The following is a 44,712-nucleotide window of genomic DNA, read 5'->3' as shown; positions in this document are numbered from 1 at the left end:
GCGTCGACCGCGGCGCGCGAAGCACCGACGGCAGCGCCCAGCTTGTCGGCCAGGGCGTACAGGTGTTTGAAGTTGTCACCGTTCTGCATGCCGCGGCCGCCGGAAACGACGATCTTGGCGGCGGTCAGTTCAGGACGGTCGGACTTGGCCAGTTCTTCGCCGACGAAGCTCGACTTGCCTGCATCGTGAGCGGCAGCAACCGCTTCGACAGCGGCCGAACCGCCTTCGGCGGCAACGGCGTCGAAACCGGTGGCGCGCACGGTGATGACTTTCACCGCGGCGTTCGATTGCACGGTAGCGATGGCGTTACCGGCGTAGATCGGACGCTTGAAGGTGTCGGCGCTTTCTACCGAGATGATCTCGGAGATCTGGTCGACGTCCAGCTGCGCGGCAACGCGCGGCAGGATGTTTTTACCGTTGGAAGTGGCAGCGGCCAGGATGTGGCTGTAGCCCTTGCCTAGCTCTGCTACCAGAGGGGCAACGTTTTCCGGCAGTTGGTGAGCGTAAGCGGCGTTGTCGGCCGACAGGACTTTGCTCACGCCAGCGATTTTCGCAGCGGCTTCAGCCACCGCGCCAGCGCCCTGGCCTGCAACCAGTACATGAATGTCGCCACCGATTTTGGCAGCGGCAGCCACGGTGTTCAGCGTGGCCGGGGCCAGCACCTTGTTGTCGTGTTCAGCGATTACCAAGATAGTCATGATCAGATTACCTTCGCTTCGTTTTTCAGTTTCTCGACCAGTTCAGCCACCGACTTGACCTTGATACCCGCGCTGCGTGCAGCCGGCGCTTCGACTTTCAGGGTCTTGTTGGTGGAGGCGGTGGAAACGCCCAAAGCGTCCGGAGTCAGCACTTCAAGCGGCTTCTTCTTGGCTTTCATGATGTTTGGCAGGGACGCGTAGCGCGGCTCGTTCAAACGCAGGTCGGTGGTGACGATCGCTGGCAGGTTCAGCGAAACGGTTTGCAGGCCGCCGTCGATTTCACGGGTCACGGCAACCTTGTCGCCCGACACTTCGACCTTGGAGGCGAAGGTGCCTTGAGCGTAACCGCTCAGGGCCGCCAGCATCTGACCGGTCTGGTTGTTGTCGCTGTCGATGGCTTGCTTGCCAAGGATCACCAGCTGCGGCTGTTCCTTGTCGACCACGGCCTTGAGCAGCTTGGCCACGGCCAGGGAGTTCAGTTCATCAGCGGACTCGACGAGGATGGCACGATCGGCACCCAGCGCCAGGGCGGTACGCAGTTGCTCTTGAGCAGTAGCGGGACCGATGGAGACGACGACGATTTCAGTCGCTACGCCTTTTTCTTTCAGGCGTACGGCTTCTTCCACTGCGATTTCGCAGAAAGGGTTCATCGACATCTTGACGTTGGCGAGGTCGACGCCGGAATTGTCCGCCTTGACGCGAACCTTGACGTTGTAATCGACAACGCGTTTGACAGCTACCAGGATCTTCATTGGGCGGTGTTCTCTCAAAAACTTTGATCGTTGTAAGCAGGCCTTTCGTTTTCAGATCAAGGCTAAATCGCCCCGGTTGCGTGCATTTGTTCAATACGGTCTGTACCCAGCCCCAGTTCCCTGAGCACCTGTTCGGTGTGCTGACCGAGGCCCGGTACGGCATCCATACGTGGCTCGAACGCGCTGTTGCTGCCGGGAGGTATCAAGCTCGGGACGGTGCCGGCGGAGGTTTCGACTTCCCGCCAGCGGTCACGTGCCTGAAGTTGCGGATGGTCCCAAACACCTTGCATGTCATTGACCCGAGCATTAGCAATTTGCGCATGCTCCAACCGATCAAACACTGCATCGAAATTGAGTGTGGAGAACGATTCAACGATGAGTGCCCGCAGCGCTTGACGGTTTTCGACGCGCTTGTAGTTGACAGAGTAGCGTTCGTCTTTCGCCAGTTCAGGAGTCAGCAGTACCTTGTCGCAAAACAGCTGCCATTCTCGTTCGTTCTGCAAACCCAGCATCACGGTGGTGCCGTCACCGATGGGGAAGGGACCATAGGGGTAAATCGTGGCGTGCGCGGCGCCAGCGCGAGGGGGAGGGGGAGAGCCGTCGTAGGCGTAGTACATCGGGTAGTTCATCCACTCGACCAGGCTTTCCAGCATCGACACATCGAGGTGGCTACCTTCGCCAGTGCGTCCACGCAGCAGCAAGGCAGATAGAATTCCGGTGTAGGCGTACATGCCGGCCGCGATGTCAGCAATCGAGCAACCGGCCTTGGCCATTTCTTCCTCACCCGGTCCGCCGGTGACCGACAGGAATCCGCCTTCGCTCTGGATCAATAGGTCATAGGCTTTTTTCTTTTCATACGGGCCGCCTGCGCCATAGCCTGAAATGTCACAAACGATCAGGCGCGGAAACCGCTGATGCAAAGCCTCAAATGAAAGCCCCATTCGTGCTGCTGCACCCGGCGCAAGGTTCTGCACCAGGACATCAGCAGTGCCCAGCAAACTGTCCAGCACCTCGGTGGCCGAGTCTTGTTTCAGATCGAGGGTCAGGCTTTCTTTCGAGCGATTGGTCCAGACGAAGTGCGAGGCGAGGCCGTTGACGCGTTGGTCGTAACCTCTGGCGAAGTCACCCGTGCCTGGGCGTTCGACCTTGATCACACGCGCACCAAGGTCGGCCAATTGTCGGGTGCAGAAGGGCGCTGCAATCGCATGCTCAAGGCTGACGACGGTAATGCCATCGAGCGGACGGATGCCTTTCGGTTGGCTCATGATTATTATCTCTCTTGTCATGGCTCCCCAGTCGCGCCTGCTTGTGCCGACGCACTGGGCTATACGCTGATTCTTTAGAAGGAGCGCGGCAGTTCGAGCAGGTGTTCGGCAACGTACGACAGGATCAGGTTGGTTGAGATGGGAGCAACCTGATACAGACGGTTTTCACGGAATTTGCGCTCGACGTCGTACTCGCAGGCAAAACCAAAACCGCCGTGGGTCTGCAAACACGCATTCGCGGCTTCCCAAGAGGCTTTCGCCGCCAGGTACTTGGCCATGTTGGCGCTGGCCCCGGCATTGATGCCGCTGTCGTATTCCTCGCAGGCACGCCAGCGCATCAGGTCCGCCGCTTCGATTTCGATGTGCGATTCGGCAATCGGGAACTGCACGCCTTGGTTCTGCCCGATCGGTCGGCCGAACACCACGCGGTCGCGGGCATAGGCACTGGCCTTTTCGATAAACCAGCGTCCGTCGCCAATGCACTCGGCGGCGATCAAGGTGCGTTCGGCATTCAGTCCATCGAGGATATAGCGGAAGCCTTTGCCTTCTTCGCCGATCAGGCTGTCAGCGGGGATTTCCAGGTTGTCGAAGAACAGTTCGTTGGTTTCGTGATTGACCATGTTGGCTATCGGCTGCACGGTCATGCCGTTACCGATAGCCTCACGCAGGTCTACCAGGAAGATCGACATGCCCTCGGACTTCTTTTTCACCTCGGCCAACGGCGTGGTGCGGGCCAGCAGGATCATCAGGTCGGAATGCTGAACCCGTGAGATCCACACCTTCTGCCCGTTGATCACGTACTTGTCACCGCGTTTGATCGCTGTGGTCTTGATCTTGGTGGTGTCGGTGCCAGTGGTGGGTTCGGTGACGCCCATCGATTGCAGGCGCAATTCGCCGCTGGCCAGTTTCGGCAGGTAGTAGCTTTTCTGCGCCTCGCTGCCGTGTCGTAGCAGGGTGAACATGTTGTACATCTGGCCGTGCACGGTGCCGGAATTACCGCCGCAGCGGTTCACTTCTTCCAGGATTACCGAGGCCTCAGCCAGCCCGAGGCCGGAGCCGCCATATTCGACAGGGATCAGCGCGGCCAGCCAACCTGCGCCGGTCAGCGCCTTGACGAAGGTTTCCGGAAAGCCTTTTTCCTCATCGACTTTACGCCAGTAAGCCGCATCGAATTCAGCGCAAAGAGCGCGTACGCCTTCGCGGATGGCATTTAGTTCTTCAGAGTTGTGATCAGTCATTATTATTCTCCTCCACGCGTCACGCACAGCATCTGCCCTGCGTGACCGGGACCGGGCAAAAGGCAATCAGGTCGGGTTGAAACCCAGGGCGGCACGAAAGCGATTCTTGATGTAGTGACCATCACGTGGTGGCAGCACCCGTGGAGGGTTTTCCGCCTTGATTTTGATCGTCGCGAGCTTGACGCCATCGCGAGTTGCAAAGCGCTCGCGCAAGTTATGTACGCCTTCCATGTCACGGATTTCATCGGTCCAGCTGAAACCGCAAGTCTTTGCGATCTGATCCAGGGAAATACCAAAGCCGGCGTGGCTGACTTGCATGCCGGTTTCACCAAAGTGACCGTTATCCAGCACAGCGATGGTCAGGTTGGCAGGTTTCTGCAGTGCCACCGTGGCCAGTGCGCCGAACCCCATGAGCAACTCGCCGTCACCGGTGACCACCACCACAGATTTGTTTGGCTGCGCATTCGCCAGGCCCAGTCCCACAGTGATTGCGCTGCCCATGGCGGCCCAGAGGTAATAATTCAGATCGTTGTCACCGGCAGCCATGACGTCGTAGGACGCCGAACCGAGGCCCGTCACGACCAGCACGTCTTTGCGGTCGGCCAGCAAGGCCTTGACCACTTCGCGGCGGCAGAGGGTGTGGTTTGCGCTTACTTGACCCATTTCTTTTCTCCAATCAGGCGCTGACCGAGCAGCAGGGCAGTGGACGAGTCACCGTTGAAGGCCATGGTCGCGGCACCGTGCAGCAGCGGGGCAACGTCTTCCGGGACGTCCGCGCGCCAGGTCATCACTTTCATCAGATTCAGGGAGGCTTCTGTGGCCTGGCCCATCGGGTTCTGCCACGCGTTGAATTCGGCCCAGTCGCCGCGCATGGTGACCACCATCAACAGCGGAAAGCCTGCGCAGACTTGCAGGGCGAGGGTGTTGATGCAGTTACCGACTCCGCTGGACTGCATCAGGAGGGCACCGCGCTCTCCACCAAGCCATGCGCCGGCGAGATAGCCGATGCCTTCTTCCTCGGTGGTGAGGACAACGGCCTTGATGTCCGGGTCTGCATATGACATACGGATCGCCGCCGAGTGGCCTGCATCCGGTACGAAGACCACGTGTTTGACGTCGTGGGCCTTGAGCACGCGAAACACGTCCTCCTGCCAATCCTGTCCCACGGTGTGTTCAGCTTCTGTTGACATGCCAATCTCCCAAGCAGTGCTGCTTTTGTGTTTTCACACATTCTGGGAGTGCTGGGAGCGGACTACGACTACCGTTTTTGTCTTTGAGATATGCCCATTTTGTATAGCTGGAAGGTGAATGCGTGGCCTGGCGGGCAACGGCGATAGCCACGCATTATGGGAGGGGAAATGATTAACGTAGCGAGGTGCAGAACGTACGGATCGCCTCGCACGCCCGGCGCAATGAAGCGTCATCCAGGGCGTAGGCAATGCGAATGTAGGGGCCAAGACCAAAAGCGCTGCCATGCACCACGGCCACATTCGCTTCGTCGAGCAGCGCATGCGCGACATCTTCGTCGGTGTGCAGTACTCGGCCACCGGATGAGGTGCGACCGATCAATCCGGAACAGGAAGCGAACGCATAGAACGCTCCGGCTGGACTGACGCATTCAAGGCCTGGGGTGTCGTTCAGCAACGCCACCATCAAATCGCGACGACTCTGGAATGCAACGCGGCTTTCACGGATGAAATCCTTGGGACCTTCCAGCGCGGCGAGTGCGGCCTGTTGCGACACAGAGCTGGAGCCGGAGGTTTGCTGACCTTGCAGCTTTTCCATGGCGTCCAGTAGCCAGCATGGCCCTGTGGCGAAACCGATGCGCCAGCCGGTCATGGCATAGGCCTTGGACACCCCGTTCATGGTCAGAGTGCGCGGTGCCAGTCGTGGTTCAACCTGGGCTAGGGTGTAGAACGCTTGATCGTCGAAAATCAGATGCTCGTAGATGTCATCGGCCAGAATCAGCACGTGAGGATGGGCCAACAACACCTCAGCCAGAGCGTGCAGTTCTTCCTGGCTGTACACCGCGCCGGTCGGGTTGGACGGCGAATTGAGGATCAACCAGCGGGTCTGCGGTGTGATCGCCGCGGCCAGTGCCGAGGGCGTCAGCTTGAAACCTGTGTCGGCATCGCAGGTAACGATTCGGGCTTCACCACCACACAGTTGCACCATCTCCGGGTAACTGACCCAGTACGGCGCCGGCACGATGACTTCGTCACCCTCATTGAGGGTCGCGGCCAAGGCGTTGTAGATCACCTGCTTGCCACCGTTGCAGACCAGGGTGTCTTGCCAGGTGACGTCCAGGCCGTTCTCGCGGCGGAACTTGGCGGCCACCGCTTCTCGCAGTGAACTTACACCAGCGACCTGGGTGTAGCGGGTGTGGCCATGTTCAATGGCGTGAATGGCCGCTTCGCGCACATGCTTGGGCGTATCGAAATCGGGCTCGCCGGCGCACAGCGAAATGATCTTCGCGCCTTGTGCCCGGCGCTCTGCCACCCGATCCATTATTCGGTAGGTCGCGGAAGGCTGTGTACTGGCCAGACGCTGGTTCAGACGCTGGATATCGGCGCTCATGCGCGGGTTCTCCACTCAGTCAGGTTCATCAGTTCCAGAGTCGAGCGACCCTCTGTCAGCGCCTGCATCATCTGCGCTTCCTTGTTCGCACGCACTTCGCCTTCGGCCAGGGTTCGTGCCGCATCCGCCTTGGGGATGATGATCACACCGTCATCGTCAGCCACCACCCAGTCGCCCTGTGCCACGAAGGCACCGTTGAAATTGAACGGTTGCCCCACCGAAGGCGCACTGGCCTTGACCGTGCCTCTCACCGAAATACCGCGAGCAAACACCGGGAACTGGCGCTTCTTCAGGGCCGCGATATCGCGCACACCACCATCAATCACCAGTCCGACAACGCCAGCCGCTTCGGCCGCGACGGTCAGCACTTCGCCCCAATAACCGGCGATGAAGCCACCCGTACCCACGACCAGCACGCTGCCACGGGGCACACGTTCCATCGCCAGGTGCAGGGCGAGGTTGTCACCGGGCGAACATTCCAGAGGGTAAGCGGGGGCGGAGATGAAGGCGCCGTCCCAGACCGGGCGGATTGCACTGTCGACCGCGCAAGGCAGATGGGACGCTTCATACAGCGTTGAACTGCCCAGCACTTTTGCCCGCGCATGAAAATCCAGGGGGAGGGGGAGCGTGGTCATCAGACTTTCCTCTGCAGGTTGTGGTAACCCAGTGCTGCCCGGGCTTCTTTAAGGGTTTTGCCTTGGCTGATCAGGGCGCGAATCTCGGCTTCGACCGATTCGATCTGGCGGGCACATGCCGCCACTTCAGCCGCATGGGCGCGGGGGACAATCACTACGCCGTTGGCGTCAGCGACCACGATGTCGCGGGCACAGACCCGAGCCGTACCGATGGACACCGGCTGGTTGACCGACTGAACCTGTACGCGGTCTTTGCCGGTGCGCATGAAGCGGCCTTTGCTGAACATCGGGTAGCCATCGCCCAGTGCTTTGTTTACGTCACGGCAAACACCGTCGATGACCGTGGCAGCGATCTGCCGAGTACCGGCGTACTGGGTCATGATGTCGCCCCAGACGGTGCAGTCGGTGCGGCCGCCGTTGTCGATGACCACCACGTCGCCCGGTGCCACGTCTTCGATGAAATCGCCCACGGTGCCCGGAGGTACGCTGGCCGTGACGTACTGCACAGTGAATGCCGGTCCGACGGTGACCTTGCCGTAATTGTCCAGTGGCGCCACACCGAGGCATTGGCCGGGCAGTCCGAGTTTGTCCAGGGCATCGGAGACGCCCGGGGTGTCGAGGCCTTCAAATAAGGCGACCAGGCCTTTGTCTTCCGGATTCATTAGGCGTGCTCCACGTGGATCGCTTCGAATTGGGTGTCATGCATCACTTCGGCGACTGAGCGACCGCTGCGAACAGCCTCGACCATGCCGTCCTGGCGGCGGGCAATACGCTCGCCAAGGTCGACCACTTTTTCGATATAGGCTGAGGGCACGAACACGGTGCCGCAGGTATCGGCGATGACGTAGTCGTTCTCGCTGACGTCGACGCCGGCCACGTTGATGGTTACGGCGGCATCGATCTGCACCACCCGATTGCGGGCACTGATCATGGTCACGCCGCGGCCATAAACCGGGTAGCCAATTGACTCGCTGCCGTCGATGTCGCGGCTGAAACCGTCGATTACCGTACCGCGCACTTTCTTGCTGGCCGCTGCATTGGCGAGGATGTCGCCCCAGCAGGAGATGCCTTCGATTCCACCGGCGATCACCAGCACACGATCATCGCTGTCGATCTGTTCCACCACGGGGGTAATCAGGTGCACAGTGGGGACGTTGTCGGATTTAGGAGCCAGCAGCACGGTGCTGGCGCGGCCGACAATCTTTGGGCAGTTCCATAACGGGCGCAGCCCAACGGTGGCACCCGGCAAGCCGAGGAAGTCGAGCGCATCGGAAACCGTGTTGGTATCCAGCGCTGCCAAGCGATCCAGCAAACTCTTATTGATCATGGGAAAGCCCCAGTGGTGACGGAGGCGTCCAGTGTCAGTGAGACAATTTGATAGGTATATTACTAATCACAGATGCGTTAGATACGTTAAACCTATGGATTAATCATGATCAATTTTCGACTGATTCGTCATCTCTGGTTGTTCCTTGCGGTGGCCGAAGAACAGAATTTCGGCCGAGCTGCCAAGCGTTTGGGCATGTCCCAGCCACCGCTGAGCGAGCAGATCCAGGTGCTGGAGCAGGCGCTCAAGGTCAAGCTGTTTGATCGCTCGCGACGCGGTGCGAAGTTGACCCCGGAGGGGGCGGCGATTCTGCCGGCCGTGCGCAAGTTCGCGGACCAATTGGAGCGGCTGGAACTCGCCGTGGAGGAGGCGGTGGCGGGGCAGTCCGGGATGTTGACCATCGGCGCGATTTCTACGGCCATGTTTGATGTCTTGCCCGATTTGATCGAGCAACTGAAAAGTGATTACCCGCACCTCACTGTGTCCGTGCGGGAGATTGACAGCGTCGAAGCCGTCCCGGCGCTGGAAGCCGGAGACATCGATCTGGCCTTCGCCCGGCTGGACGGTGATCTGGGGGTCTCGATCAAATCACTGCCGCTAACTCAGGACCGCCTGGTTGTGGCCCTGCCCAGCAATCACCCCTTGGCTGCGCGCACGCGACTCAGCCTGTCCAGCCTGGCCACTGAACCTTTAGTGATGTTTTCCCGAAAGGTCAGCCCGGTCTACTTTGACAATCTGATCGCGACCTGCCGCGCCAGCGGTTTTTCCCCGCGCGTGCTGCATGAAGTGCGCTCGGTCGCCTCGCAAATTGCCTTTGTCAGCTGCGGCCAGGGTATCGCACTGGTACCGGCGTCGCTGAAAAAACTGGCGCCGGACAATGTGGTATTTCGAGCGCTGAGCCAGAAGCTCAATGTCGTGACCACAGCGGTGGCCTGGAATGCAGATCGGCCCAACCCGCTGGTGGAGGAACTGGTCACCCGGCTCCAGTCCCGTGTGTGAGTCGACCAAGGCCCTGTGCGTGAACAGGAGTGATAGGTTTGGCGTATGAAAGCCTTCCCGTATTAGGAATTTACAGAAGGCTCGATTCCCTTGAAATTGCGAGCCTGGCTGCCGGCAACCCAGGTTCGGCGCTACCTTTCCGTTCAAGGAGTCAACAACGTGTCTTCTCCAGAAACGTTCACTCATGTGCAACTCCCTCTGACGGTGGAGGGTGTCCAACTGAACGTGGCCGCCATCCATCGCGACGGCGTCCTTGCGCCGATCGTGTTCCTGCATGGTTTTGGTTCGACCAAGGAGGACTATGCCGACATCGTGCAGCAGCCCGCATTCGCCGGTCACCCTTTCGTGGCGTACGACGCACCGGGTTGCGGCGAAAGCCAGTGCAGTGATCTTTCCAGAATTTCCATTCCCTTTCTGCTGCAGACTGCGTTGCAGGTGCTGGCGCATTTTGGCATCGAACGCTTCCATTTGGTCGGCCACTCCATGGGTGGGCTGACCGCGCTGATGCTGGCCCACCAGTTCCCGGAGCGGGTGCTCAGCTTCGTCGATATCGAGGGCAATATCGCCCCGGAAGACTGCTTCCTCAGCCGGCAGATCGTCGATTATCCGAGCGACGATCCCGAGGCGTTTTTCGCCGCCTTCATCGAACGTGCCCGGCACGCCCCGGCGTATGCCAGCGCACTCTATTCTGCGAGCTTGCGGCACAAGGTGCGTGCCGGTGCGGTGCGGGGGATTTTCCAGTCGATGGTCGATCTTTCCGATAATGCTGATCTGATGAGCAAATTCCTCGGGTTGAAGTGCCCGCGGATGTTCATGTACGGGGAGCAGAACGCGTCACTGTCTTATCTGCCGCATATCCAGGCCGAAGGTGTCCGGCTGGCGCCCATTCCTGATTGCGGGCACTTCCCGATGTATTCCAACCCGATCGCGATGTGGCAACAGATCGCCGATTTCCAGGCGAGCAGCCTTACCGGGTAAGTCCGGTCGTCCTGAGGGCTTCCTGATTTTTTCATGGGAGCCCAATCAGGCCACAACCTTGAAATTCAAGAACTGGTTCAGTCACTTCTGCTGCCCTCGGGCGGCGATGTGTGCAGGCGCTTGCGTGCCTGAAATCCGTGTACCTATAACAACAAGAGGTTCGACCCATGCTTGAAGTCATTAACAGTTTTCTTTCCGGCAAGCTTCTGATCGTGCTTATCGTAGGCCTGGGCGGCTACTTCACGATGCGTTCGCGTTTTGTGCAGTTCCGCCATTTTTTGCATATGTTCGGCGCTTTCCGCGATAGCGTGCAAAAGAGTGCCGGCCAGATCAGCTCGTTTCAGGCCTTGATGCTGAGCCTGGCGGGTCGCGTAGGCGCAGGCAACATCGCCGGTGTCGGCTTGGCAGTCACATTGGGTGGCCCCGGCGCGGTGTTCTGGATGTGGGTTACGGCGCTGGTGGGCATGTCCACCAGTTTCTTTGAATGCAGCCTTGGGCAGTTGTACAAACGGTGTGATGCGAACGGGCAGTTTCGTGGCGGGCCGTCGTACTACATCCAGTACGGACTGAAACAACCCTGGTTAGGCAAGGTCATGGCCTTGTTGCTGCTGGTGACTTTCGGTTTCGCTTTCAACGGGCTGCAATCCCACGCCGTGACCCATTCTCTGAACAATGCGTTCGGTTTCTCGGTGACTTACTCCGGCATCGCAATTGCGATATTACTTGGCTTGGTCTTCATGGGCGGCATCAAGCGCATCGCTGCCGTCTCGGACCTGCTGGTGCCAATCAAAACGCTGGCTTACATCAGTGTCACTGTGTATGTGATTGTGCTTCAGTTCGATCATGTCCCTGGCATGCTGATGACCATTTTCAAAAGCGCTTTCGGCCTGGATCAGGCGTTTGCCGGCCTGGTCGGCAGTGCCATTGTCATGGGCGTCAAACGCGGGGTGTTTGCCAACGAAGCGGGGCTCGGTAGTGCGCCTAACGTAGCCGCAGTGGCGAAAGTGGATCACCCGGCAGCTCAAGGTGTGGTTCAAGCGTTCAGCGTTTTCCTCGATACCTTTGTCATCTGTACCTGCACGGCGCTGTTGATCCTGCTATCAGGCTTTTATACCCCGGGTTTCGAAGGTGATGGCCTGGCGCTGACGCAGAACGCGCTAGCCGCGGTGGTTGGAGACTGGGGGCGTACTTTCATCAGCGTAGCGTTGGCTCTGTTTGTCTTCACTTCGATCCTCTACAACTACTACTTGGGTGAGAATAATCTGCGTTTTCTGCTGGGAGACAAGCGCGCTGCCGTCCTGGTCTATCGTGGATTGGTGTTAATGCTTGTCATGTGGGGAGCCATCCAGAATCTGGACACGGTATTCGCCTTTGCCGACATCACCATGACACTGCTGGCCTTCGTGAATCTGATCGCCCTGGCTTTGTTGTTCAAGGTTGGGATGCGCTTGCTGCGTGACTATGATCAGCAACGCAAAACCGGCATCAAGTCGCCGGTCTTCGATTCAAGTCAGTTCAAGGATCTTGATCTGGATTTGCAGGCATGGCCGAACCGGGAAAAGGTAACCAAGGTTCACCAAGAGCATTCATCACAAGTAGCATCGGTATCCGCTACTCAATGATTTTAAAAGGGCCCATGGATCATCATGGGCCCTTTTAAAAAACCATGGTAATCGTCAGTGCCTCAGATCCTGGCAGCCTGCGATTTGATGCAGCCCCACAGTCCGGTGCGTTCTTCGATCTCACCCGAGCCGCTGATGTAACCATAGCGGGACAGGTTAGGCATTAGCATCGCTGCGATGAAAGTGATGGTTACTACGGCCGCGACGTAGAAGAAGAAATACTCCTCAATACCCTGCGACCGAAGCGACAAGGCGACGTATTCGGCGGTGCCACCGAACGCCGCGTTGCCGACGGCATAAGGAAAGCCCACACCCAATGCACGTACCGCTGGCGGGAACAGTTCAGCTTTGACGATACCGGCAATCGGGGTGTACAGCGACGCGATTGCCAGGCCGCCAAATACCAGCAGGAACGCTGTAAATGGACTGCTGACCGATTGCAGTGAATAGAGCAGGGGGATCACCAACAACATGGCCAACCCGGAAAACATCAGCATGTGGACCTTGATCCCGATTCGGTCGCCGAGCAGACCAAAGAGTGGCTGACAAAACATGAAACCGACCAGGGCGGCCGTCATGATGAAACTCACCGTTTCCGGACTAAACCCCGCAGAGATCACCAGAAATTTCTGCATGTAGGTGGTGAAGGTGTAGAAGTAAAGTGAACCGCCAATGGTAAACGCGACCACCAGTGCCACTGCGCGTTTGTGTTTGAACATGCCGCGTAGCGAGCCGGCATCTTTGCGGTTCATGTCTTTCTTGGTGGCGGTTTCATGCAGCGCACGGCGCAAATACATGACTACGATAGAACTCAGGGCTCCGATGAAGAACGGAATTCTCCAGCCCCATTCCCGCAGTTCCTCGCCAGTAAGAGTTTGTTGAAGTATGACCACGGTCATCAGGGCAAGGAGTTGGCCTGCGATGATGGTGAAGTACTGAAACGATCCATAGAAACAGCGACGACCGGGTGTCGCGATTTCACTGATGTAGGTGGCACCTGTGCCGTACTCTGCGCCTACGGACAAGCCCTGAATCAGTCTGGCGACGACGAGCAAAACTGGCGCAGCTACACCGATGGTGTCGTAGGTTGGCATGACGGCGATCAACAGCGAGCCGGCGCACATCATGAACACCGAGATAATCATCGAGACCTTCCGGCCGCGAGTATCAGCAATCCAGCCAAAAATCCAACCGCCCAGAGGGCGCATGAAAAAACCAACGGCGAAGACGCCGGCGGTTGCGAGTAGCTGGCTGGTTGTATCGCCTTTGGGGAAAAACGAAGCCGCAAAGTAGATGGCGGTATAGGCATAAATGAAAAAGTCGTACCACTCCACCAGATTGCCCGAGCAGGCACCCATGATGGCTCTGACGCGATTCGGACTTTTTATCTGATCGGACTTTTCAGCGTGGAGGGTTGAGTCGCTGGTTGATGCAGACATTCTGTTCACCCTTTTTTCAAGGCGAGACGATACGAGGCGCACGCTGATGCGTGTCCGACGTTGCTAGCTCGATGGGTTGATGTGCTTAACGCAGTTGCTGTGACCCTTTGACGACCAAGGCACATGAAGAGGGGGGATGTAGATGAGAGGTCAGTTGTTCACTGACTGTGTAAGGCGGGTCGGTCAGATAACGAGAAAGGTAGTAAATCATGGCGGCAAGCCCTCGAATCTTATTCTTGTAGTCAGTCGATCGCTCTTGGCGTCGACGTTGATTGCACGCTACCGCAGAGTGGCGAGGGTAATAAGTCGTCAGCCAGGCCTAACTGATATACCGAAATTTTATAGCTTGCCTTGCAACCCGTGCGGGCAGGGGGATAGAGCCGGCTAAAAAGCCATTAGGCCCCATGCGACGCGGGCCCTGTGGCATTCCAGGAAACGCTAATGCGTTTACACTCACACTACTTTCGACGCATTTCGCGCCGAGCCCGACTTTGACTGGCCTGGTAATGGATGTCGTTCAACTCAAAACCTTGATTCATGTGGCCGAGCTAGGCAGTCTCAGCAAGGCCTCAGACCGGCTTCACATCGCACAACCGGCACTCAGCCGACAAATTCGAATGCTGGAAAAAGAACTCGGCACCTACCTGTTTGATCGACATGGACGAGGCATGGAGATTACCGATGCTGGTCGCGAGGTGCTGGCGCATGCCACTCGAATCATGGAAGAAATGGAGTCCATTCGAAGTTCTGTGGTGGGCGGAAAGACCTCTTTTCGGGGAACGGTCGTCATCGGTACGACGCCGACGGTAGCGGAAATTGTCACCGTTCCTCTAGTGCGCAAAATCAAAGAGGCGCATCCGAATCTTGCCGTCAGGTTTTCCTCGGCCTTCAGTGGTTATCTGCTGGATTGGGTTCAGCGTGGCGAATTGGAACTGGCGATTTCTTACGATCCCCAACCCCTGCATACGCTGCGTATCGTGCCGGTGATGATGGAAAATCTGCTGCTGGTCGGCCCCGCCGGCGCCAACCTGCGTCTCGATACACCGGTGTGGTTCGAGTCTTTGGCTGAGCAGCCATTGGTGTTGCCTAGCGCTCGACATAGCCTTCGCGTGATTCTGGATGATTGTGCGCGTGAAGTCGGGATCAAGCTCAAGACCAGTGTCGAAGCGGATTCCTTTGGCGCGATGATTGCCTTGGTCTGCAATGGGTTCGGTTTGACCGCTTTGCCTTTGGCATCGATTTACGCCCAAATCGAAGCTGGCGTGCTCAGTGCCGCCCCCTTGGTTGACCCCATTCCCATGCGCAAACTTGTTCAGGTTTTTCCTGCCGACAGGCGTGTCAGTCCGGCTGCCAAATTCGTCGGGGATGCTTTCATAGAAATTGCTGCCGACCTGGTCAATCGTAAGATTTGGGCTGGGCACATGCTTTGAGCCAACGGATTCGTTGGCTAGATGAATCGTTCGTTTAAACGTCATTGCTCAGCGACTCACGCTATCCGCCTTTCTCACCACTGATGACACTGTCTTGAATCAACAAACGCGACTGGCTGGCGTATTCGGCAACAAGTTCTGGTCTGGGGAGGTGGCGAAAGTTTCTCAATCGACCGGCGGATCTACTTGTTGCTTACGCTGATTTTTGCGTTGGGTGCAGTGATCATGAGGGCGATGTCGGTCCAGCTGATTTCATTGTTGCAGGGGCAGGGTTACTCGCTTGCAGCCGCCGTCGGACTGAGCGCATTGCTGGGGCCGAGCCAGGTAGGATCACGTGTTCTACAGGTGTTTTCGCGTAAGAGACACCCGATCTGGACGACGTTGATCTCCGTGATATTCGTGGCAATGGGTCTGCTGTTTGTGACCACCGCACCGGCAATGACTGCCCTGGGGCTGGTGATCTATGGCGCGGGTAATGGTTTGCGGGCGATCGTTCGAGGACTGCTGCCATTGGCCCTCATGTCGCCCACCCATTATGTTTTGCTGATGGGGCGCATGGCGCGGCCTGCGCTCATAGGACAAGCCTTGCCCCCCCTTGCAGGCGGTTACCTGTTGCAGACCTGGGGCGCTGGCGGTGTGCTTGCGGGCCTGAGTGCGCTGGAGTGCCTTTCGATCTTCCTCGGTCACGCCTGCTGCGCGCAGTCAAGCTGCCGAGTCGAAAGGCACTACTCCGCGAGTTACCAGGACCTACGCGAGGAACACGCCCGGTTCGCCGGCATGACCGACAAGCGCTTCCTGAGGGAGCTGCCCGCAGCGCTGCACTTCGCGGTGTTTGTGTGCTAGTTCAAGGAGCTGCCGGCGAGTGTTGTCCTGTCGGATGAGGGGATCGTCCACCAGCTGGCCCACCTGATCCATCTGAAGGGTGAGCCGCGGCTTGGCGAGATCCGCGAGTTGTTCAACAAGCAGCTGCAGTTAGCAGCTTAGGTCGCGACACAGGAGCCATCATGACCAACGTTACTAGCATCAACCCGCTTTTCAGCTAGTACACTTCGATGAATTGGGCTAGGGATTTTCATCATGGAGTTTCAAATCAGGCTCGCTGTTCAGAGCGACATGGAGCTTTTGCTTCGCCTAGACCCGCTAGCGCAGGTGGAAAGTAGTCGCCGCGCGCAAATTGAGCATGCAGTGCTAAAGAAGGAGTGTTGGTTAGCAAGTGGGTATGGGGGGCCGCGTGTCTCTCTCGGTTACGGGTGCCTAGAGAAAAGCTTTTTTGGTGAATGGTTCATTCCGCTTGTCGTTGTTTCCGCTGCGCACCGCCGTATGGGTGTTGCCACACGAATCATTTCTCACCTAGAGCACTGTGCTTCTGCGGAAAAAATATTCACTTCAACTAACTCGTCCAATTTACCTATGCAGCGATTGTTGGAGCGGAGTGGATATAACCCTAGTGGTGTTATAGAGAATTTAGACCCCGGCGATCCAGAACTCGTCTTTGTGAAAACCTTTAAAAGGTAAACGCTGGTGTCCGACTTTTAAGGCCCTATGAAGATCCGCTCTCATGAACCACATCGCACACGCCATGGATAAGTACGGTTAGCCAGCCTTCACCAAGGAATGCGCACCCAAGATCGAGATGCGCGGCCATGACGTCGAGGAGTTCGTCGGCGTGGTCCGGCGCTAAGGCGCGAGCCCTGACGTCCAGGCATTGGTAGATGCCACCAACAAGCCCGCTGAGGTAGGAAAATTGAATATATCGAGGGCCTGCGGAACCTGTCTGCTCAAGTCGGCCTGATTCTGGACAGGCTCTGGACGGATGAAAATCCACCCTGGAAGGGTGTAGCTGTATCTCTTATCAGCACACGGACTTGGCGTCACGTACTCTTGCCTCCCGCTCGCGCATAAGCTTGGCTAGCAAGCTTGCGAGCAGTGAACAGGTCATATAGATCTGGGAAAGGTACAGTCGATTTCTGAGTCCTTCGGCCAATGGCCGATCGATGCACACAGGCTTGGCAGGCCACGGCGCTCGTCGCCAATCTTCACGTCGGATTGCTCGTATGGCGCCGAAGTCTGAAGGAATTAGAAAGTTGGTTCTCAGTTCTGGCACCTAAATTTTCCAAACCCACTTCGCCCAGTTTGGCGCGTGTTAGCGTATGCTTTCGCGCTGATTTTCAAGTGCCGTGGAAGTGTTATTGAATGGCAAAAAAACAACCAGTGGATACCAAGGCAGCGACTGCCGCTGATATCGAGCGATCCATCCAGGCTCTCAACAAAATGGCTGAGCGGCTTTGGGGCGATGGCCGAGAAGCTGAGGCCAAGGCCCTTCTCGATGCGCTGGACGCGCTAAACCGGGCGCTCGATCGGATCAGGATTGGAGAGAGTCGCAGGGTTCTTCATTGAAGCGTACACGTCCAAATTGAAGACCAGATGCATATATAGGGAGGTAGATGACTGATGGGGCTGCTCGACTTTTTATCCGACCTGCTCAGCGGCCTCGCTACCATCCAGCCTTACGAAAAGCCTCGCAGGGTCTTCACGCGCGGCTTTATTGCATTCTGTGTGATGGTGGCGGTTATTGAGCTGATAGCGCTGAACCAGCTCTATGGTGCGCACGGATGAGCTGAAGGCGGTTAATCCGTCGAACGTAACGGCCGAGCCACTTCAGAAGCCCAAGCGTGCGCCGCAGCCGGCGCAGTTCCCACGCGCCGTGATTGGCTGCATGGCCCACGCCCGTCGCAAGTTTCAGTCCGCCCAAAGCACTCGCTCCAGGATCCTGGCTTGTTAGCTCGCTGCGATATTGCTAGTGTCGATCCATGACTAACTATTGCCTCACCTCGACTACCACCACCACGACCGCTGAAAGCGGAGCGTGCGAGGTGTCGTGAGCCAATAGCAGACGAACTTCAAAGGCCCGCCAGCGATGGACAGGGCCTTTTTTATGTCCTTGTGTCGCTGGTTCAAACGCAAGGAGATGCACCCATGTACGCCCTGTTGATACTCGATATCCAAGTCGGGCTTGTTCACGGCCCGGAAAAACCATGGCGCTGCGAAGAGTTGTTGGAAACAGTGAATACCCTGATGGACAAGGCACGCAGTGCTGGCGCTCCGATTTTTCTCGCGCGTCACATCGGGCCCGCTGGATCTCCAATCGAACCAGGCAGCCCGTTGACGATGATTGCGCAGGAACTGAGGCTTCTGGGTGGAGAGGTGGTATTCGAAAAGCGGCGGCCCAACGCCTTCGAAATGACCGACCTGGCGGACAATTTGCGGTTTCGCGGGGCTACCGGTGTGGTAATCACTGGCATGAAAACTCAATACTGTGTCGACAGCACCTGCCGTGCTGCTCGTGATCTTGGCTTCGATGCGGTACTTGTCGCCGAAGGTCATACCTGTTCAGACACGCCAGTGATGAAAGCTAAGGACATCGTTGCTCATCACAATGCAACTCTTGATGGGCCGTTCTGCCAGCTAGTTCGGGCAGAGGAGTGGAACTTCTAGCAGAGCCTGAAACGACGGGAATGCCCATGACTTGCCGTAAACACCTGGCACCATGTGACATTCCCGCACGTTAAATGGGACGTTAAGGGGCTGCGTCATCGGCGCGCAGCGCGTGAAATATGCTTCATCTTCCGCAACGGCTTCGGTTGGAGTTGGGGCGAGCATCTGCTTCCCGATCTCTACAAAGGGCTCGGGCCTAATTCTCTGCATGGCTATGCCGCTACAATTGCCTCTTTTTTCCATGGACTGGCAGGTGAAAAGTTTGGAAGAGCTGATAGATAGCCGCGACCCCGCATTACCTCTCGTCGAAAAAATGCTGGCAGAAACGACTCGGGATTATGAGTTGCTGCCTCCGTCCAGTGATAACTCAAGAGTACTTTCCACTCTACAGGTCACGACGAGATCGACGTTGGGCGCTATCGCTTATGAAACTGGCGGCCTATTGATCGATCACGGATGGCTGCGGGTACTTGGATCTGGACATCCAGAATTACCCCGAAATCTTGCTGACTGGAACGCCGGTCGTTCGGAAGGTTACTTGCTGGTCGCCGATGATGCCGCCGGAGGGTTTTTCGCTATCAACGGTGGCGGGCTTGGGGATGACGTGGGGGCTCTGTATTACTGGGCGCCAGACACGTTGCAGTGGGAACCGCTGGAAATTGGTTATACCGACTTTCTTGGCTGGGCCTTGAGCGAGCAGTTTGCTTCCTTTTACGATGGCTTGCGTTGGGAAGGCTGGCGTAGCGATGTTCAGTCTCTAAAAGCCGATCAATGCTTCTCCTTTTTCCCATTTCTGTGGACGCGGGAAGGCTCGGTCGAAAAAAGCAGCCGGACGATAATCGATGTCATCGAGCAGTTTGAAATGAATGTCGGGCTGGCCCGCAAGCTCGATGGTTCTGAACCGTCAGGCTGAATAACCTGGCTAAGCGGCCTGGCTCTGATAAGGCTCCACCCCCCAAAACCCGCCATTGAGCGGGTTTTGTCATTTCTGAAAAGAGGAAAAACACATGGGCTTTCGACTCCTCCCACGGCATCACTCTTTGGACTGCTGCTATCTATGGCACTGCCATTGCGCCAAACCATAGGGGAGGGCATGTACAGCGCCATCCCTCTACTTGAAATATAAGCTCTCACAAAAAAACATCCCGCCCTATTGAAGGAAAGTGGCTGTTCATAGCAGTGCTTGGCCAAGTTGCATATTAGATATCTTCTTACTCAATGCATGGGCTTATATAGCTAAAAATATGAATCGGGGATGTAACTCAAGATTTCTCCAAAAGGTCTTATGCTTTTCTGTTGAAGGGGAGATTCTGGTTGCTTGCCAAGTATAAAAATACATCAGGTATCGCCTGTAAAATGAGTTGTGAGCGCTCGCCGGTAAGTTCTGGTATCGGCATAGAATCTTCCTGCGCTCGGCGCGGATAAATCTTTGGTTAATGGGGAACTTATTTAACTAACTAAATAGTGAATCTATTGGATGGATTCTGCTTGGCGGTGCACAACGCATTATCTGATTTTCTGGTGCTGTTAAAGGCGCAGGTGAAAATGTATCTGACGAGAGGTCTGACAGTATCTTGTAGGATTTATCTGCCCAAATAATGCGATAGCCCTGATTTTTCTCACTGCGGATATAGGTTTTAATCTTTGGGGTGGAAAGCAAGAGCCCACACTTAAGATTCTGCTTCTTTATTTAGAGCAGCAACGCACATATATAGAGTTATATAAAATGAAAATCAGCCAACTGTTTCTGGCCCTGGGAATGGGTAGTGTACTTGCCGGTGCGGTCAATGCCGCACCATTGCCTGCGGATACTGTTTCCAAGAAAATCACCCTGACCGCCCAGATCAACGATGCTCTCTTTGTTTCCAAGCCGGATGGCTCGACTTGGTACGGCACGGAGGAACTGGATGCGGATGACTACAAGCAGAAGGCATTCAGCAAGACCCTGCCAGTTCGTATCTGGACCAAGAATGCTGACTTCAATGCCTCTCTGGCGCAGCCGCTGAAAATGTCCAATGGTACCTATGAAATGGTCGACGCCAAGGTATCCATGAAGAGCGCCCAAGGTGAAAAGGTACTTTCCTTCGGCAGTGCTCAGAAAATCACTCAAGTAGTCAGCACCGCCGACGGTTACGACGAAGTCCATGACGTGACCGTTAGTGTTAGTGCGCCAACCAAGGTCGGCACTCTGGGTACCAATGGTAGCTATAGTGGTGACCTGGTGATGTTGTTCGAGCCTGTTGCAGCAGCAGCGGCACCTGCACCTGCAAAATAATCCTCTCCGCGTGATACAGCCTCGATTCGTTCGGGGCTTCTTCTCTAGGTTTCCTCCTAAAAGAAAAAGTGCATGTTCGCTTATTGCTCCGTATTTCGACTAAATAGACTTTGGTTGAGTGTTTGTCTGGCTGTTTCATTTCAGGCAGTGGCACAAGTCAAGGTGTCATATGGTGTGCCAGACGGCTTCAGTTCGGTTGAAATGGACAATGGTGCAAGATATGTGGCTACTTTTAATGGAAAAACATTGCCTGGGTTTACAACCTACTCTCCAGAAAGTGGAGTACTTGTATTTGATGCAGTCGGATATGAGGAAAACGGGGTATCCCGGCAGGACGTAGAAGTTATCCGTGGCGTGTTGTCTCAGGTTGACTATAAACGTTGTCACAACGGCTGTGATCTTAAGGTTGGAGAGTATTACGTCACTATTGACAAGTTAAAACGGTCGCTCGTGATCCGCGATTCGCACAATGACTTTCTGGAGCCCAACACCAGTTGGGGACTGGTCAATAACCAGGCATTGGATCTTCGTGCTTCCTCAGAGGGATACCGCGCGCTGAACCTTGCGGGTAATACCTGGATAGGTACGCCTTCGCGTAGCTTCGGTTACATGAACTGGTTTGCCAACAACACTCAAACACGAAATTCCAATAATCGCAGTCAGGGAATTTCGTCCTACTACCTGCAGAAAAACTTCACGAGCACCTATTTACGGACGGGCAAGCAGAACAGCATCGACTATGCCTCAGGCTCGGTCAGCACGCTGCTTTCACCCAGTTTCGACCAATTTGTCACCTTCGGTAGCCAGACCCATCTGAATGCGAGCCGGAATGCCGGTTCTATCATTCTGTATTCCACTTCCGAAGGTAATTATGAGTTCTACCGCAACGGTCGATTAATCCTCAAGCGCCCGGCTTCTCTGGGGCGTAACGAGATCAGCTTCGTAGACCTGCCCGGCGGTTATTACCCGGTTGAGGTCCGTCTGGTCGACCGTAACGGCAACCTGGTGAACCAGGAAAACCGTGAAATCAACAACATTAACTTCGACTCGAGCAGCAACAATGCTTGGAACCTGACCGTTGGTAATGAGATGGAACAAGGAAGAGGGCGCCTGGTACAGGGCTCGATGAGCCGAAATATGCGCCAATTCTATTTGAATGCATCGACGGTCAGTGGTGGTCAGGGCAGTTGGGCGAGTGAGGTGAACGCAACGCGTCCGAGCAAACTTGGGAGTATTGATATTACCCCGACGCTGGGCATTTTGAGCGGTGAACGCACGACTGGTGGTTACCTCAATCTGTCGATGTCCGACGACAAGCTGGGCAGCCTCATGCTGAGCCGCTATCAGAACAACAACGTATCCCGCTTCTATTGGGGGGCTCCGAGCAGCAGCCTGTCCTATAGCCGAAACGTAGGGGGTACCACCTTGTCTTACAACTACCAGAAGTACAGTCGAGGAGAGTCGCAACAGGCCGAAGCACGCTGGAACTATCGCCCCAACGGGCTGTGGTCGACGTTCTCGGTGGGTATTCAGAAAGACGGTTATACGCAGGCCAAGGGTAATTACGGTGTGTATTTCAACATGAGCTGGATGCTGGACAACAGTCAGGCCAGTTTCAGCGCCGCTCACTCTGGCGGGAAAACCCAATTGAGCGGGGACTACCGCAAGGACTTCCAAGACAGTTTCGGTACCACGACAGGCGGGGTGACGCTCAACCGGATTGACCGGAAAAACAACGTCAACCTCTACGGTAGCCGCTCCGGAACGCGAGGGGACGCATCTCTCAACTTGGGTCATAGCGACACCGCCAGCAACCTGGATATGAACTATCGCGGCATGCTGGCTGCCAGCGCCGACGGGATCGCACTGGGTCGTTACAGCAATGGTGGCAGCGCCATGCTGCTGAAAACACCAGACATTGAAGGCACTGAATACGGCTTCAACGTCGAGGGCCATCCAGTCGCGGGTAACAGTACTTACGCGGTGCCGATCAACAGCTACAGCGACGTTAGCTTCGCAAGGGTGTTGAGCAATAGTGAGGACATGGACATGAACATCGAGGTGCCGGCGAATATCGTCCGCGCCCATCCAGGCCAAGTGTATGCGGCACAGGCCAAGGTCGATATCAACATGATCTACAGCGGCTTTCTGGTCGACGCCAGCGGTCGTCCAATAGGTGGACGGATTCTGGAAACCGGCGACATCGCCTACCCCAACGGTCTGTTTTCGATATTCAGCAAGGCAGTGCTGGCGCAGATCACCGTCGACCACATGGGGCGTCACTACCGTTGCGATTTGAGAAACGCCACCGGCAGCTATTACCACTGTCTTTGATCGATCTTACGAATAGGAACGAACTATGAAATTGCGAACATCCCTGCCGATGCTGATTGGTTCACTACTCCTGGCCTGCGGGTCGGTACAGGCTGAGGGTGAACTGATGGTGATGCCGGCCACCACCAAAGTCTTCAACAGCCATGAGCAGAAGGTGACCGTGAAAAACATGGGGGATGCGCCGCTGTATCTTTCCATATCGTTGCAAAAGGTCATGAACCCGGGGTTGGTGCCGGAAACGAAGGTAGATCTGGGGCAACTTGAGCACCCCGGCATGCTGGCCAGCCCGGAAAGACTGACGCTGGGCCCGGGCCAGAGCCGTAAGGTCAGCCTCAAGTCGCTGTTCGAACCGATGGATGAAGCGCTGTACCGCCTGTACATCGTGCCGGTCAGGTCGCTGAAGGTGGACGATGCGCCCAAGGACAAGATTACCGCACCGATGTCGGTCTCTATCGGCTATGGCGTATTGGTCCGGCATATGCCTGCTCCGGACAAGCAACGCATCGGCTGGAGCCATCGCTGTGATGCTGGCGGGATCACCTTGGTCAACACCGGTAACGTGCGCTATGTGCTATCGGACGTCGGAAAAGTTGGAGAGACCGTGGCGCTGTTTCCCGGCACCCCCCATCAGTTTCCCGGCAAGAAATTGAGTTTGCTCGACAATGACCAGGCTCGAACTGTGGATTGCCCCTGATGAAGCGCACGACCGGATCCTTGTTGGGGCTGTTGCTGGCCCTATTTGCCACGCAGGGCATGGCGGAGGGCGTACTGAAGCTCTCGCGTACCGAGCTGAAGCTGGAACCCGGTAAGCCAGCACACGCACTGTATGTCGAAAATACTGGAGATACGCCCCTGTATCTGGAGGTTGTACAAGAGCTCCTGCTTAACCCGGGGCAGACTCCTGAACGCCTGGTGCCGATCCAGGAAGTGGAGCGACCGAGCCTACTGGTCACACCTGATCGGCTGGTGCTGGCAGCTGGGCAAAAACGCCGCATGTTGCTCAAAGAGATAGAGGCACCCACACAACCCTTGGTATGGCGGGTGACTTTCCGTCCGAGGGAGCGAATCCATATCAATTCTAAGGCTCTATCAGCGCCCCTGATCGTCAGTGTCGGTTATGGCGCAGTGATCTATCAATTAGGGTCTAGTGATTAATGATCTTAGCTTAATGGTTGAGTGTATTTTTAATGTTGTTTGTTGTTGGCTTTTTGGTGTGTTTCTTGGGTTTTATAAGGCTGAACAAAGAAATATTTTAGGTTGTATGTTTTTTTGGGGGTGTAAGGGTGGTCACGGTTTACCTTAAGAAGGGTGCACTATGTAAGTCGCTGGGTTATGTGTTTTTACTAATGCTCTGGTTTCTGGTTTCAGATAAAACATATGCATATACCCTAAAGACAAGTTATCTCAGTAAGTCCTACTCTGGTTGTTATTTTCGTGATAATGGAAATGGAACCAGTACCGTATCTACGGTAATTGATTATAAGTCTAGAGTTGGGCACACAGGGGGCTCTACTTTTATGAGTAGGGGTATATTGGTTTATTCTTATGATAAGAATGGAAGGCCGATATCTAGTTCAACGCCAGCCACGGCAGTATATATAAATGGGCTAAAAAATGATAACAAATATAGTGGTGAAGATTATATTATGTTCTATAATAGCGCTGGGACGGGGGGATGGGGTAATATAGACGCTTTTTTAGCATCGGTCGAAGTTACTATTAATAATAGCGCTATCACTAATTGGCCCGCGGTCGCTATTCGGGCAGGAAATTATACATATGCGGATGATGTTGGAGAGGCTAAGGGCGCTGTTTATATATCCAGGAGTGGCCCTAAGAATGGTGCTTGCATAATATCTGCCGACCCTGGAAGTCCACCGCCGCTCGATATCTATATCGACGTATCTGCACCGGACTGGAACCTCGGTGAGCTACAGCATGGTTTATCTGACACCCCATTGACCCGTGCAGATCAGATGCTTTGCTTTAGTTATGATGGGGCAAGTGTCAAGAATAAAAAGTTTGTCATTGGTGCAAGAAGTGCCAATGGCGTGGTAAATAACCAGTATCGACTTAAACATCTGTCGGATACTTCCCAGCTAGTACCCTACAGTCTGACATTAGACAGCGGTAGCACGCTTATTAAGTTACCTGGCAGCAACATCGAGCTTCCCCTCGCTGATAGTGGTCGTAGCTGTTTTTCGCCCACATTCAGAACAGAAGTGGGGAAAACAGTAAAGCAAGGGGACTACAACGACGTACTGACCTTTACCGTCACTACGAAGTCTTAGGAAGCTATAGCGATATGAGAAGACAAACCGTCGTGTACCTATTCCTGGCACTGGGATTGTTACCAGCGATGGCGCCGGCAGCCCTGAAGGTCATAGGCAAGACCAGCAGCAAGATAACGGCGCATGGTCAGTGTCGGTTATGGCGTAGTGATCTATCAATTAGGGTCTAGTGATTAGTGATCTTAGCTTAATGGTTGAGTGTGTTTTCAATGTTGTTGGCTTTTTGGTGTGTTTTTTGGATTTTATAAGGCTGAACAGAGAAGTATTTTAGGTTGTGCGCTTTTTGGGGGGATGAGGGTGGTCACATTTTATCTTAAGAAGGGTGCACTATATAAGTCGCTGGGTTATGTGTGCTTACTAATATTCTGCTTTCTGGTTTCAGGTAAAACATATGCATTTGTCCTAAGGACAAGTTATCTCAGTAACTCCTACTCTGGTTGTTATTTTCGTGATAATGGAAATGGAACCAGTACCGTATCTACGGTTATTGATTATAAGCGTGCTATTGGGCATCTGGGTGCTGGATTATTTAAGTCTAGGGGTATATTGGTTTATTCTTATGATAAGAATGGGAGGCTGGTATCTAATTCAACACCAGCCTCGGCGGTATATATGAATGGGAAAAAATATATTGGCAGGTATTCTGGTGAAGGTTATATTATTTTCTATAGTCAAGTTGTGGGGACATCCTGGGTGAATAAGGAGCCCTTTTTAGCATCGGTCGAAGTTACTATTGATAATAGCGCTATCACTAGTTGGCCCGCGGTCGCTATTCGGGCAGGAAATTATACAGATGAGGATGATGTTGGAGAGGCTAAGGGCGCTGTTTATATATCCAGGAGTGGCCCTAATAATGGTTCTTGTATAACAGCTGCCGACCCTGGAAGTCCACCGCCGCTCGATCTTTATATCAACGTATCTGCACCGGACTGGAACCTGGGTGAGCTACAGCACGGTTTATCTGACACCCCATTGACCCGTGCGGATCAGATGCTTTGCTTTAGTTATGATGGGGCAAGTGTCAAGAATAAAAAGTTTGTCATTGGTGCAAACAGTGCCAATGGCGTGGTAAACAACCAGTATCGACTTAAACATCTGTCGGATACTTCCCAGGTAGTACCCTACAGTCTGATATTAGACAGCGGTAGCACGCTTATTAAGTTACCTGGCAGCAACATCGAGCTTCCCCTCGCTGATAGTGGTCGTAGCTGTTTTTCGCCCACATTCAGAACAGAAGTGGGGAAAACAGTGAAGCAAGGCGACTACAACGACGTACTGACCTTTACCGTCACCACGAAGTCTTAGGAAGCTATAGCGATATGAGAAGAAAAAACGTCGTGTGCCTATTCCTGGCACTGGGATTGTTACCAGCGATGGCGCCGGCTGCCGTGAAGGTCATAGGCAAGACCAGCAGCAAGATAACGGCGCATGTCATTCGCCCCAATAATCTGTTTGTGACCGACGATAAAGGTGGCTGGTTCGAACAGGGGCTGGAAATGCAGCAACTTGGTGCTTGGGATACTCCTTACGAAGTGGTTGCACGGCTGCGGGTGGTATCTACCAGCGGATTTTTTCAGGTCCGCCTGGACGAGCCCTTGGAGATACGCAACCAAGCCAACCCCGTGCAGATGTTTCGAATGCCAAAGGTCCAACTCGGGGTCGAGGGCGGGGACCTGAAACCCCTTCTGGTTGGTCAGGGTACCGAATTTGGCAACCCGGCCCCGCCCGCGGAAGGCGAAGACTCTGTCGGTTACTACGGATTGGCCATCTCCGCCTATCCTCCGGATGGCAATTTCAAGAGCACCACCGGAGTTTACAGCGGTGTGCTGTCGCTGACCTTCGAACCGGTGGTGAAGGCGCCTTAGTGATGATGCTTTATAAGGAATAGTGAACATGCGCTTGTCTGTTCTTTCTGCCCTGCTTTTGGTGTCCTACCTCGTTGTTCCTGGGCAGGCTTTTGCACTGATCGATATTTCCCCCAAGGAAATTGTCGTCCAGGACAAACCAACTACCGTCCAGATCATCAATAACGGCGAGCGTCCGGAGTACGTATCCATCACTCTGTCGCGCCTGCTCAACCCCGGGGTGGAGGTGGGCAGTGAACGGTTGGAGCCCATTACGCTGGTGAGCAAACCGATTCTCTACGCTTATCCTTTCCGCATCACGTTGGCTCCCGGGCAAAGCAAGAGCATTACCCTGAAGCCGCTCGAAGAAGTTGTGCGCGAACAGGTGTACCGTCTGGACGTCATACCCATCATCAGCCTGGAAGAGACAGAGCATCGGGCGTCGTCCGGCAACGTATTGATCAACCTCAGCTTCAGTGGCTTGGTCCGCCAGCTACCGAACGTCAAACAGTCCAAGTTGTCTGTAACCTGCGAAAGTTCAGGAGCTCTCCTGACCGCTAATGGAAATGTGCGTTACCCGGTCAAGGACGTTAAGGTGGATGGCTCTACAGTGGATCCCTTTAATGTTTACCCTGGTGAACCAAGACTTTTGCAAGGAAAGTCGATTTCGATTCCTGGTCAGCCTTCTTGTTAAGTGAATTTCTGAAAGTGCTGAACGAACTTACGACTTGAGAGTTGTAACGATGTAGCGACGTGCAACTCGCCCATACCCATCGAATTTTTTCGACCCTGCCACAAGTTTGGCAGGGCGAGCAGCGGCCGACCGAGACAGGCTGATGCTAACGGGGTGACCACACTTGAGCGCCCACTCATCACCCCTCGCAATCGACCTCAGCCGCTGCCAATCAGCCCTCCACCCCCACCCCAGCACCTGCCGTTCGTCCAGCGCCCGGCACTTGCCATGTTTTGTCATTTCTCACGTTTAGAGGCGGACACACCGCGCACTAGAACGGAGAACCAGCATGAAATTTGATGAGGATGTAGCTGGGAGCAAGTCGTACCAGGACTTGTTGAACACGACAGGCAATAAAGCGGGCCGCGATCCTGAGCGCAAGCAGCCTGAAATTCCGTTGCCTGCGGACGATGAGGCGCCTGTCGAACAGGACATGGCCGATGTAGAGGCCAACAACTCGGTGTCGAGCGAGTATCCGCAGGATGGCGGAAGTGGTCGCGTCGACGACCCTGACGTCGACCCACAGCTGAACGAGCAGGACGACGCCAATAAGGAGCCTCGCAACGTGCCTGCAAGTGATCCTGAGTCGGGCGCTTGATACTCGCTGCTTGCCATTGCCCGCTGGTTGGCGGGGGCTTTTTTGTGCCTGGGTGATTCATTCAGATGATCGCTGTCGGTCGCGCTGCACTTCGTTGTGCACGTGGCTGGCCGGTCCATGGTTGCTGATGAGCATCAGCTGAAATACATGGGAAGAGGGGAGAGATCATGGCTTGTCCAATTTGCCAAAACGTAGAAGCGATCGAGGATCTGTCCTTTGGCGGCGGCAAGCGGTTCTACTGCTTGTTGTGCGGTGGTTTTTTCAAGATTTCGTCCACCCTGAACAGGCTTGCAGAGGGCAAGTCGTATGACGTGGAACGCACCAGGGAACGTCTCGAGGCCAAGCGCGAGGCGAAAAAACAAGAACCTCAAGATCCCGATATACCGGGAGACCTGGAGCCGGTGTTAGGTTTCGTCGATAAGGACCTGCTTATCGATACACATTGCGGGTGTCTAGAGGGGGATGCCAAGCGCTCGGTAATCAGCAAAAAACGATAATTTCGTGATTGGCCGCCCAGCATTCCTTCGGGCTGGTTGTGGGCAGTGCAGGAGGAGGCAGGCGCCTGCCTCTTCCTGGTTTAGCGGAGCGCTGTTCAGGCGTGCACCGCAGCTGTTTCGGCGGTCGCGGTGGGTTTTTTCAGCACGGTCTTATACAGCAGGCTCGACACCATGAAGCCAAGGATCGCCAGCACGCTCATCAAGCTGAAGACATAGGTGTAGCCTTGCTGGCCCGGGAAATGATCGAGTATTGCGCCGTAGATGACATAGGCGAACATGCCCGGTGCATAGCCGATCAGGCAGCCAATGCCGAAGGCCGAGCCCGTGATGTGCTGAGGAATGCCGACTTCCCCCATCGGCGCCCAGAACACGCCGCGCATGGAGAACACGATCAGCGCAAAGCCCAGGGTGGCCGCCATGCCGGCGTAGATGAAGCTCGGGCTTTTCGGAACGAGCATGATGAGGCCCATCATCGGCAGCAACGCCAGGAACGCCCATTTCAGATAGCGGCTGGTGCTCTTGAAGTGTTTGTCGGCAATGAAGCCGCCGGCAGGGCCGCCGAGGATCTTCAGGCAGTACTGGTTGATGACGCCGTAGGCGCCCACCAGCGCCACGGGCAGCCCGTACATTTCCTTGAGGTAGGGAATGAAATAGGTCAGGCCGCAATACACGATGTAGACCATGAACACGTTGAGGCTGACCAGCCAGATGCCCGGTACCTTGATGGCCTCGAGCAGGTTCGACATACCGTTCTTCGGCTTGGCGAGCGGTTGCGCGCGGCCGCCCTTGAGCAGGAACCAGGTCAGGGTCCCGGCCAGGATGTCGATGACCGAGTAGAAGAGAATCGCCGCTTTCAGGCCGTTTTCACCGGAGCCCATGGCAATGAACACGCCCAGCGCGGAAAAGGCCACCAGGGTATCGATGACGCCACGTCCGCCTTCCAGGAGCCCGAACAGCCGCCCCTGTTCCTGGTCGTCGCCCAGATTGCGGATGGCTTTGAGCAGCGAAGGCCAGAAGATGCAGTCGGCGCAGAGTGCCAGCAGGCAGAAGATCACCAGCAGATGGCTGAAGGGCGGGAAAGTCGCGAGGTAGAGGCCCAGGCTGCCCGTACCGATCAGGCCGATGGGGATCAGCTTGCGCGTGTCGTAGCGGTCGGCAAGCATGCCGCCCACGACAAACAAGGCGGTGGCGATGATGGCGTTGGCGCTCAGCAGCAAGCCGATTTCAGTGTGGCTCAAGCCCATGAATTGCTGCATGGGGATGTAGAAGGCGTCCTTGAGGTTCGCCAGCTTGTAGATGGTGCCGCCACCGAGGATCAGGATCAGGAATCTGAGCCATTTGGCCTTGTCATGAGTTGTCATTATTGTTCTCCAGGCGTAGTCGGGTAAGCAGCGCCGCTGCCTACTTCAAGTCAGGTTCAGGCGGTCGCGTGGTTATCCAGGGTCAATTCGGCCAGGGTCCGGAACTCGGCCAGCAGGCCTCGCACATAGGCCACCTGGTTGTTTGCCCAGCGGTGTTCGTCGGCCAGCATGCGCTCCAGCGAATAGCCGTCCGGCAGCGCCGTTTCACTCATCTCCCGGTAGGCGATGAACGGGTCGGCGGCCTCGCTGGCCTGGCGGAACGCCGGGGCGACGTAGTGGTTTTCCTGCTCGAGGATGAACGCGATCACTTGTGGGGCCGATTCGCCGAGCATCAGCAATTCGAACAGCATGCGCGCGTTGGGCAGGTCGTCTTCGCTGCTGCCCTGCAATACGCCGTAATGGCCGAAACCGTTGTGCTCCGGGACGATGCGGACACCTTTGAGGTGGGTCTGGCGGATGTGCGGCGCCAGGCCACGGAGTGCCTGCAGCGGCTGTTCGCAGGCGTTGATCATGTTGCCGAAGTCGAACAGGGCGTGCAGCCGCGGGTGGGCGATGCGGTCCAGCAGTTGGGCGATTTCGGTGCTCTTGAGTTCCTCATGCTGCTCGAAATCGAAGAACAGGTCGTGCTCATCCGCCTGCCGCGCGAGGTAATGCAAGTCGGACTCGATAATGTCCATGACCCGCGACAGGGGCCCCTCGTAGCGCGAATAAACACGGATATTGCGCACCCCCAAAACCTTGGCGATGGCGATGGCCTGATCGACATCCGGTTTCAGCGTGCTGCTGATTTCCAGGTGCACGTCCAGCCCGAGCGCCGCGGCTTTGTCGGCGAATGCCTGGAGCTGCTCGCGGGTCATTTGGCTCAGGCTGTTTTCCTCGCCGTCGAGCAGGTGCAGGCTCAGCCCCTGCAGCTCGTGGCGATAGGCGAAGTCCAGCAGGTCGCCAGGGGTCACCCGGCCATGGGTGAGGTTGGTCAGCAAGGGGTAGGCGTGGGCGAACAGGCGCAGCTGCCCGATTCGTTCGAGCAGCTGGCGCGCCAGTGCCGGGGTCAGTGCGGGAGGTGCCTCGGCGGCGACAGCCTTGTGGCTGAGCAAGGCATTGAATCGCTCTTGGATCTTATTGTTCATTGGAGTTGTTCCTGGTTCAGACGCCGGGTCTGCCGGCGCAGCCTTTATCGCGCCAGTCAGGAACTCTCGATAGATCCATTATCAGTTAAATCATAAGACCACTTGCCGGGCCGGCAGGTAGCCCAGCTCGCCCAAGGCCCGGGCCAGCGCCTCGACGCGCTCGCGCGCCTGGTGCTCGGGCGTGCCGGCAAACCCGATCAACAGGGCCGGTGGCAAGGCATGCGCCATGCAATAGTCGCTCAAGGCGTAGGTGTGAATGTTATGCCGGGCCAGTTCCCTGGCTACGGTGCTGTCATCCAGCTGCGGCGGCAGCCAGGCGATCAGGTGCATGCCGGCGTCCACCGGCGTGAAGCTCAGGAAGTCGCCCAGCTGTTGCCGCAGCTGCTCGACCAGCGCCTGCTGGCGCGCCTGGTAAAGCGTGCGCATGCGGCGGACATGCCCGAGAAAATGGCCTTCGCGCATGAAGTCCGCGGTCACCGCCTGGAGCAGGGTGGGCGGGCTGCGATCCATGACCGCGCGCAGGGTGCAGAAGGGTTCGACCAAGGCCTGCGGCAGGATCACGTAGCCCAGGCGCAGCGACGGGAAAAGCGCTTTGCTGAAGGTGCCGACATGGATCACCCGGGCCCACTGGTCCATGGCGTAGAGCGCGGGCAGGGGGCGGCCGTGGTAGCGAAACTCACCGTCGCAGTCGTCCTCGATGACCCAGCTCTGGTTGCGCGCGGCCCAGTCGATCAGTTCCTGGCGTCGCGCATGGCTCATGGTGACGCCCAGCGGGTGCTGGCGAGAGGGCGTGGTGAACACCAGGCGAGCGTCAGGGCACTGCGCCAGGCCTTGCTGGATATCGATGCCCTGGTCGTCGATGCGCAACGGCACCACCACGGCCCCCTGGGCCTGGAGGGCGATTCGCGCAGCGATATGCCCCGGGTCCTCCATCCACACGCTGTCCTGCGGGTTGAGCAACAGCATGCCCAGCAGGTTGAACGCTTGCTGGGCGCCGGAAATGATCACCACCTGCCCGGCATCGCAATCGATGCCGCGGGCATCGAACACGTACTCGGCAATCGCCTGGCGCAAGGCCTGCAACCCTTGCAGTTCGCCATAGCCGAGCATGGCCTTGCTCGGCGTGTGCAGGTGGCGGTTCATTAGCCGCCGCCAGATATGTTGCGGGAAGGTCTCGTACGTGCTGTGGCTGGGCAGGAACGACGTGGGGCTGCCGGGCGCCCAGTCGGCATAGGAAACCCCCTGGAAATGATTGCTGCGCAGCGACAGCATCGACTGGCTCAGGTCGGACAGGCGCGGCGGCTGGCGCTGGGCGTCGGCGTCGGCAAGAACGCGGCCTTCCCATTCGGTGCCGACATAGGTGCCGGCACCGGTGCGCGAGGCCAGGAAGCCTTCGGCGATCAGCTGATCGAAGGCATTGAGGATGGTAATCCGCGACAGCGCCAGCTCCTTGCTCAGGGTCCGGGTCGAGGGCAGGCGAACGCCTCCCTGGATCCGGCCGCCGAGGATCTGTTTGCGAATCTGCAAATAGAGCTGGCGGTACAGGGGAATGGCGTTGGCGCGGTCCAGTTCAATGCTCGACAGCAGCAAACCTGCAGGGGGTTTCATTACATTCTCGTCTGGCGGGAGGTGGGGGCCTGGCCTGAATACCTCCAGGCACGGACATGCGCAAGGTTTTCCGCGGCATCGGCCAAGCCATCCGTCCGCCGACCCCGCTGCCAGGGCCGCTGTCACGAAATGAAAAGCCATTGTCGTCCGATGAGAAGCGGTTCGCCGGACGGCGTCCTACAGTCCAGTCAGCGCAAATTGATGCAGCACGCCAATATCGCAGACTGGAGAATAAGAAAACATGGCCAAAGCCATTCGCTTCCACGAAACCGGCGGTCCCGAAGTCCTTCGCTATGAGGAGGTCGAAGTCGGCGATCCCGGCCCAGGCCAGGTTCGCCTTCGTCACGTGGCGGTCGGCCTGAACTACGCCGACACCTACTTTCGCAACGGCACCTACCCGGTCCCGATGCCCAACGGCATGGGGGTGGAAGCCTCCGGCGTGGTCCAGGCCGTCGGCGCTGGAGTCACCCATGTCCAAGTCGGCGATCGCGTCACCTACACCGGTTTTCTCAACACCCTGGGGGCCTACAGCACCGAACGCCTGATCCCGGCCGCGCCGCTGATCAAGCTGCCGGAAACCATCAGTTTCGAGACCGCCGCGGCCATGACCATGCGCGGCCTGACCTCGGCGTACCTGATGCGGCGCATTTACGCGTTCAAGGCCGGCGACAGCATCCTGCTGCATGCCGCTGCCGGCGGCGTGGGGCTGATCGTTTCGCAATGGGCGCGGCTGCTTGGCCTGACCGTCATCGGCACCGTGTCCACCGAGGGCAAGGCGGAAATCGCCCGCGCCCATGGCTGCGACCATGTCATCAACTACAGCCATGAGGATGTCGCCCAGCGCGTGCGCGAGCTGACGGATGGCGTCGGCGTCAACGTGGTGTTCGACAGCGTCGGCAAGAACACCTTCATGGGTTCGCTGGACTCGCTCAAGCGTCGCGGCCTGATGGTCTGCGTCGGCACGGCATCGGGCCCGGTGCCGCCGCTCGATCCGGTGCTGCTGGCGATGAAAGGCTCGCTGTTCATGACCCGCCCGGCCCTGGCCGACTACATCGCCGAACCGGAGGAAAAAGCCGCGCTGGCGGGCGAGCTGTTCGACCATGTCGGCAGCGGCCGGATCAAGATCGGGATCAACCAGCACTATGCTTTGCAGGATGCCGTCCAGGCCCATCGCGACCTGGAATCGCGCAAGACCACGGGCTCGTCGATTTTCGTCATTTAAGGAGCGGCCAGCCATGAAAGTCGAACAGTTGACCTGCAGCATTGGCGCGGAGCTGGTCGGCGTAAACCTCGCCGACGCGGTCCACGACGATGGTCTTTTTGCCGAAATACGTGCCCAGCTGCTCAGGCACCGAGTGGTGTTTTTGCGCGACCAGCAGCTCAGCCGCGCCGAACACGTGGCTTTTGCCCGGCGTTTCGGCGAGCTGGAGGACCACCCGGTGGTCGGCAGCGACCCGGAGCACCCGGGGCTGGTGCAGATCTACAAGCGCCCGGACCAGCCGATAGATCGCTACGAGAACGCCTGGCACACCGATGCCACCTGGCGTGAAGCGCCGCCGATGGGCTGCGTGCTGCGTTGCGTGGAGTGCCCGCCCGTGGGCGGCGACACCATGTGGGCCAATATGGTGGAGGCCTACGCCCGGTTGCCCGATGACGTGAAGGCCAAGATCGCCGACCTGCGTGCCCGCCACAGCATCGAAGCAAGCTTTGGCGCCGCCATGCCGATCGAAAAACGCCTGGCGCTCAAAGCCCTGTACCCGGACGCCGAACACCCGGTGGTGCGGACCCATCCGGAAACCCTGGAAAAGGTGCTGTTCGTCAACGCCTTTACCACCCACCTGAGCAACTACCACACCGCCGAGCGGGTGCGCTTCGGCCAGGACGCCAACCCCGGCGCGAGCGAGCTGCTGCGCTACCTGATCAGCCAGGCGTACATCCCCGAGTATCAGGTGCGCTGGCGCTGGAAACCCAACAGCGTCGCCATCTGGGACAACCGCAGTACCCAGCATTACGCCGTGATGGATTACCCGCCGTGCCATCGCAAGATGGAGCGTGCCGGGATCATCGGCGACCGGACATTCTGATCCAGCGTTTCTGCATTCGCACTCAATAAACGTCGGCCCGGCATGCCCCCCGGGCGGGCGCACAATCATAAGAACAGGAGTAACTCATGCAATTTTTCGACGATTCCCTGCACCCGGAAAATATGGAAAAAGTGGTGATCACCGTGGCCCCTTACGGTCCCGAGTGGATGCCCGAGGACTTTCCGCAAGATATCCCGCTGACCATGGACGAACAGGTGCAGAAGGCGGTCGATTGCTATGAGGCCGGCGCCACCGTGCTGCACCTGCATGTGCGCGAACTCGACGGCAAGGGCTCCAAGCGCCTGTCCAAATTCAACGAATTGATCGCCGGTGTGCGCGAAGCCGTGCCGGACATGATTATCCAGGTCGGCGGCTCGATTTCCTTCGCCCCCGAAAGCGATGGCGAAGCCGCCAAGTGGCTGTCCGACGACACGCGCCACATGCTCGCGGAACTGACGCCGAAACCGGACCAGGTGACGGTGGCGATCAACACCACCCAGATGAACATCATGGAGCTCCTGTATCCGGAGTACCTGGAAGGCACCTCCCTGGCCAACCCGGCCTATCAGGCCGCCTACAGCGAGATGACCGTGCCGGCCGGCCCGGCCTGGGTCGCCGAGCACTTGCGCCGGTTGACGGCGGCGGGGGTGCAGCCGCATTTCCAGCTGACCGGCATGCACGCGCTGGAAACCCTCGAGCGCCTGGTCCGCAAGGGCGTGTACAAAGGCCCGTTGAACCTGACCTGGATCGGCATCGGCGGCGGTTTCGACGGCCCCAATCCCTTCAACTTCTTCAACTTCATTCACCGCGCGCCGGATGGCTGCACCCTGACCGCCGAATCGCTGCTCAAGAACGTGCTGCCGTTCAACACCATGGCCTTGGCCATGGGCATGCACCCGCGCGTGGGCATCGAAGACACGATCATCGACCACAAGGGCGAGCGTTTCAGCTCGGTGGAACAGGTGCGCCAGACCGTGCGCGTTGCCCATGAGCTGGGGCGCGAGATCGCCACTGGCAAACAGGCCCGCGAGATCTACCGTATTGGCGTGCAATACCAGAGCATCGAGGAAACCCTGCTGGCCAATGGCATGGCGCCCAACCGCCGGGCCGGCCAGAAAGGCGTGCCGCAACGCGGCTGACCGAACGGGCGAGGGGCATGGCCTCTCGCCCGCTGCATTACCGTTAAAGCTCGATAACAACAAATACAACAAAGTTTCGAGGAGGCTGCATGGCCTATCACCCAATCGCCAGCGATGACGACGCCAGCGGCGTCGGCGTTGCGCGCAACTATGCCTGGATCGTGTTCGCGCTGACCTTTGGCCTGTTGATTTCCGACTACATGTCGCGCCAGGTACTCAACGCGGTGTTTCCGATGCTCAAGGGCGAGTGGGCCCTGAGCGACAGCCAGCTGGGCATGCTCAGCGGCATCGTGGCCTTGATGGTCGGGCTGCTGACATTCCCGCTGTCGTTGCTGGCCGACCGCTTCGGCCGGGTCAAGAGCCTGGCCTTGATGGCCTTGTTATGGAGCCTGGCCACGCTGGGCTGCGCGGTAGCGCAGGACTACCAGCAAATGTTCATCGCCCGCTTCATGGTGGGCGTCGGTGAAGCGGCCTATGGCAGCGTCGGCATCGCGGTGGTGATTTCGGTGTTTCCCAAGCACATGCGCGCCACGCTGGCCAGCGCCTTCATGGCCGGCGGCATGTTCGGCTCGGTGCTGGGCATGGCCCTGGGCGGGGCGATTGCCGCCAAGCTGGGCTGGCGCTGGTCGTTTGCCGGCATGGCCCTGTTCGGCCTGCTGCTGGCGCTGCTGTACCCGCTGATCGTCAAGGAAGCGCGGATCGCGCCCCAGCGGGCAGCGCAGCTGGCGAACAAGGCCGCGGCGACCGTCAAGCGGCCGTTGAGCACCCTGTGCTCCAGCCGCTCGGTGATCGCCGCCTATATCGGCAGCGGCTTGCAACTGTTTGTCGGCGGCACCGTGATTGTGTGGATGCCCAGCTACCTCAATCGCTACTACCACATGGCCACGGACAAGGCCGGCGGGGTCGCGGCGATCATCGTGCTGTGCAGCGGGGCGGGGATGATCCTGTGCGGCATGCTCAGCGACCGGCTGTGTCACCACTCGCCGGAACGCAAGGTCGCGCTGGCCATCGCGTTTTGCCTGGGCAGTTGCCTGCTGCTGTCGGCGGCGTTCGCCTGCCCGCCGGGGCCGCTGCAACTGGTGCTGATCGGCTTGGGCATGCTGATCGCGGCCGGCACCACGGGGCCGGCCGGGGCGATGGTTGCCAACCTGACCCACTACTCGGTCCACGGTACGGCGTTTGCCACGCTGACCCTGGCCAACAACCTGCTGGGGCTGGCGCCGGGGCCGTTTATCACCGGCAAGGTGTCCGACATGATCGGCCTGCACGCGGCCTTTCAGCTGGTGCCGCTGGTCAGCATCGGCGCCGCGGCGGTGTTCTTTTACGCCAAGTGCCATTACCCCAAGGACATTGCCCGGTTGGCGGGCGAACGCGACAACGATTCGGTGAGAGAAGCCGTGCTGGAGGAAAAAGTGTGAGTGGTCGTCTACAGATTGACGTGTTTTTCGATTTCATCTGCCCCTGGTGCCTGATCGGCAAGCGCCAGCTGGAGCGCGCGCAGCAGCTGTTGCGCCGCCAGCAGCCGGACGTGCAGATCGTCACCCAGTGGCACGGCGTGCAGTTGCTGCCGCAGCTGCCGGCGACGGGGTTGCCCTTCGCCGAGTTCTATCGCCAGCGCCTGGGCAGTGCCGAGGCGGTGCGGATGCGCCAGGCCCAGGTACGGCAGGCGGCGATGGCCGTGGGGGTGGCCATCGACCTGGAGGGCATCACCACCATGCCCAATACCGCCGATGCCCATCGCCTGTTGGCGCGCGCCGAAGCCTTGGGCGATAGCGCCCGGCGCGATGCGTTGCTCGAGCGTTTGTTCGCCGGCTACTTCCAGCTCGGCGAGAACCTGGGGTGCCCGCAAACCCTGCTGGCCATCGCCAGCGCGTGCGGCTACCCGGCCAGCGAACTGGCGGACTGCCTGACAGGCGACGCCCGTGCCTTTATCGGCAAGGAGCAGGGGGCGTCCCAGGGCGTGCCCGCCTTCCAGTTCAACGCTCGCCTGACGGTGGTCGGCGCGCAGCCCGCCGAGGCGCTGCTGGGCGCCATGGACGAAGCGCTGCGCAGCCAATGCGTGGAGCAGCCGGTATGAGCGTGCGTATCCCGGTGCCCGCCAGCCATTACCCGCCGGCAGGCGGTCGTGCGCTGCTTGCCTGCGAAGATAAAAGCCTGGCGTTGTTCAACGTCGACGGCGAACTGTTCGCCATCGACGACAGTTGCCCGCATCAGGGCGCATCGCTGTATGGCGGGCGCCTGGAGGGCAGGGTGATCCAGTGTTGCGCCCACGGCCTGCGCTTCGACCTGCGCAGCGGTTGCCTGCTCAATTCCAGCCAGGTCAAGGTCGCCAGCTACCCGGTCGAGGTCATCGACGGCCAGGCCTTTATCCTGATCGCTGCCGCGCAGGCGGTGTCATGAGCACCCTGGCGCTTACCCGGCTGCACAGCCGAACGCGTGAGCTGGCGCCGGGGCTGGTGGTCAGCCTGATCGTGGCGGCGGCCGCCTCGTTCCTGTCCGAGCATTACGGCGCGCCGGTGATGCTGTTTGCCCTGCTGCTGGGCATGGCGCTGAACTTCCTGGCCAGCGACGGCGTATGCAAGGCCGGCATCGAGTTCACCGCCCGCACGGTGCTGCGCATCGGCATTGCCCTGCTGGGCATGCGCATCACCCTCGAGCAGATCGCCGCGCTGGGCTGGAAGCCCGTGGTGCTGGTGCTGGTCCTGGTGGTGCTGACAATCGGCGTCTCGGTGGTCGCGGCCAAGGCCCTGGGGTTCCAGCGCTTGTTCGGCATGCTCACCGGCGGCGCCACCGCCATCTGTGGCGCCTCGGCGGCATTGGCGCTGGCGGCGGCGTTGCCCAACCACCCGCAGAAAGAACGGGCCACCTTGTTCACCGTCATCGGCGTCTCGGCGCTGTCGACCACCGCGATGATCCTCTACCCGATGATCGCCAACGGGCTGTCGTTGTCGCCGCAAGTGGCCGGGGTGTTCCTCGGGGCGACCATCCACGATGTCGCCCAGGTGGTCGGCGCCGGCTACAGCATGTCGACCGAGACCGGCGACACGGCCACGGTGGTCAAGTTGCTGCGGGTCGCCATGCTGCTGCCGGTGATCGTCTGTGCGGCGATGGTCACCCGCATGCAGGGCGTCGACACCAGCGGCAAGCGGCCGCCGTTGCTGCCGTGGTTCGCCGTCGGCTTCCTGCTGCTGGCCTGCCTCAACAGCACCGGCTGGGTGGCGCCGGTGGTGCAGGGGGCGGTCAACGACCTGTCGCGCTGGAGCCTGGTGGTGTCCATCAGTGCCCTGGGCATGAAGACTCAGCTCAAGGAGCTGGCGGCGGTTGGCATCAAGCCGATCTTGCTGATGGTGGGCGAGACGGTGTTTCTCGCCGGGCTGGTGCTGCTGGTGCTGCACTGGGGGTGGTAAGGCGGGTGTAAGTGCATGGCAGGTCGCACTGAGTGAATCCTCTCGCAGTGCGGCTTTCGAACCGGTGTCAGTCACTCCGGTTCTTTTTGCGGCGACTGTACCAGCGGTCGCCGTTTTTTTTGCCTGCGCGGCGCGGCAAGCGACGCCGGTTCAGGGGGCGTCCGGGTCCTTGAGGGGTTTGCCCGGGAGCTGCTTCTGGGTGCTGCGCCAGGTGGCGGGCGGCATGCCGAACTGGGTGATGAACCAGCGCGTGAAAGAGCTCGCCATGGAGTAGCCGAGCATGTCGGCAATGCGCCCCAGCGAGTAGTTCGGGTTTTCCAGGTAGCGCAGTACCAGGTCGCGGCGCACGTCGTTGATCAAGTCGTTGAAGGCGCAGCCGTCGTCTTTCAGGCGGCGCTGCAGGGTGCGAACGTTCATGCCCTGGGTCTGGGCGATCTGCTCGATGGTGGCGCGTCCCATCGGCAGCAGCAGGTAGATGGCCTTGCGCACCTCGAACAGCATCGACGGGCCTTCATGGCTGAGCAGCGAGTCGAGATAGCTCTGGGCATAGCGCGCCATGGCCGGGTCGGCATGGGGGTTGGTCATGTCGAGGCTGGCGTCGGAGCAGACGATGCCATTGAATTCGCTGCCGAACTCCAGGTTGCAGTCGAACAGGCGGCGATGCAGCTGCAGGTTGTCCGGCGCCTGGTGCGTGAAGTTGACGCTGTAGGGGTGCCAGTGGGTCCCGAGCAGGGCGGCGCACAGGCGGAACATTACCCCGATGGCCAGCTCGGTGGCTTGGCGGCAGGGCATCGGCGTATCGGTGACCACCTCTTCGCGAATGATCACCATCTTGCCGGCCTCTTCGATGAAGATGGCCAGCGAATCGTTCATCAAGTGGCGGTAATGCACCACGACCTGCAAGGCATCGCGCAGCGTGCGCTGGTGGCTGAGCAGCAAGCTGACCACGCCGAAATCGGAAAGCTGGCGCGACTCGGCCATGCTCAGGCCGAAGCTCTGGCAACCGCTGGCGGCGGCCGATGTCTCCAGCAGGCGCACGGCGGCATCGATGGGAATGCGTTGTTCCGGAGCTTGCAACTGGGCCTTGCTCAGGCCGTGGGCGGCCAATAGATCGCGCGGGTTGAAGCCCAGGTATTGGGTGACTTCCAGGTAGTTGGTCAAGACAGCGGCACGAACAAGCTTGGGCATGCGAAGAGTCTTTTCTGGGCCGATTGGAATGGGCTGGAGCGTGGCGACTATAGCCAGCACATCATGGATTGAACAGTTGGGCGGTGGCCGATGGCGCGCCCTTGGAGCGGCCCGAAATCTTCGCCGTCGCTCAGGCTCGGTTGCCCCTCACCCATTGATTACAGTGACCTTGGGACAACTCGCTGGGTTTTTCGACCGGTGGTCGCGCGGCGCCCAAAGGGCAAAATCTGTCATCAAAAGAAAAGCGCCTGACGTCGAATGAAAAGCGCCCCGGATGGGCGCTCTTTAATGTCGACACTACAAAAAGCTTCTGGCGATACAGCCAGTCGAGTCATCGAGAAGGCGAAGGTGTTGACGTGGATAAACTGCAGACTGCCGCAACCGTTCTGATCGTCCCGGGCCTGCGCGAGCATGTGGCCGAGCATTGGCAAACCTTGCTCGAAGCCAGGTTGAGCAAGGTACGCAGTGTCCCGCCACGGGAAACCGACAAGCTGGACTGCAACGCACGGGTAGAAGCTATCCAGCACGAGCTGGAGCAGATCGACGGGCCGGTCATCCTGGTCGCGCACAGCGCCGGGGTGTTGATGGTCGCGCACTGGGCCGCGCAGTACAGCCGTCCGATCAAGGGCGCGCTGCTGGCGGCGCCGCCGGACCTCGACGCCGACTGGCCGCCAGGCTACCCCTCGGCCCAGACCCTGCGCGCCCAGGGCTGGAACCCGCTACCTCAAGGCCCGCTGCCTTTTCCCAGCCTGGTGATCGCCAGCACCAACGACCACCTCGCCAGCCTCCCGGCCGTCACGCGCATGGCGCACGGCTGGGGGAGCGAACTGCGCAATCTCGGCGCCGTGGGCCATCTCAACCCGGCGGCGGGCTTTGGCCCGTGGCCACACGCCGAAGCACTTATCCAGGAACTGGATCGCTGAATCAGGCGCCGGCTGGCTGCCCGCCATCCGGCAATTTGCCCTCACTCCTGAAAAACGCCACCCCCTGCACACAGGGGAGCGCGAGGGCGGCTGCGCTTAAAAACAACTACAAAAAAGCGGAGAACACGCAATGCACAACACCCAGCGTCAGGGGTACGCCCCTTCGCGTCACCACACCTTGCTGGCCTCGGCGATCCTGGTCGCCGCGATGCCCAATGCCCATGCGGTGGAGCTTGATACCGGCAACCCGGACTGGACCGCGCGCCTGGACAACACCATCAAGTACAACTACGGCGTGCGCACCGAAAGTGCCGACCAACGCATGCTGGCGACGCCCAACAACAACGATGGCGACTACAACTTCCGCAAGGCCGGGACCAACATCACCAACCGTATCGACCTGTTGACCGAGCTGGACGTGGTCTACAAGAACGCCATGGGCTTTCGCGTCAGCGCCGCCAGCTGGTACGACAAGGCCTACGAAAACACCGGTTCCAACAGCAACCCGTTCGTCAACGGCAATGACGCGCGGTCGGGCCTGGTGGCCAACGACCCGCGCCTGGCCGGGGTCACCGGCGACAATGTCGGCCAAGGCAGCCCGCACCTGAGCAACTACGCCCAGCGCTATTACACCGGGCCTTCGGGCGAGATTCTCGATGCCTTCGTGTTCTACAGCACCGAAGTGGGCGAGGAGTCGTTGCTCAGCCTGAAGGCCGGCCAGCACAACGTGTTCTGGGGCGAGACCCTGCTCAACCCGGTGCATTCGGTCAGCTACGGCCAGTCCGGCCTGGACCTGGCCAAGTTGGCGGCATCGCCCGGCACCGAGGCCAAGGAACTGTTCGTGCCGCGCAATCAGTTGTCGATGTCGTTCACCGTCAACCCCGAATTGACCGTGGGCGCGCAGTACTTCCTCGATTGGGATGCGGCCCGCCTGCCCGAAGCCGGGACTTATTACGGCGGTTCCGACCTGGTCGGTTTCGGGGCGCAGTCGTTCCTGCTGGGCAACACCAACGCCGTGGTGCCGGGTAGCCCGCTGGGCTGTGGCCTGGCCCCGTGCAACGGGTTGACCAACGTCCGTCGCGGCCATGACCTGACGCCGCATAGCAGCGGCGACTGGGGGGTGATGGCCAAGTGGTCGCCCGCCTGGCTGGATGGCACGCTCGGCGTGTATTACCGCAACACCTCGGACATCCTGCCGCAAGCCTGGCTGGACGCCACCGGGCTGACCTCGGCCAACGCCAACGGGACCCGGCCTGCCGGCATGGTCCCGGCGGTGGTCAACACCCTCAATTCGCTGAGCACCAGCACCTATCAACTGGCCTATGCCGACAACATTCAAGTCTTCGGCCTGAGCCTGTCCAAGGACGTGGCCGGGGTCAGCGTGGGCTCGGACCTGAACATTCGCCACAACATGCCGCTGGCCAGTATCCCGGCCATTGTCAGCGCCACGGGCCCGCAAGGCCTTGGCGCCGGCCTCGGGCTGCTGCCGGCCCGGTCGGCCGCCACCGGCGTGGTCTACGACGCGCCGAGCCGGGGCGACAGCATGAGCGCCACCGGCGACACGTTGCACTGGACGCTCAACGGCCTGATGACCCTGCCCAGGACGCCGCTGTTCGACTCGGCAACCCTGCTCGCCGAGCTGTACTACAGCAACCTGCTCAAGCTCGATAGCAAGAACGAGGCGCTCTACAAGGGCAAGGACAGCTATCGCGGAATCGATGCGCCGACCCGCGACAACTGGGGCGTCGCGATCAACTTCACACCGACCTGGTACCAGGTGTTCCCCGGCGTCGACCTGAACCTGCCGATGTCCCTGAACATGGGCCTGGCCGGCGTGTCGCCGGTGTCCGGCGGCGGTGCCCGGGACACCGGCAACTACGCGCTCGGCGTCGGGGCCGTGATGTACAACAAATATTTTGTCGACCTGAAGTACGTGGACTCGTTCGGCAAGGCCGACAAGTGCGACTCCAGCGGTATGAGTAGCGGTGCGGCGAATGCCGGCAGCGGCGACGGCTCCACCCCGAACGCTTTCAGCGGTAACGAAAACTACGCCTGTTACGGCGGCGGCTACTCGGCCTTTTCCGGTGGCGGCGCCACTACCGAAGACCGGGGCGCCGTTTACCTGACGATGAAAACCACCTTTTGACCCACGAATGCTTCCCCAGGCAAGCAGGAGAATAACAAGATGAAATTCGTGCAAAGCGTGCTGGCCACTTCCCTGGCCATGATCATGGCCGCCCAGGCCCAGGCCGCCGTCTCGACACAGGAAGCCGCCCGGCTGGGCAGCAGCCTGACCCTGGTCGGGGCCGAACAGGCCGGGAACGCCGACGGTTCCATTCCCGCCTACGCCGGTGGCCTGACTACGCCGCCGGCCAGCTTCAAGGCCGGCGACAGCATGCGCCCGGACCCCTTCGCCAACGAAAAGCCGCTGCTGGTGATCGACGGCAAGAACCTCGATCAATACCGAAGCCTGCTCACGGCAACCACGGTCGAACTGGCCCGGCGCTTCCCCAGTTTCCACGTCAATGTCTACCCGACCCACCGCACCGTCACGCTGCCCAAGGCCGTGCTGGACAATGGCGTGAAGAATGCCAGCGGCGCCAGATCCCTCGAGGGCGGGCTGGCCATCGACAACGTGCTGCCGGGCGTGCCGTTCCCGATCCCGCAATCGGGCAACGAGGCCATGTGGAACTTCCTGCTGCGCTACCAGGGGGTCAACATCAACTCCAAGTACGACTCGTGGAACGTCGACTCCGCCGGCGTTCCAAGCCTGGCGACCACCGGGCAGGCGTTCATTTCCTATCCGATCTACGAGAACCTGGCGCAGCCGATCAGCAGCGCCGACGTG

Annotated in this window: 44 protein-coding genes and 2 pseudogenes (1 of these 46 cut by a window edge); 31 read left to right on the top strand and 15 right to left on the bottom strand. The window is 58.5% G+C overall.

Features of this window, described 5'->3' with window-relative positions:
- The 10 genes from BLV20_RS25895 to BLV20_RS25850 form a co-directional block, all read right to left on the bottom strand.
- Nucleotides 1-698: electron transfer flavoprotein subunit alpha/FixB family protein (locus BLV20_RS25895; RefSeq protein ID WP_092303634.1), on the bottom strand; the 698-nt coding region annotated here is incomplete at its 3' end.
- A 2-nt stretch (nucleotides 699-700) separates the two neighbouring features.
- Entirely contained in the window at nucleotides 701-1,450 is a 750-nt protein-coding gene (locus BLV20_RS25890) for an electron transfer flavoprotein subunit beta/FixA family protein (RefSeq protein WP_092305256.1), read from the bottom strand.
- A 62-nt stretch (nucleotides 1,451-1,512) separates the two neighbouring features.
- A complete protein-coding gene (locus BLV20_RS25885; protein ID WP_175540266.1) occupies nucleotides 1,513-2,715 on the bottom strand; it encodes a CaiB/BaiF CoA transferase family protein in 1,203 nt (400 codons plus the stop codon).
- Between the two features lie 74 nt (nucleotides 2,716-2,789).
- Nucleotides 2,790-3,953, bottom strand: a complete 1,164-nt coding sequence (locus BLV20_RS25880) for an acyl-CoA dehydrogenase family protein (protein ID WP_092305254.1) — start codon at nucleotides 3,951-3,953, stop codon at nucleotides 2,790-2,792.
- Between the two features lie 66 nt (nucleotides 3,954-4,019).
- The gene (locus tag BLV20_RS25875; RefSeq protein WP_092305253.1) at nucleotides 4,020-4,616 is read right to left on the bottom strand and encodes a thiamine pyrophosphate-dependent enzyme; all 597 of its coding nucleotides are present in this window, start codon (nucleotides 4,614-4,616) and stop codon (nucleotides 4,020-4,022) included.
- Nucleotides 4,604-5,143 carry a thiamine pyrophosphate-binding protein gene (locus tag BLV20_RS25870; protein WP_003442221.1) on the bottom strand — a complete coding sequence of 180 codons (540 nt, stop codon included), beginning with the start codon at nucleotides 5,141-5,143 and terminating at the stop codon, nucleotides 4,604-4,606. Before BLV20_RS25870 ends, BLV20_RS25875 begins: the two co-directional genes overlap by 13 nt.
- A 172-nt stretch (nucleotides 5,144-5,315) precedes the next feature.
- Entirely contained in the window at nucleotides 5,316-6,530 is a 1,215-nt protein-coding gene (locus BLV20_RS25865) for a pyridoxal phosphate-dependent aminotransferase (protein ID WP_092305252.1), read from the bottom strand.
- The gene (locus BLV20_RS25860; protein WP_092305251.1) at nucleotides 6,527-7,165 is read right to left on the bottom strand and encodes an RraA family protein; all 639 of its coding nucleotides are present in this window, start codon (nucleotides 7,163-7,165) and stop codon (nucleotides 6,527-6,529) included. Before BLV20_RS25860 ends, BLV20_RS25865 begins: the two co-directional genes overlap by 4 nt.
- Nucleotides 7,165-7,827: an RraA family protein gene (locus tag BLV20_RS25855; protein WP_092305250.1), complete on the bottom strand. Its 663-nt coding sequence runs from the start codon at nucleotides 7,825-7,827 to the stop codon at nucleotides 7,165-7,167. Before BLV20_RS25855 ends, BLV20_RS25860 begins: the two co-directional genes overlap by 1 nt.
- The gene (locus BLV20_RS25850) at nucleotides 7,827-8,492 is read right to left on the bottom strand and encodes an RraA family protein (protein ID WP_092305249.1); all 666 of its coding nucleotides are present in this window, start codon (nucleotides 8,490-8,492) and stop codon (nucleotides 7,827-7,829) included. The genes BLV20_RS25855 and BLV20_RS25850 overlap by 1 nt, the downstream gene beginning before the upstream one ends.
- A 105-nt stretch (nucleotides 8,493-8,597) precedes the next feature.
- Between BLV20_RS25850 and BLV20_RS25845 the strand changes: the two genes are divergently transcribed.
- From BLV20_RS25845 to BLV20_RS25835, 3 genes are all read left to right on the top strand, one after another.
- Nucleotides 8,598-9,491: a LysR family transcriptional regulator gene (locus tag BLV20_RS25845; protein WP_092305248.1), complete on the top strand. Its 894-nt coding sequence runs from the start codon at nucleotides 8,598-8,600 to the stop codon at nucleotides 9,489-9,491.
- A 159-nt stretch (nucleotides 9,492-9,650) separates the two neighbouring features.
- On the top strand, nucleotides 9,651-10,469 hold the full coding sequence (locus BLV20_RS25840; protein WP_092305247.1) for an alpha/beta fold hydrolase: 819 nt from the start codon (nucleotides 9,651-9,653) through the stop codon (nucleotides 10,467-10,469).
- Nucleotides 10,470-10,636: 167 nt separating this feature from the next.
- Nucleotides 10,637-12,091 carry an alanine/glycine:cation symporter family protein gene (locus BLV20_RS25835; RefSeq protein ID WP_092305246.1) on the top strand — a complete coding sequence of 485 codons (1,455 nt, stop codon included), beginning with the start codon at nucleotides 10,637-10,639 and terminating at the stop codon, nucleotides 12,089-12,091.
- Nucleotides 12,092-12,153: 62 nt separating this feature from the next.
- Here the strand turns inward: BLV20_RS25835 and BLV20_RS25830 are convergent, their stop codons facing one another.
- On the bottom strand, nucleotides 12,154-13,530 hold the full coding sequence (locus BLV20_RS25830) for an MFS family transporter (protein ID WP_092305245.1): 1,377 nt from the start codon (nucleotides 13,528-13,530) through the stop codon (nucleotides 12,154-12,156).
- Between the two features lie 506 nt (nucleotides 13,531-14,036).
- On the opposite strand from BLV20_RS25830, the gene BLV20_RS25825 reads away from it, so the two are divergent.
- The 18 genes and pseudogenes from BLV20_RS25825 (at nucleotide 14,037) to BLV20_RS25750 (ending at nucleotide 29,027) form a co-directional block, all read left to right on the top strand.
- Nucleotides 14,037-14,960, top strand: coding sequence for a LysR family transcriptional regulator (locus tag BLV20_RS25825; protein ID WP_092305244.1), 924 nt, complete (start codon nucleotides 14,037-14,039; stop codon nucleotides 14,958-14,960).
- 156 nt (nucleotides 14,961-15,116) lie between these two features.
- Nucleotides 15,117-15,641 (top strand): annotated as a pseudogene (locus BLV20_RS25820) (MFS transporter); the annotation flags it as partial.
- A gap of 396 nt (nucleotides 15,642-16,037) precedes the next feature.
- On the top strand, nucleotides 16,038-16,475 hold the full coding sequence (locus tag BLV20_RS25810; protein WP_092305243.1) for a GNAT family N-acetyltransferase: 438 nt from the start codon (nucleotides 16,038-16,040) through the stop codon (nucleotides 16,473-16,475).
- A 49-nt stretch (nucleotides 16,476-16,524) separates the two neighbouring features.
- A pseudogene (locus BLV20_RS31830) lies at nucleotides 16,525-16,752 on the top strand (putative metallopeptidase); the annotation flags it as partial.
- Between the two features lie 401 nt (nucleotides 16,753-17,153).
- On the top strand, nucleotides 17,154-17,357 hold the full coding sequence (locus BLV20_RS25800) for a hypothetical protein (RefSeq protein ID WP_092305242.1): 204 nt from the start codon (nucleotides 17,154-17,156) through the stop codon (nucleotides 17,355-17,357).
- 54 nt (nucleotides 17,358-17,411) lie between these two features.
- Nucleotides 17,412-17,576 carry a hypothetical protein gene (locus BLV20_RS31525; RefSeq protein WP_175540265.1) on the top strand — a complete coding sequence of 55 codons (165 nt, stop codon included), beginning with the start codon at nucleotides 17,412-17,414 and terminating at the stop codon, nucleotides 17,574-17,576.
- Between the two features lie 360 nt (nucleotides 17,577-17,936).
- A complete protein-coding gene (locus BLV20_RS25795) occupies nucleotides 17,937-18,455 on the top strand; it encodes a cysteine hydrolase family protein (protein WP_092305241.1) in 519 nt (172 codons plus the stop codon).
- Between the two features lie 253 nt (nucleotides 18,456-18,708).
- On the top strand, nucleotides 18,709-19,368 hold the full coding sequence (locus BLV20_RS25790) for a DUF2625 domain-containing protein (RefSeq protein WP_092305263.1): 660 nt from the start codon (nucleotides 18,709-18,711) through the stop codon (nucleotides 19,366-19,368).
- An 813-nt stretch (nucleotides 19,369-20,181) separates the two neighbouring features.
- Complete coding sequence (locus BLV20_RS25785) at nucleotides 20,182-20,730, top strand: CS1 type fimbrial major subunit (RefSeq protein ID WP_092305240.1); 549 nt, start codon at nucleotides 20,182-20,184, stop codon at nucleotides 20,728-20,730.
- A gap of 174 nt (nucleotides 20,731-20,904) precedes the next feature.
- Nucleotides 20,905-23,064 (top strand): TcfC E-set like domain-containing protein, encoded by a 2,160-nt coding sequence (locus BLV20_RS25780; protein WP_218190312.1) that lies wholly within the window; start codon nucleotides 20,905-20,907, stop codon nucleotides 23,062-23,064.
- A 25-nt stretch (nucleotides 23,065-23,089) separates the two neighbouring features.
- The gene (locus tag BLV20_RS25775) at nucleotides 23,090-23,758 is read left to right on the top strand and encodes a hypothetical protein (RefSeq protein WP_218190311.1); all 669 of its coding nucleotides are present in this window, start codon (nucleotides 23,090-23,092) and stop codon (nucleotides 23,756-23,758) included.
- A complete protein-coding gene (locus BLV20_RS25770) occupies nucleotides 23,758-24,219 on the top strand; it encodes a hypothetical protein (protein ID WP_092305238.1) in 462 nt (153 codons plus the stop codon). The genes BLV20_RS25775 and BLV20_RS25770 overlap by 1 nt, the downstream gene beginning before the upstream one ends.
- Before the next feature lie 191 nt (nucleotides 24,220-24,410).
- A complete protein-coding gene (locus BLV20_RS31170) occupies nucleotides 24,411-25,355 on the top strand; it encodes a hypothetical protein (RefSeq protein ID WP_139192746.1) in 945 nt (314 codons plus the stop codon).
- Nucleotides 25,356-25,967: 612 nt separating this feature from the next.
- Nucleotides 25,968-26,660: a hypothetical protein gene (locus BLV20_RS31165; RefSeq protein WP_139192745.1), complete on the top strand. Its 693-nt coding sequence runs from the start codon at nucleotides 25,968-25,970 to the stop codon at nucleotides 26,658-26,660.
- Nucleotides 26,661-26,674: 14 nt separating this feature from the next.
- Nucleotides 26,675-27,220: a hypothetical protein gene (locus BLV20_RS25765; RefSeq protein ID WP_092305237.1), complete on the top strand. Its 546-nt coding sequence runs from the start codon at nucleotides 26,675-26,677 to the stop codon at nucleotides 27,218-27,220.
- Nucleotides 27,221-27,248: 28 nt separating this feature from the next.
- Nucleotides 27,249-27,893, top strand: a complete 645-nt coding sequence (locus BLV20_RS25760; protein WP_092305236.1) for a hypothetical protein — start codon at nucleotides 27,249-27,251, stop codon at nucleotides 27,891-27,893.
- A 328-nt stretch (nucleotides 27,894-28,221) separates the two neighbouring features.
- Nucleotides 28,222-28,530 (top strand): hypothetical protein, encoded by a 309-nt coding sequence (locus BLV20_RS25755; RefSeq protein WP_092305235.1) that lies wholly within the window; start codon nucleotides 28,222-28,224, stop codon nucleotides 28,528-28,530.
- A 167-nt stretch (nucleotides 28,531-28,697) separates the two neighbouring features.
- Nucleotides 28,698-29,027, top strand: a complete 330-nt coding sequence (locus BLV20_RS25750) for a hypothetical protein (protein ID WP_092305234.1) — start codon at nucleotides 28,698-28,700, stop codon at nucleotides 29,025-29,027.
- 95 nt (nucleotides 29,028-29,122) lie between these two features.
- Here the strand turns inward: BLV20_RS25750 and BLV20_RS25745 are convergent, their stop codons facing one another.
- The 3 genes from BLV20_RS25745 to BLV20_RS25735 form a co-directional block, all read right to left on the bottom strand.
- Nucleotides 29,123-30,388 carry an MFS transporter gene (locus tag BLV20_RS25745; RefSeq protein WP_092305233.1) on the bottom strand — a complete coding sequence of 422 codons (1,266 nt, stop codon included), beginning with the start codon at nucleotides 30,386-30,388 and terminating at the stop codon, nucleotides 29,123-29,125.
- Between the two features lie 56 nt (nucleotides 30,389-30,444).
- Nucleotides 30,445-31,515, bottom strand: a complete 1,071-nt coding sequence (locus tag BLV20_RS25740; RefSeq protein ID WP_092305232.1) for a sugar phosphate isomerase/epimerase family protein — start codon at nucleotides 31,513-31,515, stop codon at nucleotides 30,445-30,447.
- 90 nt (nucleotides 31,516-31,605) lie between these two features.
- Nucleotides 31,606-33,123 carry a MocR-like pyridoxine biosynthesis transcription factor PdxR gene (locus tag BLV20_RS25735; protein ID WP_092305231.1) on the bottom strand — a complete coding sequence of 506 codons (1,518 nt, stop codon included), beginning with the start codon at nucleotides 33,121-33,123 and terminating at the stop codon, nucleotides 31,606-31,608.
- A 241-nt stretch (nucleotides 33,124-33,364) separates the two neighbouring features.
- On the opposite strand from BLV20_RS25735, the gene BLV20_RS25730 reads away from it, so the two are divergent.
- The 7 genes from BLV20_RS25730 to BLV20_RS25700 all read left to right on the top strand — a co-directional run bounded on the left by BLV20_RS25730 (nucleotide 33,365) and on the right by BLV20_RS25700 (nucleotide 39,753).
- Complete coding sequence (locus BLV20_RS25730) at nucleotides 33,365-34,345, top strand: quinone oxidoreductase family protein (RefSeq protein WP_092305230.1); 981 nt, start codon at nucleotides 33,365-33,367, stop codon at nucleotides 34,343-34,345.
- 13 nt (nucleotides 34,346-34,358) lie between these two features.
- A complete protein-coding gene (locus BLV20_RS25725; RefSeq protein ID WP_092305229.1) occupies nucleotides 34,359-35,207 on the top strand; it encodes a TauD/TfdA dioxygenase family protein in 849 nt (282 codons plus the stop codon).
- An 86-nt stretch (nucleotides 35,208-35,293) separates the two neighbouring features.
- The gene (locus BLV20_RS25720) at nucleotides 35,294-36,346 is read left to right on the top strand and encodes a beta-keto acid cleavage family enzyme (RefSeq protein ID WP_092305228.1); all 1,053 of its coding nucleotides are present in this window, start codon (nucleotides 35,294-35,296) and stop codon (nucleotides 36,344-36,346) included.
- Between the two features lie 89 nt (nucleotides 36,347-36,435).
- Entirely contained in the window at nucleotides 36,436-37,764 is a 1,329-nt protein-coding gene (locus BLV20_RS25715; RefSeq protein ID WP_092305227.1) for an MFS transporter, read from the top strand.
- Nucleotides 37,761-38,423: a DsbA family oxidoreductase gene (locus BLV20_RS25710; RefSeq protein ID WP_092305226.1), complete on the top strand. Its 663-nt coding sequence runs from the start codon at nucleotides 37,761-37,763 to the stop codon at nucleotides 38,421-38,423. The genes BLV20_RS25715 and BLV20_RS25710 overlap by 4 nt, the downstream gene beginning before the upstream one ends.
- Complete coding sequence (locus BLV20_RS25705) at nucleotides 38,420-38,746, top strand: Rieske (2Fe-2S) protein (protein WP_092305225.1); 327 nt, start codon at nucleotides 38,420-38,422, stop codon at nucleotides 38,744-38,746. The genes BLV20_RS25710 and BLV20_RS25705 overlap by 4 nt, the downstream gene beginning before the upstream one ends.
- On the top strand, nucleotides 38,743-39,753 hold the full coding sequence (locus tag BLV20_RS25700; RefSeq protein WP_092305224.1) for a YeiH family protein: 1,011 nt from the start codon (nucleotides 38,743-38,745) through the stop codon (nucleotides 39,751-39,753). The genes BLV20_RS25705 and BLV20_RS25700 overlap by 4 nt, the downstream gene beginning before the upstream one ends.
- 150 nt (nucleotides 39,754-39,903) lie before the next feature.
- Here the strand turns inward: BLV20_RS25700 and BLV20_RS25695 are convergent, their stop codons facing one another.
- Nucleotides 39,904-40,941, bottom strand: coding sequence for an AraC family transcriptional regulator (locus BLV20_RS25695; protein WP_092305223.1), 1,038 nt, complete (start codon nucleotides 40,939-40,941; stop codon nucleotides 39,904-39,906).
- 356 nt (nucleotides 40,942-41,297) lie between these two features.
- Between BLV20_RS25695 and BLV20_RS25690 the strand changes: the two genes are divergently transcribed.
- The 3 genes from BLV20_RS25690 to BLV20_RS25680 form a co-directional block, all read left to right on the top strand.
- Nucleotides 41,298-41,864: an RBBP9/YdeN family alpha/beta hydrolase gene (locus BLV20_RS25690; protein ID WP_092305222.1), complete on the top strand. Its 567-nt coding sequence runs from the start codon at nucleotides 41,298-41,300 to the stop codon at nucleotides 41,862-41,864.
- Between the two features lie 130 nt (nucleotides 41,865-41,994).
- Complete coding sequence (locus tag BLV20_RS25685; protein WP_092305221.1) at nucleotides 41,995-44,010, top strand: DUF1302 domain-containing protein; 2,016 nt, start codon at nucleotides 41,995-41,997, stop codon at nucleotides 44,008-44,010.
- A gap of 39 nt (nucleotides 44,011-44,049) precedes the next feature.
- Nucleotides 44,050-44,712, top strand: the start of a protein-coding gene (locus BLV20_RS25680; protein ID WP_092305220.1) for a DUF1329 domain-containing protein. It continues 696 nt past the right edge of the window; 663 of the gene's 1,359 nt are visible here — the first part of the coding sequence; the start codon lies at nucleotides 44,050-44,052; the stop codon falls past the right edge of the window.

The organism is Pseudomonas sp. NFIX28 (assembly GCF_900107395.1).
Lineage (GTDB): Bacteria > Pseudomonadota > Gammaproteobacteria > Pseudomonadales > Pseudomonadaceae > Aquipseudomonas.
This window is presented reverse-complemented; position numbering and strand designations above follow the sequence as displayed.

Bases quoted from the DNA above. Each gene is read 5' to 3' on its own strand.
- BLV20_RS25785 (WP_092305240.1), top strand. From the start codon at position 20,182: ATGAAAATCAGCCAACTGTTTCTGGCCCTGGGAATGGGTAGTGTACTT.
- BLV20_RS25860 (WP_092305251.1), bottom strand. From the start codon at position 7,165: ATGACCACGCTCCCCCTCCCCCTGGATTTTCATGCGCGGGCAAAAGTG.
- BLV20_RS25720 (WP_092305228.1), top strand. From the start codon at position 35,294: ATGCAATTTTTCGACGATTCCCTGCACCCGGAAAATATGGAAAAAGTG.
- BLV20_RS25795 (WP_092305241.1), top strand. From the start codon at position 17,937: ATGTACGCCCTGTTGATACTCGATATCCAAGTCGGGCTTGTTCACGGC.
- BLV20_RS31525 (WP_175540265.1), top strand. From the start codon at position 17,412: ATGGGGCTGCTCGACTTTTTATCCGACCTGCTCAGCGGCCTCGCTACC.
- BLV20_RS25730 (WP_092305230.1), top strand. From the start codon at position 33,365: ATGGCCAAAGCCATTCGCTTCCACGAAACCGGCGGTCCCGAAGTCCTT.
- BLV20_RS25700 (WP_092305224.1), top strand. From the start codon at position 38,743: ATGAGCACCCTGGCGCTTACCCGGCTGCACAGCCGAACGCGTGAGCTG.
- BLV20_RS25810 (WP_092305243.1), top strand. From the start codon at position 16,038: ATGGAGTTTCAAATCAGGCTCGCTGTTCAGAGCGACATGGAGCTTTTG.
- BLV20_RS25775 (WP_218190311.1), top strand. From the start codon at position 23,090: ATGAAATTGCGAACATCCCTGCCGATGCTGATTGGTTCACTACTCCTG.
- BLV20_RS25845 (WP_092305248.1), top strand. From the start codon at position 8,598: ATGATCAATTTTCGACTGATTCGTCATCTCTGGTTGTTCCTTGCGGTG.
- BLV20_RS25695 (WP_092305223.1), bottom strand. From the start codon at position 40,941: ATGCCCAAGCTTGTTCGTGCCGCTGTCTTGACCAACTACCTGGAAGTC.
- BLV20_RS25770 (WP_092305238.1), top strand. From the start codon at position 23,758: ATGAAGCGCACGACCGGATCCTTGTTGGGGCTGTTGCTGGCCCTATTT.
- BLV20_RS25830 (WP_092305245.1), bottom strand. From the start codon at position 13,530: ATGTCTGCATCAACCAGCGACTCAACCCTCCACGCTGAAAAGTCCGAT.
- BLV20_RS25890 (WP_092305256.1), bottom strand. From the start codon at position 1,450: ATGAAGATCCTGGTAGCTGTCAAACGCGTTGTCGATTACAACGTCAAG.
- BLV20_RS25745 (WP_092305233.1), bottom strand. From the start codon at position 30,388: ATGACAACTCATGACAAGGCCAAATGGCTCAGATTCCTGATCCTGATC.
- BLV20_RS25755 (WP_092305235.1), top strand. From the start codon at position 28,222: ATGAAATTTGATGAGGATGTAGCTGGGAGCAAGTCGTACCAGGACTTG.
- BLV20_RS25750 (WP_092305234.1), top strand. From the start codon at position 28,698: ATGGCTTGTCCAATTTGCCAAAACGTAGAAGCGATCGAGGATCTGTCC.
- BLV20_RS25865 (WP_092305252.1), bottom strand. From the start codon at position 6,530: ATGAGCGCCGATATCCAGCGTCTGAACCAGCGTCTGGCCAGTACACAG.
- BLV20_RS25870 (WP_003442221.1), bottom strand. From the start codon at position 5,143: ATGTCAACAGAAGCTGAACACACCGTGGGACAGGATTGGCAGGAGGAC.
- BLV20_RS25825 (WP_092305244.1), top strand. From the start codon at position 14,037: ATGGATGTCGTTCAACTCAAAACCTTGATTCATGTGGCCGAGCTAGGC.
- BLV20_RS25765 (WP_092305237.1), top strand. From the start codon at position 26,675: ATGAGAAGAAAAAACGTCGTGTGCCTATTCCTGGCACTGGGATTGTTA.
- BLV20_RS31170 (WP_139192746.1), top strand. From the start codon at position 24,411: ATGCTCTGGTTTCTGGTTTCAGATAAAACATATGCATATACCCTAAAG.
- BLV20_RS25705 (WP_092305225.1), top strand. From the start codon at position 38,420: ATGAGCGTGCGTATCCCGGTGCCCGCCAGCCATTACCCGCCGGCAGGC.
- BLV20_RS25685 (WP_092305221.1), top strand. From the start codon at position 41,995: ATGCACAACACCCAGCGTCAGGGGTACGCCCCTTCGCGTCACCACACC.
- BLV20_RS25835 (WP_092305246.1), top strand. From the start codon at position 10,637: ATGCTTGAAGTCATTAACAGTTTTCTTTCCGGCAAGCTTCTGATCGTG.
- BLV20_RS25725 (WP_092305229.1), top strand. From the start codon at position 34,359: ATGAAAGTCGAACAGTTGACCTGCAGCATTGGCGCGGAGCTGGTCGGC.
- BLV20_RS25800 (WP_092305242.1), top strand. From the start codon at position 17,154: ATGGCAAAAAAACAACCAGTGGATACCAAGGCAGCGACTGCCGCTGAT.
- BLV20_RS25850 (WP_092305249.1), bottom strand. From the start codon at position 8,492: ATGATCAATAAGAGTTTGCTGGATCGCTTGGCAGCGCTGGATACCAAC.
- BLV20_RS25880 (WP_092305254.1), bottom strand. From the start codon at position 3,953: ATGACTGATCACAACTCTGAAGAACTAAATGCCATCCGCGAAGGCGTA.
- BLV20_RS25855 (WP_092305250.1), bottom strand. From the start codon at position 7,827: ATGAATCCGGAAGACAAAGGCCTGGTCGCCTTATTTGAAGGCCTCGAC.
- BLV20_RS25735 (WP_092305231.1), bottom strand. From the start codon at position 33,123: ATGAAACCCCCTGCAGGTTTGCTGCTGTCGAGCATTGAACTGGACCGC.
- BLV20_RS25715 (WP_092305227.1), top strand. From the start codon at position 36,436: ATGGCCTATCACCCAATCGCCAGCGATGACGACGCCAGCGGCGTCGGC.
- BLV20_RS25760 (WP_092305236.1), top strand. From the start codon at position 27,249: ATGCGCTTGTCTGTTCTTTCTGCCCTGCTTTTGGTGTCCTACCTCGTT.
- BLV20_RS31165 (WP_139192745.1), top strand. From the start codon at position 25,968: ATGAATGGGAAAAAATATATTGGCAGGTATTCTGGTGAAGGTTATATT.
- BLV20_RS25885 (WP_175540266.1), bottom strand. From the start codon at position 2,715: ATGAGCCAACCGAAAGGCATCCGTCCGCTCGATGGCATTACCGTCGTC.
- BLV20_RS25740 (WP_092305232.1), bottom strand. From the start codon at position 31,515: ATGAACAATAAGATCCAAGAGCGATTCAATGCCTTGCTCAGCCACAAG.
- BLV20_RS25875 (WP_092305253.1), bottom strand. From the start codon at position 4,616: ATGGGTCAAGTAAGCGCAAACCACACCCTCTGCCGCCGCGAAGTGGTC.